Origin of the sequence: Gordonia sp. NPDC058843 (genome assembly GCF_042743165.1) — a bacterium.
Lineage (GTDB): Bacteria > Actinomycetota > Actinomycetes > Mycobacteriales > Mycobacteriaceae > Gordonia.
This window is the reverse complement of sequence record NZ_JBHYNC010000001.1, coordinates 1-57671: the sequence shown is the minus strand read 5'-3', so window position 1 is coordinate 57671 and position 57671 is coordinate 1. Positions and strand designations below refer to the sequence as shown.

Below are 57671 nucleotides of genomic sequence, written 5' to 3'. Positions count from 1 at the left end.
CCGGACCATCAAGTCGGTGTCGAATCCGAACGCGTTCAACGTGGGTCTGAACCTCGGCTATGCGGCGGGCGGCTCGCTGTCCGAACACCTCCACCAGCATGTCGTGCCGCGGTGGATGGGCGACGCGAACTTCATCACGATCGTGGGCGAGACAAAGGTCATGCCGCAGTTGCTGCGGGACACCCGCGGGCTGCTGGCCGACGCCTGGCAGCGGCTGGGCGACTGACGTCCGCGGCGTGCGATCAGGTGAGGCGATGTCAGACGATGAGTGACCGGGAAGCGTCGGCGCGCGACGTGCGGCGAGATGGGGGAGGAACTCGGCGATGCTGAGCATTCTGGGTCGGGCGTCGGTCTCCAAGGTGACCCTCCCGATCGGTCGGGCGCTCTTGCGGACTGGACTCACGCCGGACTCGGTGACGGTCATCGGCACGCTGGCCGGTGTCGCAGCCGCCCTCACGCTGTTCCCGATGGGACACCTGTTCGTCGGCACGCTGGTGATCTGGCTGTTCGTGATGTTCGACATGCTCGACGGTGCGATGGCCCGCGCCAGGGGCGGCGGCACGCGATTCGGCGCGGTGCTCGACGCGACCTGTGACCGCGTCGCCGACGGCGCCATCTTCGCCGGCCTGGCGTGGTGGTGCGCGGTCACCGAACCCCACGACCTCCTGCTCGTCGCGACGCTGATCTGCCTGGTGACCTCGCAGGTCATCTCCTACGCCAAGGCCCGCGCGGAGGCGAGTGGTCTCTACGGCGACGGCGGTCTGATCGAGCGGCCGGACCGACTCATCATCGTGCTCGTCGGCACCGGGCTCACGGGTCTGGGCCTGTGGTGGGCCGTGCACGTCGCGATGTGGCTCCTCGCGGTCGCCAGTGTGATCACCGTCGGGCAGCGGATGTGGTCGATCGCCCAGTCCCCGGGCGCGCGGGACCTCATCCCGATCACCCCGAAGCCCGCAGAGTCCGAATCCGAGAACACCGGAACAGGGCACGCCCCACGAGATCTCGGGGACTCGGGTCCGACTGCCGGTACGGACGGCCAGATCCCACCTGAGCGACAGCGATGACCGATCTCCGCGCGTTGGCCGCCGACCTCGGGTACCGGGCGGGGTGGGCCGCGGTACGGCGGGCGCCGGAACGGGCGGCCCGGGCCGTCTTCGACCGTGCCGGGAATTATGCCGGTCGCCGATCCGGTGGTCCGGACCAGTTGCGGCGCAACCTCGCTCGGGTCCTCGGCGTCGATCCCGCACAGGTGCCCGACGACCTCGTGGCCGACGCGGTGCGCTCCTACGCGCGCTACTGGTGCGAGGCCTTCCGACTGCCGTCGCAGGATCCCGCGACGGTCGCGAAGACCGCCGTGCTCCCCGATGCGGACCGAGCCCGACTCGACGCGGCAGTCGCCCGTGGCAAAGGGGTCGTCCTGGCTCTGCCGCACACCGGTAACTGGGACATGGCCGGTGTCTGGCTGGTCCATCATTACGGCAGTCTGTCGACCGTGGCCGAACGTCTGAAGCCGGAGTCGCTGTTCGACCAGTTCGTCGCATACCGCGAATCGCTCGGTTTCGAGATCTTTCCCCTGAGCGGCGGCGAGCAGCCACCCTTCGGGCTGCTCGCCGAACGGCTTCGTGCCGGCGGCATCGTCTGCCTGCTCGGCGAGCGTGACATCGCCCGGCACGGGGTTCCGGTGACCTTCTTCGGCGAACGAACCCGCATGCCGGCGGGGTCGGCGCGACTGGCGATCGAGACCGGCGCAGCACTGTTGCCGGCCCATCACTGGTTCGAGGAGGCGCCGTACTCCCGCATGAGCCTCGGCGAGCCGATCGACGTCTCCGGCGGGATCGAGTCCGCCACCCAGTCCCTGGCCGACGCCTTCGCGGTCAACATCGCGGCGCACCCCGCGGACTGGCACATGCTGCAGCCGCTGTGGGAGGCCGACTGGAGCGAGCGGCAACGCGGTCGCGTGGAGCAGCCGGACGGGCCGCCGCCATGACCGGACGCGACGATCAGGACTCGGGAACGACGACCAGGGGAGTGCTTTGCGTATCGGGATGATCTGCCCCTATTCGTTCGATGTGCCCGGCGGGGTCCAGGCCCATGTCACCGAACTCGCCGACGTGTTCCTCGCCCGCGGTCATGAGGTCAGCGTGCTCGCCCCGGCCGCACGTGACACCGCACTCCCGGACTATGTCGTCCGGGCGGGACCGGCGCTGGCGCTTCCGTACAACGGGTCGGTCTCCCGGGTGAACTTCAGTCCGAAGGGATACCTCCGGATGCGCCGCTGGGTCGCCGAGAACGGTTTCGACGTCCTGCACGTCCACGAACCGAACTCGCCGAGCATCTCGATGCTGTCGCTCATGGTGGCTTCCGGTCCGATTGTCACCACCTTCCACACCGCCACCTCGAAGTCGTTGTGGCTGAGCGCCTTCCAGGGAGTCTTGCGCCCGTATCACGAACGGATAGCGGGCAAGATCGCCGTCTCCGAGCTTGCGCGCCGGTGGCAGATGGAGTCGCTCGGCTCGGATGCCGTCGAGATCCCGAACGGCATCAACGTCGGGGCGTTCGCGGACGCGGAGCCCCTCGAGGGCTATCCGCATCCGGGCGGGACGATCCTGTTCCTCGGTCGCTTCGACGAGCCGCGCAAGGGCATCGACGTCCTGATGCGAGCGCTGCCCGCGGTCGTGGAGAAGTTCCCGTACGTGCGAGTCCTGGTGGTCGGCGGCGGCAACCAGGCCGCGTTGCGCCGGCGGGCGGGCGCACTTGCCGAGCACCTGGTGTTCCTCGGGCAGGTCGACGACGCGACCAAGGCACGTGCGCTGGCCTCCGCCGACGTCTACTGCGCACCGAACCTCGGCGGTGAGAGCTTCGGCATCGTCCTCGTCGAGGCGATGGCCGCCGGGGCGGCAGTGATCGCCAGCTCCCTGAACGCCTTCCGGCGAGTGCTCGACGACGGCCGGGCCGGGCGTCTGGTCGAGACCGGCTCCCCGGATCAGCTCGCCGCCGGACTCGTCGATCTCCTCACCGATCCCCAGGCGCGTGCGGATCTCGTGGCCGCCGGACGAGTCCGCGCCGACAGGTACGACTGGTCGCGGGTGGCCGACCAGATCCTCCGGGTCTACGACACCGTCACGGTGGGAGCCGGTCCGGTCGTGGTGTCGGACTGATGGCCACCTGGATCGTCCTCGGCGTGGTGGCCGTGCTGCTCGTGGTGGGCTGGGCCTACCACACGGCCAACCGGCTCGACCGCCTCAACGTGCGCGTCGATCTCGCCCGTCAGGCGCTCGAATCGAGCCTTGACCGGCGCGCGGTGGTCGTGCGTGCCGTGTCCGCCGAGATGATCGCGGGCGACGGTGCCGGGGGATATCGCAAGGCCGTCGGCGACGACGTCGCCGCGCAGGCGCGGGAGTTGGCGCTGCTGGCCGATCGCGCCGAGCGTGCCGCTCCATCGGCACGCGAGGATGCCGAGAACGCGGTGTCGGCGGCCCTGGCGCGGACCGACCCGAATCGCCGATCAGCGGCCCTCGTCGTCGAACTCGCCGACGCCGAGACGCGGGTGATGATGGCGCGCCGGTTCTACAACGACGCCGTGCGCGACACGCGTGCCCTCGCCCAGCGCCGGCCCGTCCGGTGGTTGCGCCTCGGCGGGCACGCGAAGCCCCCGGAGTACTTCGAGATCATCGAGCGCGTCACCCCAGGCCAGACGGACTGACCCTCGTCGGGGGCTCCACACCGCTCACCTAGACTGGTGGCCGTACCGTCGCGCGATCGCGGCTGGTCGAGACTGCGACACGAGGAGATCTGAGTGAGTCACAACGGCGCGACCGTTCCCGAGGTCGGCCAGGGCACGGCCCGGGTCAAGCGCGGCATGGCGGAGATGCTCAAGGGCGGCGTGATCATGGATGTCGTGACCCCCGAGCAGGCGAAGATCGCCGAGGACGCCGGTGCGGTCGCGGTCATGGCTCTCGAGCGGGTGCCTGCCGACATCCGCGCCCAGGGCGGTGTCTCGCGGATGAGCGATCCCGACATGATCGACGGCATCATCGCGGCGGTGTCGATCCCGGTGATGGCCAAGGCCCGCATCGGTCATTTCGTCGAGGCGCAGGTCCTGCAGAGCCTGGGCGTGGACTACGTCGACGAGTCCGAGGTCCTGACCCCGGCCGACTACAGCAACCACATCGACAAGTGGGCCTTCACGGTGCCGTTCGTGTGCGGTGCGACCAACCTCGGCGAGGCCCTGCGCCGGATCACCGAAGGTGCGGCGATGATTCGCTCGAAGGGCGAGGCCGGCACCGGTGATGTGTCCAACGCGACGACCCACATGCGTCAGATCCGTGATCAGATCCGGCGCCTGACGTCGCTGCCGAAGGACGAGTTGTACGTCGCGGCAAAGGAATTGCAGGCGCCCTACGAGCTCGTGGCCGAGGTGGCCGAGGCCGGCAAGCTGCCGGTCACACTGTTCACCGCCGGTGGCATCGCCACCCCCGCCGACGCCGCGATGATGATGCAGCTCGGCGCCGAGGGCGTCTTCGTGGGATCGGGCATCTTCAAGTCCGGCAACCCGGCACAGCGCGCTGCGGCGATCGTCCAGGCGACCACCTTCCACGACGATCCCGACGTGCTGGCGAAGGTCTCGCGCGGTCTGGGCGAGGCGATGGTCGGCATCAACGTCGACGACATCCCGCAGCCGCACCGTCTCGCCGAGCGCGGCTGGTGACCGGTCCGACCGAATCATAGGTGGTCAGACGGACCGCCGTCCGCCGCGGAACCCCTCCTCAACACGCCCGACACCGAACAGTCGACATGCGTAGCGGGTCAGGGGCTCCGCGGCGGTAGTATCTGCTGATCATGGATGCGGCGACCATCGTCCGAGACGCCTCGGTCTCGGGCACACACATCGTGGGTGAATTGCGGCTCGAGTGGTCCGCCGCGTGCAACGTGGGGCGGGTACGAGAGACCAATGAGGATGCGGCCCTGGCTCTGCCGGGTATGTACCTCATCGCCGACGGCATGGGCGGACACGACAGCGGGGAGCTCGCCAGCGAGGCGGCACTGCTGACGCTGTCGGAGGCCACCAGCGCCGGCGAGCTCAAGGCCACCCAACTGCAGCTCGACGACCTGCTGCTCGCGGCCCAGCGACGCATAGGGGAGATCGACACCGAGACCGACCGGCGGGCGGGTACCACCGCGACCGGCATCGTGCTCGTCACCGACGAGCAGGCCCCGCACTGGCTCGTGCTCAACATCGGGGACTCGCGCACCTATCGGTTCCAGAACGACTATCTCCAACAGCTCACCACCGACCACTCGCAGGTGCAGGAATTCATCGACGCCGGATTCCTGACCCCCGAGCAGGCGCGAACCGACCCGCGCCGCAACGTGATCACCCGCGCTCTCGGTGCGGGCATGGTCGACCCGGTGGCCGACTATTCGAGCACGCCCGCCTTCCCGGGCGACGTGCTGCTGCTGTGCACCGACGGACTGACCGGGGAACTGCCCGACGAGGAGATCGGTGACATCCTGCGCAACGCGTCGGACTCCCGGCAGGCGGCCGAGCGGCTCGTCGACGCCGCACTGGCTCTCGGGGCGCACGACAACGTCACCGTCATCGTCGTGGGCGTGCACGAGTCGGTCCCGACCCTGACGATGCCCGCGCTCGACGGTTCGGCGCAGGGAGATGCCGCCGGACAGGCTCCGGCCCCCGACCCGAGCTGATCGGAGAGCTGATGTCCACGGGTCAGGACCGGACCGCGACCCCCGCAGACGCCGACGACGCCGCGCTCGATGCCGGCGCGACCTACGTCGAGTACTGCGGCGAGCGCATCGCCCTCGATGCCGACCGCCGGTTCTTCATCGGTCGTGAGGCGGATCTGTCGATCGACGACAACCCCTACCTCCATCGGCGATTCCTGGTGATCCACAACGAGAACGGGCTCTGGTGGCTCACCAACCTGGGAACGCACCTGTCGGCCAGCGTCTCGGCGGGAGACGTCGGGTTCTCCGCGACGCTGGGGCCGGGTGCGCGGATGCCGCTGGTCTTCGGGGAGACGACCATCGTCTTCACCGCGGGTCCGACCACCTATGAGCTGAGCCTGTTCGCCCGCGCGCCGCAGGTGAAATCGGTGACGCGCCCGGAGTACAGCGGGGGGCACACCACCCAGGGCGTACCGACGCTCACGGAGAGCCAGAAGCTGCTGATCATCGTGCTGGCCGAGGAGATCCTGCGGCGCGAGGGGACCGGCTCGAGTGCCATCCCGTCGTCGGCGCAGGCGGCCCGCCGGCTGGGCTGGCCGCTGACCAAGTTCAACCGCAAGCTCGACAACGTCTGCGACAAGCTCGATCAACTCGGGGTGAGCGGAATGCGCGGCGGGGGTGGCAAACTCGCCAGCAACCGACGGACCAAGCTCGTGGAGTACGCGGTGTCGTCGCGCATCGTCACCCGCGAGGACCTCCCACTCATCGACGCCGAGGCGGCCAGGAACGCCGCCGGCTGAGTCCGGATTCTGTGACGACCCCTCTGACCTGCGGCTTCGTCGTGGGTAGTTCTCCCCACGGGTAGGGGAGTTCTCCCCATCGACCACCCGGGCGAAAGCTCATAATCTTCATCTCATCGCCGGGAGAACCCGGGTGACCACCGGAAGAGAATGAGTGAAGAGGAAGCAATCATGACTGCCATCGCCCATCAGGCCCCCCAGCACCTCCGTTCGGTCAGCGCTCGTCGCGATGCGGAGGCCATCGCCCGCCGCAAGGAAGCCCTGGCGCGTCTCGCGGCCCGCCGGATGCCGTTGCCCGGCCACCAGATCCAGACGCCCCGCGCGGGTCAGCCGCTCGGCCTGGGGCATCGTCCGGGGCATCCCCACCTGCACCGCACGGTCGGTGCCCCCGTCGCCGACATCCCCGAGGCCGTGGAGGTCTCGATCGACCGCGCCAAGCCCAACCTCACCTCGCGTGAGGTCGAGGTCCTGCGCACCTGGATGCTCGTCGACTCCAAACCTGCTGTGGCGCAGGAGCTCTACATCTCGCTCGGCACCGTCAACACGCATCTCACGCGCATCCGCGCCAAGTACGCGGAGATCGGCCGTCCGGCCCCGACCAAGGCGTCGCTGGTCGCCCGCGCCATCCAGGACGGGATCATGACGCTCGACGAGCTGTGATCGCCGGCTGCGCTTCGGCGGGCAGGGGAGTGCCCACCGGCGCGGTGCGCGATACTGGTCTGCGTGGCAGCCATCGAGGACATACTCCAGGTCGAACAGATCGAGACCGACATCTACCGCGGCGGTGCGTTCCCGAGCCACCTCCAGCGGACCTTCGGCGGACAGGTCGCCGGACAGTCGCTGATGTCGGCGACCCGCACGGTGTCCGATGAATTCGACGTCCACTCACTGCACGGCTACTTCCTCCGCCCCGGTGACCCGGACCGACCGGCGGTGTTCCTCGTCGACCGGATCCGGGACGGGCGGTCGTTCGTCACCCGGCGCGTGACCGGCGTCCAGAACGGTGAGGCGATCTTCACCATGTCCGCCTCGTTCCACGTCCGCACCGACGAGGGCTACGAGCACCAGGACCGGATGCCCCCGGCGCCGCAGCCCGACGAACTCACCGACCGCCTCGACGAGCTCGGCGAGGAGGAACGGGCGGTCTTCAAGGAGTGGCGCAACTTCGATCTGCGCATCGTCCCGCCGGAGCTGATGGTGACCTCGTCGTATTTCGCTGCGCAGCAACGGGTCTGGTTCCGTTATCGTCATCGTCTGCCCGATGACACCGTCTTCCACGTCGGCACCCTCGCCTACATGAGCGACATGACCCTGCTCGGCTCGTCCCGCGTACCCCACCCCGAGTCCAACCCGCAGGTCGCCTCTCTCGACCACGCGATGTGGTTCATGCGTCCCTTCCGCGCCGACGACTGGCTGCTCTACGACCAGACCTCACCCTCGGCGGGCGCCGGCCGGGCCCTGACCCAAGGGCGGATCTTCGACATCCGGGGTCGGCTGGTCGCGGCGGTCACCCAGGAGGGGCTCGCCCGCACCGGTCGCCGGATGCCGGCCGACCAGCACGCCCGGACCGATCGGTGAGTCCGACGAGCCGACCACGCATCGGGGTACTGGCACTACAGGGCGACGTCCGCGAACACGTCTTCGCGCTCGAGGCGGCCGGTGCCGACGCCGTGGCCGTCCGACGTCCGGCCGAACTCGACGAGATCGACGGCATCGTCATCCCCGGCGGTGAATCGACGACGATGAGCAAACTGCTGGGCATCTTCGATCTGTTCGACCCGCTGGCTGCGAAGCTGTCCGACGGCCTGCCGGCCTACGGTTCGTGTGCGGGCATGATCATGCTCGCGTCCACGATCCTCGATACCCGGCCCGACGCGCGTCATCTCGATGCCCTTGATGTGACGGTGCGGCGCAACGCATTCGGCCGTCAGGTGGAGAGTTTCGAGACCGACCTGGAGTTCACCGGGATCACCGACACCGACGGCGCCGCGCCGATGCGCGCGGTGTTCATCCGGGCGCCGTGGGTCGAGACGATCGCCCCCGAGGTCGAGGTGCTGGCGCGTGTTCCCGACGGCCCCGCGGCCGGTCGGATCGTCGCCGTCCGCCAGGGGAGCGTGCTCGCGACGTCGTTCCACCCGGAGGTGACCGGCGACCGGCGTGTACATGAATACTTCGTGGAGATGGTGCGTCGGTAAGATCGTGCCGAACCAGCGGTAGACCACGAGCCCGGCACGCGCCGGGTACAACCAACAGGGCGACCGAGTAGAGGCAGGAGTGCGCCGGATGCGGGCCTGTGCCCGCCGTACGTGCCGGCGCCGGGAAAGGAATCGACGGACATGAGCGGCCACTCCAAATGGGCCACCACCAAGCACAAGAAGGCGGCCATCGACGCCAAGCGCGGCAAGATGTTCGCCAAGCTGATCAAGAACATCGAGGTGGCGGCACGGACCGGCGGCGGCGACCCGGCGGGTAACCCCACGCTGTTCGACGCCATCCAGAAGGCGAAGAAGACCTCGGTCCCCAACGACAACATCGAGCGCGCGCGCAAGCGTGGCGGTGGCGAAGAGGCCGGCGGCGCGGACTGGCAGACCATCATGTACGAGGGCTACGGACCCAACGGTGTCGCCGTTCTCATCGAGTGCCTCACCGACAACCGCAACCGCGCCGCGGGCGAGGTGCGGACCGCGATGACGCGTAACGGCGGCAACATGGCCGACCCGGGCTCGGTGTCCTATCTGTTCACCCGCAAGGGCGTGGTGACGCTGGAGAAGAACGGGCAGACCGAGGACGACGTCCTGATGGCGGTCCTCGATGCCGGCGCCGAAGAGGTCACCGATCTCGGCGAGTCCTTCGAGATCGTCAGCGAGCCGAGCGATCTGATCGCCGTCCGCAGCGCCCTGCAGGAGGCCGGCATCGACTACGACTCCGCCGAGGCGAGCTTCCGGGCGTCGGTCGAGGTGGCGGTGGATGCCGACGGTGCCCGCAAGGTGTTCAAGCTGATCGACGCACTCGAGGACTCCGACGACGTCCAGAACGTGTACAGCAATGTCGACATCAGTGACGAGGTCCTCGCCGAACTCGAGAACGACTGAATCAGCCCACCATGGCCCCGGTGTGTTGCTCACCGGTGTTGTCCGCCCGTCCCGATAGGATCTCGAACAGTTGTTCGTAGCTGTTCACAGATGCCTGGGAGGGTACGAGTGCGCGTCATGGGCGTCGATCCGGGTCTGACCCGGTGCGGTATCGCGCTGGTCGAGTCGGGCCGGGGGCGATCGGTGACTGCACTCGACGTCGACGTGGTGCGCACCCCGAGCGACATGGAACTCGCCGAGCGACTACTCGCCATCTACACCTCGGCCTGCCACTGGCTCGATGTCCACCAGCCCGACGTGGTGGCCATCGAGCGGGTCTTCGCGCAGAACCAGGTGTCCACCGCGATGGGGACCGCGCAGGCCGGCGGCGTCATCGCGCTCGCCGCGTCCCAACGCGACGTGCCGGTGCGCTTCCACACCCCGTCGGAGGTGAAGGCAGCCGTGACCGGCAGCGGACGGGCCGACAAAGCGCAGGTCACCGCAATGGTCACCCGGATTCTCGGCATGCAGACCAAACCGCGTCCCGCCGACGCCGCGGACGCACTGGCGCTCGCGATCTGTCACTGCTGGCGCGGACCGATGATGGAGCGGATGGCCGCCGCGCAGAAACAGGCCGATGCCGCCGCGGCCCGTCATCGTGCGCGCGTGGCCAAGGCACGAGAGGGGAGTCGCGCATGATCGCGTCAGTCCGCGGACCGGTACTCGAGATCGCTCTCGACCATGCCGTGATCGATTGCGGGGGAGTGGGTTACCGCGTGCTGGCCACCCCCGCGACGTTGTCCCGCCTCCGTCGGGGCGACGAGGCGACGCTGTTGACCTCGATGATCGTCCGCGAGGACTCGATGACGCTCTACGGCTTCACCGAACCCGACGCGCGTTCGCTCTTCGCGCTCCTGCAGACGGTGACCGGCGTCGGCCCGCGACTGGCGATGGCCACCCTCGCGGTCCTCGAGCCGGATGCGCTGCGACGCGCGCTCGCCGAATCCGACACCAAGGCCCTGACCACGGTGCCCGGCATCGGCAAGCGGGTGGCCGAACGGCTCTGCGTCGAACTGCGGGACAAGGTGGATCGGCCCACCGGCGAACCGTCGAGCGGTGTCACCGTCGTCGGCGGCATCCGCGAGCAGGTCGCCGAGGCACTCGTCGGGCTCGGGTTCACCGCGGGTCCCGCCGAGAAGGCGGTCACCGCGGTACTGGCCGAGTATCCCGACGCGGATGCATCCGCCGCGCTGCGGCACTCGTTGTCGTTGCTGGGGAAGGCGTCCTAGATGACCGACGACCCGGAAGACACCGAGGATCGCGAGGTCAGTGCGATGCCGGTGCGCTCCGACGGCGACCTCGACGCCGGACTCCGGCCGCGCTCGCTCGCGGACTTCATCGGGCAGCCGCGCGTGTGCGAGCAGCTCGAATTGGTCCTGCACGGGGCGAAGGGGCGCGGCGGCACGCCCGACCACATCCTGCTGTCGGGTCCGCCCGGTCTCGGCAAGACGTCGCTGGCCATGATCATCGCGTCCGAGATGGGTGCCGCCATCCGCGTGACCTCGGGACCGGCACTCGAGCGCGCCGGCGACCTCGCCGCCATGCTGTCGAATCTCGTCGAGGGCGATGTGCTGTTCATCGACGAGATCCATCGCATCGCACGGCCGGCCGAGGAGATGCTGTACCTCGCGATGGAGGATTTTCGGGTCGACGTCGTGGTCGGAAAGGGTCCCGGCGCGACCTCCATCCCGTTGGACGTCGCCCCGTTCACACTGGTCGGTGCGACTACCCGGTCGGGTTCGCTGACCGGCCCCCTGCGCGACCGGTTCGGTTTCACCGCGCACATGGAGTTCTACGAACCGGAGGAACTGGTCCGGGTGCTGCACCGGTCGGCGGGCATCCTCGGCATGGAACTGCGCGGGGACGCGTCCGGGGAGATCGCCCGGCGCTCCCGGGGAACGCCCCGTATCGCCAATCGGCTGCTGCGCCGCGTGCGCGACTACGCCGAGGTCCGCGGGGACGGCTCGATCACCGTGAACGTCGCACGGGCCGCGCTCGCCGTCTACGACGTCGACGAACTCGGGTTCGACCGCCTGGACCGCGCCGTGCTCGACGCCCTGATCCGTGCCTTCGGGGGCGGACCGGTCGGGGTGTCGACGCTGGCCGTGGCCGTCGGCGAGGAGCCGGCCACCGTCGAGGAGGTCTGCGAACCGTTCCTGGTGCGTGCGGGCATGATCGCCCGGACCCCCCGCGGTCGGGTGGCAACCGCCGCCGCCTGGCATCACCTCGGACTCACACCGCCCGCGGGCGCGATGAACGCCACCTTCGGCGTCCGACCCCGCGACATCGCCGCGGAGACCCTGTTCGACGACCTCTGACCACACCGGACCACCTGCGGGGATGACCTCTGCGCAAGACGTGGCACACTGTGTGGAGCACAGCTGAGCTGATGTCTGCCCGGATCCGTCCGGACAGGCCGCTCGTTCACGCCGTACATCCCGATACCCAAAGGACTGACTCGCACTCATGGATGCTCTGCTCTTCCCGCTCCTGCTCGCCCTGCTGGCCGGCTTCATGTTCCTGTCGATGCGGAAGCAGAAGAAGCGCGTGGCCGAGATGCAGGAGATGCAGAACTCGGTGTCCACCGGTACCCGCGTCCAGCTGACGTCCGGTCTCTTCGGCACCGTGATCGACGCGACCTCGCCCGACGTCGTCGACGTCGAGATCGCGACCGGCGTCGTCACCCGCTGGAACCGACTGGCCGTCATGCGCGTCGTCCCGACGGACGAGGCCGCTGCCACCTACGCGGGTCATGTCGCGCCGGAGATCGTGTCCGACGACTACGACGACGTCGACTCGGTCAGCCTGGACAAGCCGGCCACCGACGACGCGCGCGACACCGACAAGTAATCCGTATCCCGCGCCGCGTCGGCTCACGACGCGGCGCGCCCACCTGTCCGCACGGCCGCCTCCGACGCGTCTCCGGCGTGTCCCGGCCGCGGAGCCGATGGTGGTACGTGCCCGGTCGAGATGCCTGTCGGCCGGTTGACGCTCTCAAGGAGACCTGAACAGCTGTGACAACTCCCTCTCGGACTTCGGGGAAGGGCCGGACTGCAGGGAAGCGGTCGCGACCGGCTCGAGAGATCCCGCCGTGGCGTCCGCTCGTGGCCTTCATCGGCCTGCTCGCGGTCGTCTACGGGCTGGTCTTCTTCACCGGGCCCCAGACCCTCGAACCCAAGCTCGGCATCGATCTGCAGGGTGGCACGCGCGTCACCCTGACCGCGCGGACCGAGGACGGCAAGGCGGCGACCCGGGAGCAGCTCGACCAGGCCAAGCAGATCATCGAGCAGCGTGTGAACGGGCTCGGTGTCTCCGGTTCCGAGGTCGTTGTCAGCGGCGACAACCTGATCATCACGGTCCCGGGTCAGGACGGAGCGCAAGCGCGCTCCCTGGGCCAGACCGCGCGCCTCTACGTACGGCCGGTGGTCGGGCAACCGGCGATGGCGACCCCGCAACCACCCAAGCCCGAGGACGCCGACGATCAGAACGACGCGCTGCCCACCGAGGCAGCGGCGGCGGCGATCGACGAGCAGCGCACACTGCGCCAGGCCCCGGCGGACGCGAGCCCACAGCAACTCGAGGCCCTGCAGCAGCAGATGGCGAAGATGGACTGCTCGCCGACGGCCAACGATCCGCTGCTGGGCAACGATCGCCCCGACCAGTACCTGGTGGCCTGCTCGACCGACGGCTCGGAGGTCTACCTCCTCGGTCCGGAGATCATCGACGGGCGTGACATCAAGAACGCGAACGCGGGCACCGATCCGCAGACGGGCGAGTGGGTGGTGACCCTCGAGTTCGAGGGCGAGGCCGCCAACTTCTGGCCTCGGTACACCGCCGAGCAGGCGCCCAACCGGACGCAGACCGCATTCACCCTCGACTCTCGTGTCGTCTCCGCCCCGGCCATCAACGAGCCCATCCCGGGTGGCCAGACACGGATCAGCGGCGGCAGTGCCAGCCCGTTCACCGAGTCGTCGTCGAACGAACTCGCGAACGTGCTGAAGTACGGTTCGCTGCCGCTGTCGTTCACCGCCTCGGACGCCGAGACGATCTCGGCGACACTGGGTCTCGCCTCGTTGAAGGCCGGCCTGATCGCCGGACTGGTCGGTCTGATCGCGGTGTTCATCTACGCCCTCGCCTACTACCGCATGCTCGGCATCCTGACGGTGCTGTCGCTGGTTCTCGCCGGGGCGATGGTCTACGGGATCATCGTCCTGCTGGGGCGCTGGATCGGGTTCACGCTCGACCTGGCCGGCATCGCAGGTCTGATCATCGGTATCGGCATGACCGCCGACTCGTTCGTCGTCTACTTCGAACGAATAAAGGACGAGATGCGCGAGGGCCGCAGCTTCCGCTCCGCGGTACCGCGGGGTTGGGCCAGTGCGCGCCGGACCATCTGGTCGGGCAACGCGGTGAGCTTCATCGCCGCCGCGGTCATCTACATCCTGGCCATCGGTGAGGTCCGCGGGTTCGCCTTCACGCTGGGTCTCACCACGATTCTCGACGTCATGGTCGTGTTCCTGGTGACCCATCCGCTGGTGGTCTACGCCAGCCGCTCGACGTTCCTGTCGAAACCGAGCGTCAACGGACTCGGGGCCATCAGCGAGGTCGCCCACGAGAGGCGCGTCGCCGCACGCAGGCAGGCGGAGGCGTCGAACACGGGCGCGCCCCTCGGGTCCACGGACGCCGACGACACCACTGACGCGACTCGGGAGAAGGGGACGGTGCGATGACCGGGCCGGACAACAAGGCAGTCGGCGACTCGGCGGTCCTCGACACAGACCAGACCCAGCCCGGTACCGACGCAGACTTCGTCTCCGACCGGAGCCGGTCGTTCCTCTCCCGGCTCTACACCGGTACCGGCGCCTTCGAGATCATCGGGAAACGCCGGATGTGGTACGGCGTGACCGCGGCGATCCTGCTGATCTGCCTGGCGTCCATCGGTATCCGTGGGTTCACGCTCGGCATCGACTTCGAGGGCGGCACCCAGATGTCGGTGCCGGTGGTCTCCTCGGAGATCACCGCGGAGTCGGTCGAAGAGGTCGTCACCGCCACCCTCGGTGAGGCTCCGGAATCGGTGCAGACGGCCGGTGCCGGCGGTAGTCAGACGATCCAGGTGCGCACAGAGACACTCGACCTCGCCGAGGCGGAGTCGGTGGCACGCGCGCTGTCGGAACAGTTCGGACCCGAACTCGCGCCCGCCGAGGTGAGCATCTCGGATGTGAGCTCGACGTGGGGCAGCGAGATCACCGAGAAGATGCTCATCGCGCTGGCGGTGTTCTTGGTCATCGTCTTCGTCTACATCGCGGTGCGATTCGACCGGGAGATGTCCATCGCAGCGATGGGTTCGCTGTTCTTCGATCTGATTTGCACGGCCGGGATCTACTCGTTGGTCGGCTGGGAGGTCACCCCGGCGACCGTCATCGGCCTGCTCACGATCCTCGGTTTCTCGATCTACGACACGGTGGTCGTGTTCGACAAGGTCGCCGAGAACACCCGCTCGGTCCTGCAGACCACGCGCCGCACCTATGCCGAACAGGCGAACCTGGGCGTCAACCAGACCCTGATGCGCTCGATCAACACCACTGTCATCTCCGTGCTGCCCATCATCGCGCTGATGATCATCGCGGTCTGGCTACTCGGCGTCGGCACGCTCAAGGATCTGGGTCTGATCCAGCTCGTCGGTGTCATCGTGGGCACGTTCTCATCGGTCTTCCTCGCCACACCCCTGCTGGTGACCCTGAAGGAACGTCGTCCCGACATCGCCCGGCACACCGACAAGGTGCTCAAGCGTCGCGCCGCCGTCGAGGCCGGGGTGCCGGTTGCCGATGCACGGCCGGTTCGCACACGCCGTCGGAGCGAGACGGTCGAGACCGACGACGCGGACCGCGCGGTCCCGACCGGCAAACGTCGCCGCAACCGCTAGTCTCTGGGACGTGATCGTTCGGCGCCGGGAGTCCGTCAAGATCCTGAGCCTCCTCGTCGGGCTCGTCACGGTCGCCGGGCTGCTGACGGCGTGCGGTGACGACGGTCCGCCGACCATCGACTACGTGGTCGACGCGCGGATCTCGACCTACAACGCGAACACGGTGGGCGGCAACGCCGATGGCGTGCTCATGGCGACCACCCGACTGCTGCCCGGGTTCAGTCTGCTGGGTCCGGCAGGCCAGGTCATCCCGGATCGCGACGTCGGTACGGTCACCCAGGTGCCCGGCCGGGTGCCGACCCTCCGGTACGAGTTCCACCCCGAGGCGACCTTCTCCGACGGGGTGGCCCTCGACTGTGACGATCTCCTCCTGGCGTGGGCGGCGATGAGTGGACGGCTGCCCGGTTTCACCCCGGCGACCACCGCGGGTTATCGCGACATCGACTCGGTGGACTGTGCGGCCGGCGACAAGAGCGCGACGGTGACCTTCGCGCCCGGGCGCGAGTACCGGAACTGGCTCTCGCTCTTCGGTGCCGGCGCGATGATGCCGGCCCATGTCGTGGCCCGCGTGGCGGGACTGTCGGACGTCATCGACCCGATCCGAGCAATGGACCGGGCCGCCGTCGGACGCATCGCGGACGCGTGGAACACCGGTTTCGATCTGGCGTTCGGCCCCGTCGATCACGCGCACTACCCGGCGTCGGGTCCCTATCGCATCGACCGGTATTCACGCTCGGGCGGACTCGTGCTGGTGCCCAACGACGAGTGGTGGGGCGACAAGCCCGAGACCTCGCGCATCGTCGTCTGGGGGCGGGGCACCGACGCGACCCGCCGACTCCCGGACGGCCGGTTCGACGTGGTCGACGTGACGGCGGGACTCGTCGACGGCGACGTCGCCGGTTCGGCGGGTGCGGCCGGTCCGGCCTCGCCGGCACGGGCACTCGGCGTCGAAGAACTCGTCCTGGCCGGTCGCGGCGTCTTCGGCGATGTGCGGATGCGCCGCGCGTTCGCGTCGTGTGTCCCGCGCGCCGACCTCGCGCGCGACTTCGGAGCCGGCGCGCAGGTCTGGAATCTCCGGGTTCTCTCACCCGCGGACAATCTCGCCGGACAGATGAACACGGAATTCGGCCAGGCCTACCAGCGGCCCGACATCGAACGCGCGCGGGAACTCGTCCGGGCGGCCACGGGGCAGGGCGCCGGCGACGCTGCGACCGGCGGTGAGACGACCGGGTCGGGGGTCGCGCTGCGGCCGCGGACGGTGCGCATCGGTTACCTGGCGCCGACACCGCGATGGCAGCAGATGACCGCGGCGATCGCGGCATCGTGTCGCGCCGCCGGGCTCGTCGTCGAGGACGTGTCCTCCCCGGACCTACGACCCGACTCGCTCGGGCGCGACGCCGACGTGCTGATCGTCGCCGGCGGCGCCTCGTTCGCAGCGGCCGGCGCCGCCGACCCCAGCCGGGACGCCTACGCATTGCGCGGTGGCGACCCGCTGAATCTCTCCGGCATCCGCGAGCCGATGGTGAGCCGGGGAGTGGACCAGCTCGCGACGACCGTCTCGGCGCCCGATCGCCTGCGTCTGGCCCGCTCCATCGAGAACGCGACCTGGTCGACGATGCCGTCGGTACCCCTCTTCGCGGCACCGCGGGTGCGGCAGTGGAAGGATCGGGTGGGCAACGTGGTGGCCGGCATGGGCCGCGACGGCACCGGATGGAACATGGATCGGTGGACGATCCGTGGCTGAGCAGGGGAGTGAACCGATGGGTGGTGTCGTGCCCGACCGTACGGCGGAGGCGGTGATGCGAGCGCGGGCGGCGATCACCGAACACGCTCGTCTCGTCGACGATTTCCCCGCTCCCGGAATCGCTTTCAAGGATCTGACGCCGGTACTGGCCGACCCGGAGGGGTTGTCGACGATCGTCACCGCGCTCACCCATGGCTGCTCGGCGATCGATCTCGTGGCGGGTATCGACGCGCGCGGATTCCTGCTCGGTGGTGCGGTCGCGCGCGAGCTCGAGGTCGGGGTGCTCGCGGTACGCAAGGGCGGCAAGCTGCCCCCGCCGGTCCTCGCGATCGATTACAGCCTCGAATACGGGCAGGCGACACTCGAGATCCCGGCGGACGGCCTCAACCTGTCCGGCCGCCGCGTGCTGCTCGTCGACGACGTCCTCGCGACCGGCGGGACGGCGGTCGCCGCGGCCGAGCTGCTGCATCGGGCGGGTGCGCATGTCGTCGGGGTGGCGGTGATCATGGAGCTCGCAGGCCTCGGCGGCCGCGACACGATCGCACGCGGCCTCGGGCCCGACGTTCCCGTCCATGCGGTTGCGCTGGACTGACGGCGTCGACACGATGACGGCCGGGCCGCGACTAGAATCGGCTGAGCCCGCCCGGGCGAACCGGACGGGCTCACCCCTGCCGAGTCGACAAACCGTGAGGAGGACCGCTGATGCCCGATGAATCCGACACGGCGCAGCGCGGTGTGACCCCCGCGGGTACCCCGGAGACCGGCGGGGCTTCGGCCGAGACCGCCGACCGGCCGAGCGGGTCAACCGCAGCGGGTTCGATCCAGCCGGGTGCGTCGGCGTCGGCGTCGCGCCGGGTCCGTGCCCGGCTCGCGCGACGGATGACGGCGACACGCAGTCAGGTCCGGCCCGTCCTGGAACCCCTGGTCACCCTGCACCGCGAGATCTACCCGAAGGCCGACGTCGCCCTGCTGCAGCGGGCGTACGACGTCGCCGACGAACGCCACAGCGGCCAGAAGCGCAAGTCCGGCGATCCCTACATCACGCATCCGCTGGCGGTCGCCACGATCCTCGCCGATCTGGGTATGGACACCACGACCCTCATCGCGGCACTGCTGCACGACACGGTCGAGGACACCGGCTACTCCCTGCAGGCGCTGGAGAACGACTTCGGTCCGGAGGTTGCCCACCTCGTCGACGGTGTGACCAAACTCGACAAGGTCGCGCTCGGCAGCGCCGCCGAGGCCGAGACCATCCGCAAGATGATCATCGCGATGGCGCGCGACCCACGCGTGCTGGTCATCAAGGTCGCCGACCGGCTGCACAACATGCGCACGATGCGTTTCCTGCCGCCGGAGAAGCAGGCCCGAAAGGCGCGCGAGACCCTGGAAGTCATTGCGCCACTGGCTCATCGGCTGGGTATGGCGACGGTCAAATGGGAGCTCGAGGACCTGTCGTTCGCGATCCTGCACCCCAAGCGTTACGAGGAGATCGTCCGGCTGGTCGCCGACCGCGCGCCGTCCCGCGACACCTATCTCGCCCGGGTGCGTGCCGACATCAACAACGCGCTGGCCGGTGCGCGCATCAATGCCACCGTCGAAGGCCGTCCCAAGCACTACTGGTCGATCTACCAGAAGATGATCGTCAAGGGTCGCGACTTCGACGACATCCACGACCTGGTCGGGATGCGCATCCTCTGCGAGGAGGACCGCGACTGCTACGCCGCCGTCGGCGTCGTGCACTCGCTGTGGCAGCCGATGGCGGGGCGTTTCAAGGACTACATCGCCCAGCCGCGCTTCGGTGTCTACATGTCGCTGCACACCACCGTGATCGGACCCGAGGGCAAGCCGCTCGAGGTGCAGATCCGCACGCACGAGATGCACCGGACGGCCGAGTTCGGGATCGCCGCCCACTGGCGCTACAAGGAGAACGGCTACCGCAAGTCGGGCAGGAAGTCCGACACCGCCGAGATCGACGACATGGCGTGGATGCGGCAGCTGCTCGACTGGCAGCGGGAGGCCGCCGACCCCGGCGAGTTCCTCGAGTCGCTGCGCTACGACCTCGCCGTGCGCGAGATCTTCGTGTTCACCCCGAAGGGCGACGTCATCACGCTGCCCGCCGGGTCGACGCCGGTCGACTTCGCCTATGCCGTCCACACCGAGGTCGGGCACCGCTGTATCGGCGCGCGCGTCAACGGCCGGCTTGTTGCTCTCGAGCGCACGCTCGAGAACGGCGAGGTGGTGGAGGTGTTCACCTCCAAGGCGCCCACCGCGGGCCCGTCGAAGGACTGGCAGACCTTCGTGGTCTCCCCCCGGGCCAAGGCCAAGATCCGGCAGTGGTTCGCCAAGGAGCGCCGCGAGGAGGCCCTCGAGGCCGGTAAGGACGCGATCGCCAAGGAGGTCCGCCGCGGCGGGCTCCCGCTGCAGCGACTTCTCAGTGCCGAATCGATGTCGGCGATAGCGCGCGAACTGCGCTACCTCGATGTGACCGCCCTGTACACCGCGGTCGGCGAGAACCACGTCTCCGCACGGCATGTCGTGAACCGGTTGGTCGCCTCGCTGGGCGGGATCGAGGACGCCGAGGAGGCGATCGCCGAGCGATCGACGCCGTCGACGATGCCGACCCGGTCGCGTCAGGGCGGCGACGCCGGCGTGATGGTCGACGGCATCGACAACGTGGTGATCAAGCTCGCCAAGTGCTGTACCCCGGTGCCCGGCGACGACATCCTGGGGTTCGTGACCCGCGGCGGCGGCATCAGCGTGCACCGCACCGACTGCACCAACGCCGAATCGTTGCGGCAGCAGGAGGAACGCATCCTCGACGTGTCCTGGGCCCCGTCACCGGAATCGGTGTTCCTGGTGGCCATCCAGGTGGAGGCCCTCGACCGTCACCGCCTGTTGTCGGACGTGACCAAGGTGCTCGCCGACGAACGCGTCAACATCCTGTCCGCGTCGGTCACGACGAGCCGCGACCGGGTGGCCATCAGCAAGTTCACCTTCGAGATGGGCGACCCGAAGCACCTCGGCCATGTGCTCAATGTCGTGCGCAACGTCGAGGGCGTGTACGACGTCTACCGGGTGACCTCCGCAGCCTGACCGGGCGCCTGCCGGACCAGGCAGGCACCCGACCGGGTGTGTCTAGTCGATGGTCGCCGTCTCGATGGTCACGGGGAGCTTGGGCTCGCCGTCACCGGGCTGGCTGCCGACCGGGCCCGGGTTGATGCCACCGGCGTAGACCTTGTCGAGCACGGCGAGACCGGGTTCGTCGACTTTGCCGACGATCGAGTAGTCCGGGCCGAGCTGGCTGTCGTTGATCACGATGAAGAGCTGGCTCGAGCCGGTGTTCGGGTTCTGGCCGCCCTGGCTGCTGTTGGCGATCGCGATCGTCCCCCGCGGGTAGGTGACGGGCTGCGAGCCGGTCTGTGGATCGGGCTGTCCGGCCGGCTGCAGGTCGGTCGGCGGCTCGTCGGGGCTCGTCCACCCGGGACCGCTCATGCCGGTGCCGGTCGGGTCGCCGCACTGCAGGATCTTCAGCGTCTCGCTTGTGGTCATGCGGTGACACGTCGAGTCGTCGTAGAACTTGTTCTCGATCAGCGAGGTCACCGCCGCGGTGTTGCAGGGTGCGCCGTCGCGTTCGAGGGTGATCGGCAGGGTGCCCTGGGTGGTGACGAAGGTGGCCTGTTCGGTGCCCGACTTGAGGACCCGTTGGTCGGGCTTGGGGGAGGTCCGCTCGTTCTTCGCGGCGGCCTTCAGCTCGTCGAGCTCGGCCTGGTACTGGGGCCGCTGGTCGGCCGGGACGGTGTCGGGGACCTGATCGGGCAGCTGGTCGAAGCGACTCGGGGAGTCCTCGTAGGCGCAGGTCGTCCAGCGGGCGGCCTCGCGGTCGTCCATGATCTTCTTCACCACGACGGCGGTCACGCCCGCGACCACGGCCACCACGACTGCGGTCGACACGGAGGCGATGATGATCTTCCGCTTGCGCCGGGCGAGGCGCTCGGTCTCGAGGCGTTCTTCGAGCTTCCGCTTGGCCGCCTCGCGGCGCTCCTCATTGCTGGACACGCGGGTGAATCCTCCTGAATCCCGGCACGAAGTGCCGATCTGCTACCACGGCACGAAGTGCCGATCTGCTACCACCGCACGAAGTGCCGATCTGCTGCACCGCACGAAGTGCCGACGGTCTGTCGGCATGACTGTGCCGACATCGTCGTGGATGTCACTTACTCGGGGGCAAGTGTGCCAGTTGTACCTGAGAACGGGGTGCGGCGGGTGGCGAGCCAGGCCGCCTACGCAACAATGGACGTCGACGTGTGCGCGTCGTCCTGTCCGTGCCGACCCGAGGAGCATCATGCTCATCACCGGATTCCCCGCCGGGATGTTCCAGACGAACTGCTACATCGTCGCCGCCGAGGCGGGGTCGGACGCGGTGATCATCGATCCCGGGCAGGACGCTGCCCCGCGGGTCCGCGAATTGCTCGCCGAACACGACCTCACCCCGGTGGCGGTTCTCCTCACGCATGGTCACCTCGACCACACCTGGAACGCGACCCAGCTCTGCGATGAGTACTCGATTCCGGCCTACATCCATGCCGCGGACCGCCCGATGCTCGCCGATCCCGGTCTGGGCATCGGCCGTGCGCTGGGCGCGATGATCGGCGACGAGGTGTTCACCGAGCCGGAGAAGGTGATCGAATTCGCCGACGGTGAGCCGGTGGAGCTCGCGGGGGTCTCGTTCTCGGTCGACCTCGCGCCCGGACACACGCAGGGCTCGGTGCTGCTCGGCGTCGAGGTCGACGTGCCGGACGGGACCCGGGAACAGGCCGGACCCGACACGCCCGCGGTGGTCGGAGTCTGCTTCTCCGGTGACGTACTCTTTGCCGGGTCGATCGGACGGACGGATCTGCCGGGTGGCAACCATCAGCAGCTGCTCGACTCGATAGCGGCGAAGCTGTTGCCGCTGCCCGCGGAGACACTGGTGCTGCCCGGGCACGGACCCCAGACCACGATCGGTCAGGAGAGCGCGAGCAATCCCTTCCTGGCCGGCCTCGAGCACCAGAGCGCGCGACCGAAGGGACGACACGGACTGTGAGCGGAGCATTTCAGGCCCCTCGGGGCATCCCGGACTACTTCCCGCCGAACTCGGCGGATTTCCGAAGGGTTCGGGACACGCTCACCGACGCCGCGCGCCGCGCCGGCTACGGCCACATCGAGCTACCGGTGTTCGAGGACACGGCGCTGTTCGCCCGAGGTGTCGGCGAGTCGACCGATGTGGTGAGCAAGGAGATGTACACCTTCGCCGACCGCGGCGACCGTTCGGTGACGCTGCGTCCCGAGGGCACCGCGGGAGTGGTGCGCGCGGTCATCCAGCACGGTCTCGACCGCGGTCAGCTGCCGGTCAAGGTCTGCTATGCCGGGCCGTTCTTCCGCTACGAGAAGCCGCAGACCGGTCGGTACCGACAGCTGCAGCAGGTCGGGGTCGAGGCGATCGGCGTCGACGACCCGGCACTCGACGCCGAGGTCATCGCGATCGCCGACGAGGGATACCGGCGTCTCGGACTGACCGGATTCCGCCTCGAGGTCACCTCGCTGGGTGACGATGAGAGCCGGCCGCGCTATCGAGAGGCGTTGCAGGAGTTCCTGTTCAAGCTCGACCTCGACGAGGCGACGCGGATGCGCGCCGAGATCAACCCGCTGCGGGTCCTCGATGACAAGCGTCCGGAGATCAAGGCGGCGACGGCGGATGCACCGTTGCTCATCGACTACCTGTCCGACGATGCCAAGGCGCACTTCGATCTCGTCCTCGCTCACCTCGACCGGCTCGGGGTCGTCTACGAGATCAATCCGCGTCTGGTCCGCGGCCTGGATTACTACACGAAGACCACCTTCGAGTTCGTCCACGACGGTCTCGGTGCGCAGTCGGGCATCGGCGGGGGCGGCCGGTACGACGGCCTCATGCGGCAGCTCGGGGCGAAGCAGGACCTGTCCGGCATCGGGTTCGGAATCGGCGTCGATCGCACCATGCTCGCGCTGGAGGCCGAGGGTGTCGCCGGCACCGAAGCGGCCCGCTGCCAGGTCTTCGGGGTGCCGCTCGGCCTGGCGGCCAAGGCCGAACTCGTCGGTGTCGCAGGCGCTCTGCGCGCCGAAGGCATCAGCGTCGACCTCGCATACGGCGATCGCGGGCTCAAGGGTGCGATGAAGGCGGCCGACCGATCGGGTGCGCGTCTGGCCCTGGTCCTGGGGGAGAACGAACTCGCCGAGCGGCAGTTGGAGATCAAGGACCTGAGCAACGGTGAGCAGCACCGGGTGGCTCTCGACGACGTCGTCGCCGAAGTCCGTCGCCTCCTGGGCTGAGACTCACTCCACCCCGTGGGTGCCGGACTCCAGGCGTGAGCGGGCGAGCTCGCTGGCCGCGGTGCCGAGCGCGAGCCACAGGGCGCTGATGTCGTCGACCAGATCGGCCCGGGAGACCGGCAGTGTCCCCTCCGCCCATGCGAGGATCGCCTGAGCACTGCCACCGATCACGAAGGCCGGGGCGGTCCGGGCCAGTGAGTCGGCCTCGAGTTCGACGTCGTGGATGGTGCGGGCGTGCTCGATCAGAACGGCGGTGAGTCCGGTCATCGCCTCGGTGCGTCGCTCATCCGCGGCGGGTGTCCCGGCCGCCCCGCCCAGCAGGATCCGTGCCTTACGCCGGTCGGTGCCGAGAACCCCGACGACGGCGTCGACGGCACCGCGGGCCTGTTCGGAGAGCGACCGGTCCAGTAGACCGAGGTAGGCGCCGATGGCCGCCTCCACCACCTCGCCGGAGATGTCGTCGATGACCGCGTCGGCCAAGGCGTCGAGGTCGGGAAAACTCTCGTAGAAATAGCGCTTGTTGAGCTGTGCGTCGGTGCAGAGGCCCGCGACGGTGGCGGCCCGCCATCGGCCGTCGGACATCACCGTCGCCGCGGCATCGACGAGGGCGGCGCGCCGCCGCGCGGTCCGCCCGGACGCGGATTCACCGCCGTAGCTGCGGTCAGTGCTGGTCGAACTCACCGGCCCCATCCTTCCATCCCGCCGGACACCGGCGGCCGTCGACAGACGGTGTTGACAGGCCGGGGTCAATCTGGCACATTTTCGTACCACATTAAGTGGCACAGAATGGTGCCAGATTGGAGACGTGATGACCGCGGAGTTGAACACCGCCGATCAGATCCGCCCCGCGTCGGGCGCCGAGCAGGACGGCCCGACCGAACTGTCGATGCTCGCGGAGCTGCGAACCCTCGCCGACCACAGCCCCAATCGGGCGCGGAGCGAGGCATGGGACTACCTCCGCGAGGTCGGTGGACGGGACGACCGGGAAGCGCTGTCGACGCTCTTCGGTGCCGGAACCGATCCGCAGGGCCTCGACGGCAAGCTCGAGGGCCTGATCGTCGGCAAGCTGTTCGGGATCCCCGAGGCGGCGCTCGCCAACCCGCTGATGAAGATCGATCCGACCTGGCGGGGCAAGTCCTTCGACCAGCGTTCCGGCACGGGCCTCAACCGGTTGTCGCCGATCGCAGGCCTGGTGATGCCGATCATCACGGCCGGCTACCTCGGCCTCCGCCGGGTCGACCGTGAGATGGAGGGATTCCATTTCGACCACGAGCCGAGCCTCGGACTCATCGAACCGAAGGTGCGGGTGCGCGCACTCGACTACGGGGTGCCGAAGTACAAGAACCCGGGAGTGCGCACGTTCCCGATCCGCAAGACGCGCGACGAGATCGTCGAACTCGTCCCGGGTGTGTACCTCGGGCGGGCGCTGCTCTTCCGCAGCAGCGGCGAGATCCGGCTGATCGCGTACTTCGCGCTGCGCCACCCGATCGGCAGCCCGCTGTGATCGCACTCCAGGGAGCCCGGGTGTGCGTCACCGGGGGAGCCCGGGGCATCGGCGCCGCCACGGCAACGGCCCTCGTCCAACGGGGGGCGACCGTCTGGATCGGCGACCGCGACATCGACGCGGCCACCGCCACCGCGGATCGACTCGGGCGTCGGGCGCACGCGGTCCACCTCGACGTCACCGATGTCGACTCCTTCGCCGCCTTCGTCGACGCCGCGGCATCCTCGGGACCGATCGACATGCTCGTCAACAACGCGGGGATTCAACACATGGGGCGGCTGATCGACCAGGACCTCGCCGGGTTGCAGCGCGAGCTGGCGATCAACCTCGGGGCCGTCGTCACGGGCACCCACCTCGTCCTGCCCGGGATGATCGAGCGTCGGCGCGGGCACATCGTCAACGTGTCCTCGATGGCGGGCAAGGTCACCACCCCGGGGATCGCGACCTACTGCGCCTCGAAATTCGGCGTGGTCGCGTTCTCCAAGGCCGTGCGGGCCGAGCTGGCGGGAACGGGCGTCACGATGACGACGATCCTGCCCGCGGCCACGCACACCGACCTGACCGCAGGCGTCCGGTTGAGATTGCAGCCCACCCTCGAACCCGAAGACGTGGCCGCCGCGATCCTCGCCAGTGTCGACCACGCCCGGGGCGAGGTGACCGTGCCGCGCTATCTGGCCCCGATCGGTGTCTTCGAGGAACTCATCCCGTCCACGATCATGTGGCGACTCAAGCGCTTTGTCGGAGGAGCGGACTACGGCGCCTTCGATCCGGCCGGGCGCCAGGCCTATCTGGATCGCAGCCGGGCGTCCTGACCGGTGCCGGCCACCTCACCCGACAGGGCGGCCGGCCACTCAGCCGACGGGGTGGCCGGCCACTCAGCCGACGGGGTGGCCGGCCACCTCGGCCGCCAGGACGTCGAGCGAGACGCCGCCGAGAGCCAGTGCGCGCGAATGGAAGTCCTTGAGGGTCCAGTCGGGGTGCAGGCGCAGCGCGGCGGTTCGCGTCTGCTCCCAGACGCGCTGGCCGAGGGCGTACGAGGGGGCCTGCCCGGGCCAGCCGAGGTAGCGGTCGAGTTCGAACCGCAACACCGAGTGGTCCATCGCCACCGATGAGGTGAGGAACGTCCAGGCCTTGTCGGCGTCCCAGATCCCACCGCCGAGGGACTCGGGCGCGGGCAGCCGGCAGTGGACGCCGATGTCGACCACGACCCGGGCCGCGCGCAGACGCTGGGAGTCGAGCATGCCCATGCGATCGCCCGGGTCCTCGAGCCAGCCGAGCTCGTCCATCAGACGCTCGGCGTAGAGGGCCCAGCCCTCGCCGTGCCCGGAGGTGAACGAGGCGAGTTTGCGCCACGAATTGAGGTCGGGATCGACGATCGCCGATCCGAGCTGGAGATGATGCCCGGGAACGCCTTCGTGGTAGACGGTCGTCTTCTCCTGCCACGTGTGGAAGACGGTCTGGTCGTCGGGCACCGCCCACCACATGCGACCGGGCCGGGACAGGTCGGCACTGGGCTGGGTGTAGTAGATGATCCCGGTCGACGACGGGGCGAGCCGGCATTCCAGGCGGGACAACCGCGCCGGGATATCGAAGTGGGTGCCCCCGAGACCGGCGACCGCAGCGTCGGAGGTCGCCTGCATCCAGCCGACGAACTCGGCGCGGTCGTGGATCTGATACTGCGGCTGGCGGTCCAGCCATCCGAGCGTGGCCGCGACGCCCTGACCGGGGAGGAGTCCTTCGGCGATCTCCTGCTGTTCGGCGACGATCTGCTGCAGCCGGGTCATCGCCCACGCATACGCGTCGTCGGGGTCGGCGTCGGCACCGAGGTGGGCCGGGAGGTGCAGCAGATACCGGTCGCGGCCGACGGCGTCGTCGTCGAGGGCCTGACCGATGACCTCGGTGCGCAGATAGTGGGCGAAGGTCCCGAAGGCGGTGCGGGCGGCATCGAGCGCGGTGGCGAGGGTGCCCGCCAGCGCGGAGTCGGCCGCGATCGACGCGGTGTTGCCGCCGATGGCGTCGGCCGCGGACTCCGATTGCCTGGCGACCGCCTCCACCTGCCGTCGGGCGAGCGCGGGACCATGGCGCAACCGATGCGCGAGACCGTCGACGACCCCGGTGAGGGCGGCGGGGACGGCGGTGAGCCGGGACAGGAAGACCTCACGCTGCTCACGCGTGTCGGTGGGCATGAGGTCGAAGACGTCGCGCAGCGCTTGCAGCGGGGAGGCGATGACGTTGCAGTCGCCGATGTGCTCGCCGGCCTCGGCGAGCGCGAGTGCACGGCGAAGCGAGGCACTCATGGTGGCGACGGTGACGCGGTCGATGGCGTCGGCGACCTCGGCCGCGGCCAGCGCGGACACGGTGCCGGCCGCGACCTCGGCGCGCTCGGCACAGGCCTGGGCGGAGAAGTCGGTCAGCTTGTCGTCGTGCTCGCCGTGGCCTATCTCGGTGGCGACGAGGGGATCGAGCGCACACAGCCGATCCAGGTGGGCGTCGGCGATCGCGTCGACGGCGGTGGGCCGGCGGAGGCCGGAGGTGCCGGCGGGGTCGGTGGCGTTCACAGGTCGTCGGTGGCGAACGTGTCGCAGCGATCCGGGTCGCCGGCCTGGTAGCCGATGGTGAACCAGCGCGTCCGCTGTGCGGCCGAACCGTGGGTCCAGCCCTCCGGATTGGAACCCGCGCCCTGGATGGTGTCGTCGCCGATGGCCTTCGCGGTCTGGATCACGGTCGCGATCTGTTCCTCGGTGATGGGTGCGAGTAGGGCGTCGGGACCGTCGTCGGCGTGATGGGCCCACACCCCGGCGAGACAGTCAGCCTGCAATTCGACCCGGACCGAACCCGATCGAGGTCCCTGCGAGCCCATCCGTTGGCCCTTGGCGAGCGCACCGGTGAGGTTCTGGATGTGATGCCCGTACTCGTGGGCCACGACGTACTCCTGCGCGAGGGCTCCGTCGCTGCCGCCCATGCGGCGGAGCTGGGTGAAGAACGTCGGATCGAAATACGCCGTCGAGTCGGCGGGGCAGTAGAACGGGCCGGTCGCCGAACTGGCCGACCCGCAGCCGGTGTTCACCGCGTCGGCGAAGATGACCGTCTGCGGCGGCTGGTACTCGGACCACAGATCCGACCACACCGAGTCGACGCTCACGGTGGTGGCCTTGATCCGGCAGATCGTGTTCTCGTTGGCCATCTCGTAGGTGCACTCGTCCAGTTGCTGCTGGATCTGGGCGGCGTCGGACGAGGTTCCGGCTGCCGTACCGCCGGAGCCGAGCAGGTCGCCGGGGTTCACACCGAAGAACAGCGCGACGATCGTGATGAGGAGTCCGGCGCCACCGCCCAGCGCGATGCGTCCCCCGCCGCCTCCGCCACCGCCGGATACGTTGCCGGTGTCGATCGATCCGCTGCCTTGGAAGGTCACGCGGCCATTCTGGCACGATCGGCACCCGCCTCGGCGCGGTCGCGGAGGTATGCGATTGACGCCCTGGGGCGCGGATACGGCACCATGGACACCTGGTCTGCGTTTCTGCCGGCCGCTTTCGACTCCTGGAAGGATTCTCAGTGCTCCGCACGCATTCCGCAGGTTCGCTGCGCCGCGCCGACGCGTCGCAGACCGTCACCGTCGCCGGGTGGGTCGCACGCCGGCGTGATCACGGTGGCGTGGTCTTCATCGACCTGCGTGACTCGACCGGGCTGGTCCAGGTGGTGTTCCGGGACGAAGCGGTCGCCGCGGCCGCGCACCGGTTGCGCGCCGAGTACTGCGTCGCCGTGACCGGTGTCGTCGAGGTGCGTCCGCAGGGCAGCGAGAACCCGAACCTGAGCTCCGGTGAGATCGAGATCAACGCCGTCGAGCTCGAGGTCCTCAACGAATCGGCGCCCCTGCCGTTCCAGCTCGACGAGTCGCCGGGCGAGGAGGCGCGCCTGCGCCACCGCTACCTCGACCTCCGGCGGGAGGGTCCCAGTGCGGCGCTCCGTCTGCGCTCGAAGGCCAACGCGGCTGCGCGCGGAGTGCTCGCCGCACACGACTTCACCGAGATCGAGACGCCCACGCTGACCCGGTCCACGCCCGAGGGCGCACGCGACTTCCTGGTACCCGCGCGCCTGCAGCCCGGCACGTTCTACGCGCTTCCGCAGAGCCCGCAGCTGTTCAAGCAGCTGCTGATGGTCGCAGGTATGGAGCGCTACTACCAGATCGCGCGCTGCTACCGGGACGAGGATTTCCGCGCCGACCGGCAGCCCGAGTTCACCCAGCTCGACATCGAGATGAGCTTCGTCGACCAGGATGACGTCATCGCGGTCGCCGAAGAGGTCCTGACCGCCTTGTGGAAGCTCATCGGCGTCGACATCGCGACCCCGATCCCGCGGATGACCTACGCCGACGCGATGCGCCGATTCGGTTCGGACAAACCGGATCTGCGCTTCGGTATCGAGCTGGTCGAGTGCGCGGAGTACTTCGCGAACACCCCGTTCCGGGTCTTCCAGGCCCCGTACGTGGGTGCCGTGGTCATGCCCGGGGGAGCGTCGCAGCCGCGTCGCCAGCTCGACGCATGGCAGGAATGGGCGAAGCAGCGCGGTGCGCGCGGCCTGGCGTACGTGCTGATCGCCGAGGACGGCACCCTCAGCGGACCGGTCGCCAAGAACCTGTCCGAGGAGGAACGATCCGGTCTGGCCGCCCACGTCGGGGCGCAACCGGGCGACTGCGTGTTCTTCGGTGCGGGAGATGTGAAGTCGACCCGCGCGCTACTCGGCGCAGCCCGTGGCGAGATCGCCTCGAAGCTCGGTTTGATCAAGCCGGATGACTGGGCGTTCACCTGGATCGTGGATGCGCCGATGTTCGAACCGGCCGCCGACGCGACCGCGTCCGGCGATGTCGCACTGGGGCATTCGGCCTGGACCGCGGTTCACCACGCCTTCACCTCACCCAAGCCGGAGTCGATCGACGCTCTCGAATCCGATCCCGGCTCCGCCCTGGCCTACGCGTACGACATCGTGTGCAACGGCAACGAGATCGGCGGCGGATCCATCCGTATCCATCGCCGAGACGTGCAGGAGCGCGTCTTCGAGATCATGGGTATCGGCCACGACGAGGCGCAGGAGAAGTTCGGCTTCCTGCTCGACGCCTTCGCCTTCGGTGCGCCGCCGCACGGCGGCATCGCCTTCGGCTGGGACCGCATCACCGCGCTGCTCGCCGGGGAGTCGTCCATCCGTGAGGTGATCGCCTTCCCGAAGTCGGGTGGCGGCGTCGACCCGCTGACCGACGCACCGGCGGCGATCACCCCGCAGCAGCGCAAGGAATCGGGGATCGATGCCAAGGCCGCACCCCGGGGCGGCGCCGACCAGAAGGATTCAGACCAGAAGTATCCAGACCAGAAGGACTAAGAGCCGAAGGGTTCTGAAGAGAAGGACGCCGGTAGCGCGTCGGACTGAGCCGAAAAGCGGTGGCCGAACGTGAGTTGGGCCACCGCGAATCGGACGGGGCGCTCGCCACCCGGCGGCTGCCGGCCTTCTGTGATGAGATCTCCTCCATGACGATCAAGGTCGCCCTCGAACACCGGACGGTGTACTCGTTCGACCGGCCGACCAAGATCTACCCGCACGTCGTCCGCCTGCGTCCGGCGCCGCATTCGCGCACCCCCATCGAGGCCTATTCGCTCGACGTCGAGCCCGGTGCACACTTCCTGAACTGGCAGCAGGACGCGTTCAGCAATTACCTGGCGCGCCTGGTGTTCCCGGAGCCCTCGGCCACCCTCGGGATCACCGTGAGCCTGGTCGCAGACCTCACCGCGATCAATCCGTTCGACTTCTTCATCGAGGAGTGGGCCGAGTTCTACGGGTTCTCCTATCCCGCCGAGCTCCGGCGCGATCTCGAGATCTTCCTTCGGCCCGCCGGTGTCACCGAAGGTGAATTCGCCGGTGCACCAGTCCATCCGGAGATCGCGAAGTTCGCGTCGAAGCATCGGCCCGCCGGTCGCATGCGGGTCATCGACTTCCTTGTGCGCCTCAACGCCGCGGTGCGTGACGCCGTCGGTTACACGGTGCGTCTCGAGGCGGGCGTGCAGTCGCCGGAGTACACGCTCTCCAGCGCCATCGGCTCCTGCCGGGACTCGGCCTGGTTGCTGGTCGCCCTGCTCCGCGAGCTCGGGTTTGCGGCGCGTTTCGTCTCCGGCTACCTCGTCCAGCTGACCTCCGACGTGAAGTCTCTCGACGGTCCGTCGGGTCCCGACGCCGACTTCACCGACCTGCATGCCTGGACCGAGGTGTACCTCCCCGGGGCCGGCTGGGTGGGCCTGGACCCGACGTCGGGCCTCTTCGCCGGTGAGGGGCACATCCCACTGGCGGCCACCCCGCATCCGGTCGGCGCCGCGCCGATCACCGGTTCGACCGGTCCGTGCCACGCCACACTGGATTTCACCAACACGGTCACCCGGTTCCACGAGGACCCGCGCGTCACCCTGCCCTACACCCCGGAACAGTGGGGCCGGGTCACCGACCTCGGCGCCCTGGTCGACGAGCGGATGGAACGCAACGACGTGCGCCTGACGATGGGTGGCGAACCGACGTTCGTGTCCATCGACAACCAGACGGACCCGGAGTGGCGCACGGCCGCGGACGGTCCGCACAAGCGGTTGCTGGCCGGGCGGCTGGCAGATCGTCTGAAGACGGCGTACGCGCCGGGCGGTCTCATCCGGCGCAGCCAGGGCAAGTGGTATCCCGGCGAACCGCTCCCGCGTTGGCAGCTCGAACTGATGTGGCGCAGCGACGGTCTGCCGATCTGGCGCGACTCGCAGTGGCTCGCCGACCCGTGGGTGACGCTGGAGCAGTGCGCGGCCGCCATCGAGACCGAGACGAACGGGCCGGACCCGCAGAACCCCGGCGACGCCGGCCGGGCGCGGCAACTGCTCACCGCGTTCGCCGAGGCGCTCGGGCTCCCCGCCGGCCAGGTCGTGCCGGCCTACGAGGACCCGCTGGTGCGGATGCGTGAACTCGCCGCGATGCCGCCCGGGGACCCCGGGACCGACCCCACCCTGCCCACCGCGCGTGCCTTCGCGCAGGCCGAGATCGCCGTCGATGCCGATTCCGAGGACGGTGCGGACGACGAGAGTCTGGCGCCGGCAACGGATTCCGTCCGGCGCAGGCGAGCACTGATCGCCCGGCTCGACGCCGCCGTCACCGAGCCGAGCGCGCACCTGTTGCCGTTGAGTCGCTCGGAGGACCGGACCGCCTGGCAGAGTGCGGTGTGGACGACCCGGCGCGGGCGCATCGTGCTCACCCCCGGCACCTCGCCGGCCGGGCTGCGTCTGCCGCTCAACTCGCTGTCGTGGGGTCCCGCGCCGACGCTCTTCGAGGCCGATCCGACCGCACGCCGAGAGGATCTGCCGGCCGACCCGGCGGCGGCCTTGGGTCACGCCGTGCGCGAGGTGGACCCCGCGCAGTTCCTGCCCCGGACGGCCCTCGTCGCCGAGGTGCGCGGTGGCGTGGTCCACATGTTCATGCCGCCGACGTCGACCCTCGAGGAATACCTCGCGATCATCGAACTCGTCGAGGACGCCGCGGCCGCCACGTCGACGCCGGTCGTCGTCGAGGGGTACGGACCGCCTGCCGATGCGCGGCTCGTCTCGCTGTCGGTGACCCCGGATCCGGGTGTCGTCGAGGTCAACATCCAGCCGACGGCCGGTTTCGCCGAGCAGTCCGAGCTGCTCGAGTCGCTGTACGACCATGCGCGACACGTGCGGCTGGGCACCGAGAGCTTCGATCTCGACGGCAGCCACGGCGGTACCGGCGGCGGAAACCACATCACCCTCGGCGGCGTCACACCCGCCGATTCGCCGATGTTGCGCCGCCCGGACCTGCTGGTGTCGATGCTGACCTACTGGCAGCGTCACCCGGCGCTGTCGTACCTGTTCTCCGGGCGGTTCATCGGCACCACGTCGCAGGCACCGCGCGCGGACGAGGGTCGTGAGTCGGCGCTCTACGAACTGGAGATCGCCTTTGCCGAGATCGATCGGCTCGCGGCCACGGACGCGGGCGGCGGGCGACTCGACGGGGCGCCGCCCAATCCCTGGGTCACCGACCGGGCGCTGCGGCACCTGCTGACCGACATCACGGGCAACACCCACCGGGCCGAGTTCTGCATCGACAAGCTCTACAGTCCCGACTCGGTGCGCGGCCGGCTGGGTCTGCTGGAACTGCGCGCGTTCGAGATGCCGCCGCACCACCGGATGGCGATGGTGCAGTCGCTCCTCGTGCGCAGCCTGGTGTCGTGGTTCTGGGAGAAGCCCTACCGGGCCCGGCTGATCCGCCACGGCAGTGACCTGCACGGCAAACATCTGTTACCGCACTACGTGATCGCCGACATCGCGCTGGTCGCCGAGGAGCTTCGCGAGGCCGGCTATCCGTTCGAGACCGCGTGGCTGGACCCGTTCACCGAGTTCCGGTTCCCACGTCTGGGGACCGTGCAGATCCGGGACCAGGAGATCGAGCTGCGCAGTGCCATCGAGCCGTGGAACACGCTGGGGGAGGAGTCGACCGGAACCGGCACCGCCCGGTACGTGGACTCCTCGGTCGAGCGCGTTCAGGTGCGCGTCCTGGGCGGCGAGGATGATCGTTACCTATTGACCTGCAACGGTTTCCCGATCCCGCTCCGTGCCACGGGGCGCACCGGGGAGCGCGTCGCCGGCATCCGTTTCCGGGCCTGGCAGCCGCCGAGCTCGCTGCATCCGACGATCACCATCGACACCCCACTGACCTTCGACCTGATCGACACCGTCAACAGTCGGTCGGTGGGTGGCGCCACCTATCACGTCGTGCATCCCGGCGGGCGCGCCTACGATCGTCCGCCGGTCAACGCGGTCGAGGCCGAGTCGAGGCGCAACGGGCGGTTCGAGGCCGCCGGACACACCACCGGCACGGTCGACGTCGGACTGTTGCGTGAGCGACAGTCCCGGCAGGCCATCGACTTCGGGGTCCCCGGGATTCTCGACCTCCGGCGGGCACGTACAGTTCTCCGGTGACCTCTTCGCCGGGTAACGGTTCCGCGGTGTTCGACCGCTACCGTGCCGAGGGCCACGGTCTCCTCGATCCGAACCGCCCGCTCGTCGTCTACGACGAACTCCTGGAACCCGACGGCGCGATTCGCCCGGCCTGGACGGATCTGGCCCGGATCTACAATCTGCGCGGCCAGGACCGGTTGCGGGGTTCCGCGGCCCGACTGGCCGCCGCGGTCAGCGACGACGGTGTGGTCTACAACGAGTTCGACGGACACGAGACCGTCACCCGTGACTGGGAGGTCGACGCGGTACCGCTGGTCGTCGACGGCGTCGAGTGGGCCGACCTGGAGAAGGCCATCACACAGCGGTCGATGCTGCTCGACCTGCTGCTGCGCGATCTCTACCGCGATCAGAAGACGATCGCCGCCGGGCTCGTGGCACCCGAGATGGTCTTCGGTCATCCGGGGTACATCCGCAAGGCCGCGCGCCTGGAGGTCGCCGGACCCCATGCGCTGTTCCTGCATGGGGTCGACATCTCCCGCACCGCCGACGGCGACTTCGTCGCCTACCGCGATCGCACGCAGGCACCGTCGGGGATCGGTTACGCGATCGTCGGGCGACGCCTGATGTCGAAGACGTTTCCGCAGCAGTTCCAGGCGTGCGCGCCCCGGCCGATGGCCAACTTCGCCGGGACGATGCGGCTGGCGCTCACCGAGTACGCGCCGCCGGGGGTCGACGACCCGACGGTGGCGGTCCTCAGTCCCGGCAGCATGTCCGAGACCGCTTTCGATCAGGCGTATCTCGCCTCTGTTCTGGGCTTCCCCCTCGTCGAGGGCGCCGACCTCACGGTCCGCGACGGCGCGGTCTACATGCGATCGCTGGGTCGGTACAAGCGGGTGGACGTGTTGTTGCGACGTGTCGACGCCGCCTACGCCGACCCGCTGGACCTGCGCACGGACTCCCAACTCGGCGTCGCCGGGCTGGTCGAGGCGATCTCGCGCGGCACGGTGACGGTCGTCAACACCCTCGGTTCGGGAGTGTTGGAGAACCCGGCCCTGCACACCGTGTTGGAGCGCCTCGCACCCGTCCTGCTCGACGAAGACCTGCGGCTGGGTTCGGTCACCACCTACTGGGCGGGAGATCCGCTGCAGCGCAGCCTGATCCGTGACCGACTGACCTCACTGGTGTTGACCAACACGTGCACGGGGGAGGAGTTCATCGGTCCGCTCCTCGCCGCGGACGACCGAGCCGATGTCGCCGCCCGGATCGAGACGCAGACGTGGCAGTGGGTGGCGCGCGAACTCGAGGCGTTCTCGGTGGCCCCGACGATCACTCCCGGCAGTGGTTCCGGTGGCGCGTTGCGGGCGGCGCCGGTGTCGGTCCGCGCGTTCAGCGTGGCGCAGGGTCCCGGGTACGCGGTCATGCCGGGCGGGCTGGGTGCCGTCCTGGCCGACGGGGTCGAGGGCGCCGCGCACCACGTGGTCGCAGCGAAGGACGTGTGGGTCACCAGCACCGAGGTCGGCGGGCACGTGTCGCGCCGCTCGGAGACGCGCGGGGAGCCGGCCGGCGAGGTCGTCGCGGGCGTCGCGGCGGGCCGACCGGTGACTCGGGAGTACTCCGACGTCGCGGCCGCGGCCAGTCCCCGCGTCCTGGCCGATCTGTTCTGGCTGGGCCGCTACGGCGAGCGGACCGAACTGGTGACCCGCCTGGCCAAGGTGTCCCGCGAGCGCTATCAGGACTTCCAGTACCGGCCGTGGATGTCGGGCACGCCGGCGGTGCCGCTGCTGCTGCACGCCGTCGCCACGGTGACGGGCACCGCGCGTTACCTCGACACCGCCGACCTGTTGATGTCGGGCTCGGACCGACCGCCGTCGCCCGATCAGGTGAACGAAGCGATCGAGAAGATCGCCGACCTCACCGTGTCGAGGTCGGTGCCCGGGACCATCGCGTACTCGGTCGACCGGCTGATCAGTGCGGCCCGGGCCGTCCGGGACCAGATGTCGACCAGTACCTGGATGGTGCTCGCCCCGGTCGAACGCATCATGGCGAGCACGACTCGGCTGGTCGTCCGATCGCGCGCCGACGCGGGCGACGCCGCGCTCGATCTCGGACCCGAACTGGCCCGCGCGCACGACGAGATCCTGCACGGCGTGCTGGCCCTGAACGGACTACAGGCCGAGTCGATGGTGCACGATCCGGGCTGGATGTTCATGGATGTCGGCCGGCGCATCGAACGCGCGGTCACCCTCGCCGATCTCACCCTCGCGATGTTCGCCGACGCGCAGGACGCCGATGTCGAGCAGACGCTGCTGGAGTCCTACCTGGTGGCCAACGAGTCGTCGGTCATCTACCGGCGCCGCAACCGCGGTCTCTACCAACCGGCCAGCGTCGCGGAGTTGCTGTTGTTCGACCCGACCAATCCGAGATCGATGATCTTCAGCCTGGAGAGGATGAACGCAGACCTGTCCTCGGTACCGGAGACGCTGCGGTCGGCCGGCGCCGAACGCGTCGTCCAGGACATGATCGCGGATCTGCGCCGCGGCGATCCCGCCGACCTCGTGCACGTCGACGCCGACCGGAGACGCCCCGAACTCGTCGAACTGATGACGACGCTGCGAGCGGGTGCGCGCGAGCTCTCCGAGCTCCTGACCCGGACCCGGTTCGCCACCCCGCGCCAGGCGCGACCGATCTGGGCCGGTGGGGAATCGTGAGCACGCGCATCTACCGCGTCATGCACCGGACCACCTACACCTACGACGACGACGTGTCGTCCTCGTACGGGCGCTGCCACCTGACGCCGCGCGACCTACCCGGCCAGCGGGTGCACTCGTCGTCGCTGGAGATCGAACCCGAACCCGACGATCGGTCGACGGGGCTCGACGTCTACGGCAACCACGACAGCTACTTCCACGTCCGGACCTCGCACCGCGAGCTCACCGTCACCGCGAGGTCCGTCGTCGAGGTGGATCCCGTGGACCCGGGCGTCCTCCTGAGCCCGGCCGCCCGGGTCCCGTGGGAGCAGGCGCGCCCGCGCGCGGTCGAGGGTCGCGACAGTGCCCTGGCCGCCGAGTTCGTCCTCGATCTCGACCCGCCGGAGATCACCGCCGCGGTCCGGGACTACGCCGCCGGGGTCTTCACCCCCGGCCGCCCGCTGGTCGAGGCCGTCACCGATCTCACCTCGCGGATCTTCGCCGACTTCACCTATCGATCGGGGTCGACGGCCATCACGACCCGGGTCGACACCGTTCTGCAGCGCCGCGAGGGGGTCTGCCAGGACTTCGCGCGGGTCGCGATCGCCTGCCTGCGGTCGCAGGGCCTCGCCGCCAGGTACGAGTCGGGGTATCTCGCGACCGAGCCGCCCCCCGGCAAGGAGAAGGTCTTCGGTGCCGATGCCAGTCACGCGTGGGCGGCGGTCTGGCTGCCCGACGGCCGATGGCTGCCCTTCGACCCGACCAACGACAAGCTGGTCGACGAACGCCACGTCACGCTGGCGTGGGGACGCGACTACGACGATGTGCCGCCCCTGCGCGGGGTCATCTACACCGACTCCACGAAGAGCCGTATCGACGTCTCGGTGGACGTCAGCCCGGCGGATGGCCCCACCCCGGGCTGAACCGGGCACGGTTCGCCGGCTGGTTGCCGAAATCGTTGTTCCGCAGTGGTTTCGATGATCTGTGCGACGATTCGCCTGTCGCAACGTGGTACAGATGAACGAACTGTGCTGTTGCGACATCGTTGCAACGGGTAGGTTGGTGGGCGACATGACGGTCATTACGGAAAGCCGCATCACCAGCGTGGTGCGGGCGGCAGAGGCGCTGCTGTCACACCGCGCCGGATCAGCAGTGGTCCTCGACGATCCCGAGGACCTCGGCGGCAGCGGACGTACCACGGTGGTGCGGGTCCGGGTCGCGCAGAATCCCCTCAGCCTCGACCGATCACTGGTGATCAAGGCACTTCCCGAACACGAGGACCCGCAGGCGTTCCACCGGGAGATCGCGTCGTACAAGTACGCGACGGCGCTGCCCAACGAGTCGCGCCCGGGACCGCAGCTGATCGCGTCGGACTCGGATCTGCGCATCATGGTGCTCTCCGACCTCGGCCACGGCCGTTCCATGCTCGAGTATCTCGCCGGTGTCGACCCGGTCGAGACGTCGCGCGCGGTCAGCGCTTGGGGTCAGGCACTCGGGCGGATGCATGCGGCCACGGTCGGCGGCGAGGGCGACTTCCTCGCCCTGCTGCGCCGTGGACCGTCGGGCACCCAGGGCCGGGACATCCTGCGCGACGAGGCACTGCGGTCGATCGACTCGGTGGCCGGGCACGCCGCAGCGCTCGACGTCGTTGTTCCCGAGCAGGTCGTGAAGTCCCTTCGTACCGCGGCGACGCTGTTCGACGAGGGCGACCACCGCGCGTTCAGTCCCTCCGACGTGGGACCCGAGAACATTCTCCTCAACGACGACGGCGTCCAGTTCATGGACTACGAGTGGGGCGGCTTCCGCGACGCGACCCTCGACATCGCCTACGCGCTCGTCACGATCACCGCCCAGTTGCCGCCCAGGACGTCCGCTCGTGCGACGGACCTCGAGGTGTCGATGGTCGACGCCTGGCGCTCGGAGGTTCATTCGATCTGGCCGGCTCTCGCCCATGAGCGGGAGATGCAGCGCAAGGTGCTGCTCGCTCGTCAGCTCTGGGTGTGGCTGTCGACGGTGTGGATGCTGCCGGGCGACCCGGAGGCCTCCGGCGGCGTCGATGCCGAGACCACCGACCCCGAGTTCGATGTTGCCGATTTCGGTACCGCGGGCTTCACCCATGACTGGGCCCTGCACACGAACGATCCCCGCGTGATCGTCAGCCGCTGGACCGATCTCGCCGCTGCGGCGGGGCGCGCGGGTGACGACGAGATCGCCGTGTTCGCGACCGCGATGGGCGTCGCGCTGCAGCGCATCTGGCTGGCCTGACACGCTCGTGGACGGACTGTTCGACCCACCCGACGATCCTCGGGCCGGTTCCGCTGGAAGCGGACCGGGCGGGCTGACCGCGCCGCCGCCGCCGAGTGCTCCGCTCGCGGTCCGGATGCGACCGCAGAACCTCGATGAGATCGTCGGGCAGCAGCATCTGCTGGGAACCGGCTCGCCCCTGCGTCGGTTGATCAGCGGTTCCGGTGCGGCGTCGGTGCTCCTGTACGGGCCGCCCGGCACCGGGAAGACCACGATGGCCTCGCTGATCGCCCGCGCCACCGGCGGCCGGTTCGAGGCGTTGTCGGCTCTTTCGGCCGGAGTCAAGGAGGTGCGTGCGGTCATCGACCTCGCCCGCCGCCGCCTCATCGGCGACTCGTCGACGGGCGGTCAGCAGACCGTCCTGTTCATCGACGAGGTCCACCGGTTCTCCAAGACCCAGCAGGACGCGCTGCTCGACGCCGTGGAGAACCGGATCGTTCTGCTCGTCGCCGCCACGACCGAGAACCCGTCGTTCTCGGTCGTCGCGCCGTTGCTGTCCCGGTCGCTGGTCCTGCAGCTCCGGTCGTTGACCGACTCGGACATCCGGGAGGTGCTGACGCGGGCGGTCGCCGACCCGCGCGGGCTCGGCGGCGAGGTCGAGGTGACCGAGGCGGCCTACGACCACCTCGTCGCGGTGTCGGGCGGGGACGCGCGCCGGGCGCTGACGGCCCTCGAGGCCAGCGCCGACTCGACCGACCGGATCGATCTCGCCGACGTGGAGACCGCCATCGACCGCGCGGCGGTGCGCTACGACCGGGACGGCGACCAGCACTACGACGTGACGAGTGCGTTCATCAAGTCCATTCGCGGTTCCGACGTCGATGCCGCCGTGCACTACCTCGCACGGATGATCGCCGCGGGGGAGGATCCTCGATTCATCGCGCGGCGCCTGATGATCCACGCCAGCGAGGACATCGGGATGGCCGATCCGACGGCCCTGCAGGCGGCGGTCGCGGCCGCCCAGGTCGTGAATCTCGTCGGGATGCCGGAGGCCAAACTGGCGCTCACGCAGGCGACCATCCACCTCGCGACGGCCCCGAAGTCGGCGGGCGTGGTGTCGGCGATCGGCGCGGCCCTCGCCGACGTCGAGTCGGGCAAGGCCGGAGCGGTGCCTGCGCACCTTCGCGACAGTCATTACCCGGGGGCCAAGAAGCTCGGCAACGGCGTCGCCTACCGGTATCCGCACGACGACCCCGACGGCGTTGTGCCGCAGCAGTATCCGCCCGACGAGCTGGTCGGCACCGATTACTATGTGCCCACCGACCACGGGCTGGAGCGCGAGATCGGGCCGCGGGTCGCGAAGTTGCGGTCGATCGTGCGGGGCGCGGTGTCGCGGCGACGCTCGCGCTGAGTTCACGCAGATGAGAGTCCATGCACCGGTGTGGGGTCCGCCGACGGTAGGCTGTGATGTCGCGACAACCAACGGCGAGGACGAGACCCACAGTGCAGACGCATGACATCCGGCAGCGGTTCCTGGACCATTTCATCAAGGCCGGGCACACCGAGGTGCCCAGCGCCTCGTTGCTGCTCGACGATCCCAACCTGCTGTTCGTCAACGCCGGCATGGTCCCGTTCAAGCCCTTCTTCCTGGGTGAGCAGACACCGCCGTACTCCCGCGCGACCAGCGTTCAGAAGTGTGTGCGAACACTGGACATCGACGAGGTCGGCATCACCACCCGGCACAACACCTTCTTCCAGATGGCGGGCAACTTCTCCTTCGGCGACTACTTCAAGCGGGAGGCCATCACCTTCGCCTGGACCCTGCTGACCAACAGCGTCGCCGACGGCGGATTCGGCATCGACCCGCAGAAACTGTGGCCGACGGTCTACCTCGACGACGACGAGGCCGAGGCGATCTGGCGCGAGGAGATCGGCGTTCCCGCCGAGCGCATCCAGCGGCGCGGGATGAAGGACAACTACTGGTCGATGGGCGTCCCCGGTCCGTGCGGGCCGTGTTCGGAGATCTTCTACGACCGCGGACCCGAGTACGGCGTCGAAGGCGGGCCGGAGGCCGACGAGGACCGCTACATCGAGATCTGGAACCTCGTCTTCATGCAGAACGTCCGCGGCCCCGGCGGCGGCAAGGACAACTACGAGATCCTGGGACCGCTGCCCAAGCAGAACATCGACACCGGCATGGGCGTCGAGCGCGTGGCGTGTCTGCTGCAGGGTGTGGACAACGTCTACGAGACCGACCTGTGCAAGCCGATCATCGACCTCGCCGCGGAGCTGTCGGGCCGCGCGTACGGCGCCGGCTCGCACGCCGACGACGTCCGGTTCCGCGTCGTCGCCGACCACGCGCGGACCTCGGCCATGCTGATCGGCGACGGAGTGCTCCCGGGTAACGACGGCCGCGGGTACGTCCTGCGTCGTCTGCTGCGCCGGGTGGTGCGGTCGATGCGTTTGCTCGGTACCGGCGACAATCAGCCGACCATGGGCACGATCATCGGCAAGGTCATCGATCTCATGGCGCCGTCGTATCCCGAACTCGAGACACAGCGTCGCCACATCGTCGATGTGGCCGTGGGAGAAGAGACCTCCTTCTCGAAGACACTTGCCGCGGGGTCGAAGCTGTTCGCCGATGCGGCGACGGCCACCAAGAGCGCGTCTCGGACGACCATCACCGGTTCGGATGCCTTCACCCTGCACGACACCTACGGCTTTCCGATCGACCTGACCCTGGAGATGGCCGCCGAAGCCGGTCTCTCGGTGGATCAGGACGGCTTCACCTCGCTGATGGCCGAGCAGAAGCAGCGCGCCAAGGCCGACGCCACCGCCCGCAAGACCGGGCACGCCGATCTCAGCGTCTACCGCGACTTCCTCGACCGCGGGCCGACCGAGTTCACGGGTTTCGACGAGTTGGTGTCGGAGGCACGGGTGCTCGGACTCGTCTCCGACGGTGCCCGCCTGCCTGTTGCGTCGGCCGGGCAGGAACTGACGGTTGTCCTCGACCGCACCCCGCTGTATGCCGAATCGGGCGGTCAGATGGCCGACGTCGGCACCATCACCACCGGCTCGGGTGTGCGGATGTCGGTCACCGACGTGCAGAAGGTCGGCAAATCGGTGTGGCTGCACAAGGTCCGCATCGACGAGGGTGAGATCGAGGAGGGCGACGAGGTCCTGGCCGCGGTCGACACCGCCTGGCGGCACGGCGCCACCCAGGGTCACTCGGGTACACACATGGTCCATGCGGCCCTGCGCGAGGTCCTCGGGCCCGGCGCGACGCAGGCCGGCTCACTGAACCGCCCCGGGTACCTGCGCTTCGACTTCAACGCGAGCGGTCCGGTGACCGAGGCCCAGCGCCGCGAGATCGAGGAGATCAGCAACGCCGCCGTCGAGGCGAACTATCAGGTCAACACATTCGAGACCGGCCTGTCCGAGGCCAAGGCCATGGGTGCGATGGCGCTCTTCGGCGAGAACTACGGCGACGTCGTCCGGGTCGTGGAGATCGGCGGGCCGTTCTCCATGGAGCTCTGCGGTGGCACGCACGTCGCGTCGTCGTCGCAGATCGGGCCCATCACACTGATCGGGGAGTCCTCGGTCGGTTCGGGTGTCCGGCGCGTCGAGGCCTATGTCGGTCTCGACTCGTTCCGGTTCCTGTCGAAGGAACGCGCACTGCTGGCCGGTTTGGCGTCGTCGTTGAAGGTGCCGTCCGAGGAGGTGCCCGGCCGCGTCGAGCAGCTCGTCACCAAGTTGCGCGACGCCGAGAAGGAACTCGAGCGGGTGCGTGCCGAGGCGGCCCGGTCCGCGGTCTCCGGTCTCCTCGACACCGCGACGACCGTCGGAGCGACCCTCGTGGTCGAGGGCCGGGTTCCGGGCCTCGACGCCAACGGGCTGCGGTCGGTGGTGACCGACCTGCGTGGCCGTGTCGCCGACCGTCAGGCGGTGATCGCGCTGTTCTCGCCCAGTGGTGACGGATCGGAGGCCAAGGTGCCATTCGTGATCGCCACCACGGCGGCCGCCCGCGACGCGGGGATCAAGGCCGGCGACCTCGTCAAGGAGGTCGCGCCACTGGTGGGTGGTCGTGGCGGCGGCAAGCCCGACCTGGCCCAGGGCGCCGGCACCGTTCCGTCGGGGATCGACGCTGCGCTGACACGCATCCGAGAGTTCGTCGCCTGATGCCGGACCCGCAACCACGAACCGACGGCCCCGCGCGGGCCCGAGGGCGACTCCTCGGCATCGATGTCGGGAGCGTGCGGATCGGCGTCGCCGTGTGCGACCCCGACGGCATTCTCGCGACCCCGGTCGAGACTGTTCGTCGAACCCCTTCGCGCACAGACGATCTCGACCGGATCGCCGCGCTCGTCGCCGAATACGAGGCCGTCGGGGTGGTCGTGGGCCTGCCGAAGACGCTCAAGAACACCGCGGGCACGGCGGCCGAGACCGCGCGTGCGTTCGGGGACCGGCTGTCGTCCCGGATCGACCCGGTGGCGGTGCATTGGCACGACGAACGATTCACGACGGTGACCGCACAGCAGGCACTGCACGCCAGCGGCCGGACGGTGAAGTCCTCGCGCGCGGTGATCGACCAAGCCGCGGCGGTCGCTATTCTTCAGGGGTGGTTGGATGCGCGACGATGAGTCAGGGGAGCCTCCGGTGACCGACGATCGGCGTCGCACACGACACCGGGAGAGCCCGCAGCGCCGTACCGAGGGCATGGACCCGGAGCGTCTGCGGTACTTCACCCAGTCGGCCGACGGGTCGCCGCACACGCGGCACCGTCGCCGTCGCGCCGGCGGGGAACCCGCGGATGCGGCCGGGCGTCGTCCGGTCCCACCGCCCGTCCCGCCCGCCGAACAGGCGCGCCCGGTGGGGGGTACGCCCCGACCGCGCGCGACGCCGGTCCGCATCCCGCCGGGGCAGTCTCCCACCCCGCCCCCGCCCGTCACGCCCCCGCCCGTCACGCCCCCGCCCGTGACACCCCCGCCTGCGACACCCCCGCCTGCCGCAGCGCGGCCCGCCCCGCCTGTGCGCAGCGCCGGTGACGACGAATTCCGCCCTGCGACAACCGGATTCGCCCCCGCCGAGTATGCCCCGGCCGAACCCGAACCCGCCGGCCTCGAACCGGACGGGTACGCCGGTGCCCGGTACGCCGACGAGCGCCACCACGACGAGCGCCACCACGAGGTGCGCCCCGACGAGGCGCGTTACGCCGATCCTGCCGAGACGGCGCGTCCGGTTCGCGACGCCGAGCACGACGACGACTGGTGGCCCGGTGTCGACGACGCCGAGCCCGCTCAGCAGGCGCGTCGCACCCCCCGCCGTACGGGGAACCGTGGCAAGCGCCGTGCGGTGCTGGCCCTCGCGATCGTCTTCATGCTCGCGTTGATCACCGGCGTCGGTTACTACGGAGTGCGCGCCACCGGGCTGCTCGAGTCACGCAAGGACTACACCAATGTGGCCGGCGCCGGCGACGTCGTCGTCGACATCCCGGACAACTCCACACTCGCCGACTTCGGCCGCATCCTCGTCGACGCCGACGTGGTCGGCAGCGTGCGTGCGTTCGTCGATGCCGCCGGCGGACAACCGATGTCCGGTGGGCTCTACAAGATGCGCACCCAGATCCCGGCGACCACGGCCGTCGAGATGCTGACCGATGACGGCGCGGAGCATCGGGTCGGTCGAGTCGTGATCCCACCGGGGCTGCAGCTCGATTCGAAGACCGGTATCGACGGCAAGATCACCCCGGGCATCTTCCAGCTCATCGAGAACGCGACCTCGTTCGCGGTCAACGGGGAGCAGGAGGGCGTCAGGGTCGCCGACCTGGAGCGGGCTGCGGCCGAGGCCACCCCGGAGGAGCTGGGCGTACCCGAGTGGGCCCGCCAGAACGTCGCGGCGATGACCGGCGATCATCGCCGTGTCGAAGGACTCATCGCGCCGACCACCTGGGAGCGTGTCGAACCCGATCACACCGCCACGCAGATCCTGCAGGAGATGATCTCCAAGAGCGGGACGATGTTCGAGCAATGGGGATTGCTGGACCGCAACAACTCCGGGCTCGAGCCGTACGAAACCCTGATCGCGGCGTCGATCGTGGAGCGGGAGGTCCGCCACGTGGAGGATGCGCCGAAGGTGGCGCGAGTCATCCGCAATCGCCTCGACCGCGATCAGTTGCTGCAGATGGACTCGACGCAGAACTACACCGCCGACATCACGAACATCGACGTCCACGGCGAGGCGTACAAGAACGACAACGAATGGAACACCTACCGCTACAAGGGGTTGCCACCCACGCCGATCGCGGCGATCGGCGTGCCGGCGCTCGAGGCGATGCTCGACCCGGCGCCGGGCGGGTGGCTGTACTTCGTCACCGTCGACACCGCCGGGACCACCTTGTTCGCCAACACCTTCGAAGATCACAAACGCAACCGCGAGGTCGCCTGCCGCAACAAGCTGGTGGCCACGGGATGTAGTCAGTGACCGGCGGGCCCGCCGTGAACACCGTGCCCACCGACACCCGCTCCCCGCACGGTGACCACCGCCGGGCCGCGGTCCTGGGGTCGCCGATCACGCATTCACGTTCGCCGCGGGTCCACCTCGCCGCCTACCGGGCCCTGGGGCTCGCCGACTGGCGGTACGAGCGGATCGAGTGCACCGCCGACCGACTGCCCGAGATCGTCGACGGTGCCGATGCGGACTTCATCGGGTTCTCGGTCACCATGCCCAACAAACGCGCGGCACTCGAGTTCGCCTCTGAATGCACGGAGCGCGCCGAGCTCGTCGGGTCGGCCAACACCCTGGTGCGTGTGGCGACCGGCTGGCGCGCGGACTGCACGGACATCGACGGCATGTCGGGTGCGCTCACCGACCTCGGGGTCGACGCCGACATCGCCGCGGGCGCACCGCCGATCGCGGTGGTGGTCGGGGCGGGTGGCACGGCGCTGCCGACGATCATGGCACTCGCGGACGCGGGCGTCACCGATGTGGTGGTCGTCGCGCGCGACGCCGGTCGCGCCACGCCCGTCCTCGAACTGTGTGAGCGGCTCGGGATGAGTGGCGAGACGGTGCCCTTCGAACCCGCGGAGGCGCTGGACCATCGGTGTCGCGACGCGTCCGTCGTCGTGTCGACGGTGCCCGCCGAGGCGGCCGCCGGCCTGGCGTCGGCGGTGGCCGGGGCGGGCAAGGTCGTGGACGTGATCTATGACCCCTGGCCGACGCCGCTTGCGACTGCGGTCGCCGCGGCCGGCGGGACCGTGGTCGGCGGTCTGGTCATGCTGGTCAACCAGGCGTTCCGGCAGGTCGAGCTCTTCACCGGTCTGCCCGCACCCCGCGAGGCGATGATCGAGGCTCTGACCGTCGACTGACGCCGCGACGATCCGGGTCCGTCCACAGGGCCGGTCGGCTGTGGACGGGCGAGGGGCGACGGTCCGATCTCCCGACATGATCGGCCGATGGGCGAGTGCGCGATCCTGCTGTGGCTGTCGGTCGTCGCCGTGACCGATGCCGACACCCGCCGGATCCCGAACGTGCTCGTCTGGCCCGGACTCTGTGGCGCGGTGGGTGCGAGTGTCGCCCATCCTGGGGCCGCGCTGGCGGCGGTGGTGGCCGCGACCCCCTACGCGCTGGCCTTCGGGGTGGGCTGGTGCGGCGGCGGAGACGTCAAGCTCGCCGCGGCGTGCGGTGCGCTCGCCCTGCGTTGGGACGCGGCCCTGGTCGTGGTGGCACTGGCCTCGTTCGTGGCGGTGGGCACGGTGCTGGCAGACCGCGCGGCTCCCCGGGAGCGAAGCGTCACCGGCTCGCATCCGCACGGACCCGCCCTCGTCGCGGCCACGTTCGTCGTCGCGGGTCTGCTGTGACGCGCACGACCCGCGGGTTTCGGCGGCGCCGCCGTCGGGCTGGACGCGGCAGCATGGAACAATCGATCACTGTGTTGCGCTGGATAACTGCCGGAGAATCCCACGGTCCCGCCCTGGTCGCCATCGTCGAGGGCATGGTGGCCGGCGTCGAGGTCACCTCGTCCGACATCGCCGAGCAACTTGCTCGGCGCCGCCTCGGCTATGGCCGGGGGGCGCGGATGAAGTTCGAGGCCGACAAGGTGACCGTGCTCGGCGGGGTCCGCCATGGCCAGACCATGGGCGGTCCCGTGGCGATCGAGATCGGCAACACGGAGTGGCCCAAATGGGAGACGGTGATGGCATCCGACCCCGTGGATGCGGCCGAACTCGAGGGCAGCGCCCGCAACGCGCCGCTGACCCGGCCCCGCCCCGGGCACGCCGACTACTCCGGCATGCTCAAGTACGGCTTCGACGACGCCCGTCCGGTGCTCGAACGCGCCAGCGCGCGTGAGACCGCGGCCCGCGTCGCGGCCGGCACCGTCGCCCGCAACTTCCTCCGTCAGGTGCTCGGCATCGACGTCGTCTCCCACGTCATCTCGATAGGCGCGAGCGATCCGTATGACGGCCCGCCGCCGCGCATCGCCGACCTCGAAGCCATCGACGCCAGTCCGGTCCGCGCCTTCGACGACGACGCCGAGAAGTCGATGATCGCCGAGATCGAGGCGGCGAAGAAGGACGGCGACACCCTCGGCGGCGTGGTCGAGATCGTGGCGACGGGTGTGCCCGTCGGCCTCGGTTCGCACGTGAGCGGGGAGACCCGCCTCGACGCCCGGTTGGCGGCGGCGCTGATGGGCATCCAGGCCATCAAGGGGGTCGAGGTCGGCGACGGCTTCACGACCGCCCGCCGCCGCGGCAGCGAGGCCCACGACGAGATGGTTCCCGGTGCCGACGGCGTGCTGCGTTCGACCAACCGCGCGGGCGGGCTCGAGGGCGGCATGACCAACGGCGAGGACCTGCGCGTGCGCATCGCCATGAAGCCGATCTCGACGGTGCCGCGAGCGCTGTCCACGATCGACATGTCGACGGGGGAGACGGCCAGCGCGATCCACCAGCGTTCGGACGTCTGCGCCGTGCCTGCGGCGGGTGTCGTCGCCGAGGCGATGGTCGCGCTCGTCGTTGCCCAGGCCGCGCTGGAGAAGTTCGGGGGAGACTCGGTCGCCGAGACCGCAGCCAACCTCGGTGCCTACCGGGCCGCCATCGACGCGCGTCCGCCCCGGGCATGACCCAGCCCCCAACCCCTATGCCACCGACCCCGACGCGTGCGACGACGGGTCGTCGTCCGGCGGCCGTGCTCATCGGCTTCATGGGGGCGGGCAAGTCCACCGTCGGTCGCCTGCTCGCCGATCGGCTCGGCGTCGACTTCATCGACACCGACGTCGAACTGGTGCGACGCACCGGACGCAGCATCCCGGAGATCTTCGAATCCGACGGTGTCGAGGCTTTCCGGACGATCGAGGAGAACGTCGTCACCGATGTCCTGGACAACCACGGGGGCGTGGTGTCGCTCGGCGGTGGCGCCGTGACCACCGCCGGCGTCCGTGAGGCACTGGCCGACCAGCGTGTCGTGTACCTCCGGGTGTCGCCCGAGCGGGGATACGAGCGCGTGTCCGGAACCGACCGACCGCTCCTGGCCACCGCGGACCCCGCCGCCCGATACGCCGAACTGCTCGCCGGACGGACGGAAACCTACGCGGCGGTGTGCACCTTCGACGTCGATGCCGACTCCGATCCCGACACGGTTGCCGACGCCGTCGTCGTCCAACTCGCCCGCGAACTCATGTGAGGAAGCCGAGAATGACCGAAAACGATCAGGCGGGGACCGAACCCGTCGCCATCCGGGTCAACGCCGGCGCACCCTACGACGTGACCATCGGCCGGGGACTCCTCGGCGAGGTGGCCGCCGCGGCGAAGGGTGCCGACCGCATCGCGATCCTGTACCAGCCGCCACTGGCGAAAACCGCCGAGCAGGTTCGAGAGTTCCTCGCGGACAAGGGATTCGATGCCCATCGCGTCGAGATCCCGGACGCCGAGGACGGCAAGGATCTGTCGGTTGCGTCCTTCTGCTGGGAAGTGTTCGGTCGGATCGGTCTCAAGCGCAACGACAAGGTCATCAGCCTCGGTGGGGGAGCTGCCACCGACCTGGCCGGATTCGTCGCGGCCACCTGGATGCGCGGCATCGGGGTGATCCACATCCCGACGACGCTGCTGGCGATGGTCGACGCCGCCGTGGGCGGCAAGACCGGCATCAACACCGAGGCGGGCAAGAACCTCGTCGGGTCGTTCCATGAACCCGACGCGGTCCTCATCGACATCGGCACCCTGGAGACCGTCCCGCGCAACGAGATCGTCGCCGGACTCGCCGAGGTCATCAAGACCGGCTTCATCGCCGATCCCACGATCCTCGACATCATCGAGGCCGACCCCGAGGCCGCCCTCGACCCGACCTCAGGTGTGCTGCCCGACCTCATCCGACGGTCGGTGCAGGTCAAGGCGGACGTGGTGTCGGCGGACCTCAAGGAGTCGTCGCTGCGCGAGATCCTCAACTACGGACACACCCTCGGCCACGCGATCGAACGCCGGGAGCGGTACCGCTGGCGTCACGGCGCGGCGGTGTCGGTGGGCCTGGTGTTCGCCGCCGAGCTCTCGCGCCTGGCCGGGCGCCTCGACGACGCCACGGCGGATCGGCACAAGGCCATCCTGGATCTCGTGGGACTGCCGACAACGTACGACCCGGATGCATTCGGCGATCTTCTGCAGGGCATGGCCGGGGACAAGAAGAACCGGTCAGGTGTCTTGCGCTTCGTCGTCCTGGACGGGCTGGCCAAGCCCGGCCGGCTCGAAGGCCCTGATCCGGGCCTGATCGCGGCCGCCTACTCCGCGGTGGCGGGTGGCCCGGCGGCGAAGAGCACGTCGGTCCTGCTCTAGCCCGGTTCTGCTGGTCGAGCAGCGTCGCCGTGCCCTGTTGATCGAGCAGCGTCGCCGTGATCTGTTGGTCGAGCAGCGTCGACCGGGCGAAGCGAGGACGCCGCGCCCGTCGAGGCCACCGAGGCGACCCATAGCTCCTGTCGGTGCGGCGTGATCCGATTGCCAGACAACTGGCGGTCCCGAAATCAGCCGTTGACTCGAACGTATGTTCGGGTATCGTAGACGCATGCCATCGGGGGCGGGGACCGAATCCACATCGGTGGACCCATCACAGCATTCGGTCGAACCACGTCTCCGTCCCGACCATGAACTCTCCGCGTCCGAACTCGTCGAGGTCCTGAGTCATTGCGCCGGCCTCGCCGCAGCGTCGGCGCATCGGATGATGGTTGTTGCCAGTCTCATTCACGATGAGCGTGAGATGGACTACGCCCAACGGCGGGCCGAGATGCACAGCGGTGAACTCGACTCCATCGAAGCGTTCGAGAACCTGTCAGCGCGGGTGGCCGCGGGTGAGAACCCGTACGAGCGGTTCGGTCCGAACGGTCTCGAGCAGGCCATCGCCGAAGTCGGTGCCACTCTCACCGTCACACCGGCCGAGGCGAAAGATCTCATCGAAGCCGGTGACGCGCTGCGTTACCGGCTCGCGTTCACCGGGCACGCGCTGGCGTGCGGCCGAATCGACAAGCGCCGCTTCCTCATTACACTCAAACGCACCGACCTCATCACCGACGATGAGGAGATGCAGACCGTGGACGTCCATCTGGCCGAGGCGATCTTCGCGCGCGCACCGATGTCAACGGCACGGTTCACCGCCATGGTCGACGCCATCGTCGCCAAGTGGGCGCCCGACGCGGTCCGTCGACGCAAGGAGCGGGTGAAGTCCGACCGCAAGGTGACGGTCACCCCGGATCGGTTCACGCCCGGTCAGTCCCGGATCTCCGGCACGCTGCCCGTCGCCGATGCGGCCGAGTTCGATGCCCGGCTGTCGTCGATGGCCACCGAGGTGCACACAGGCGACCCGCGCACCTTCTCCCAGCGCCGCGCAGACGCGCTCAAGGCACTCGCCCGCGGTGAAGCCGCGCTGACATGTCGGTGCGACGACTGCAGCATGCCGACAGCCGCAGCCGGTCCGGAGCAAGACCTCGACGCACTGCCTTCGGATGCCTCAACGCCTCCATCGCGCGCGCCGCGTGCGACCTTTCACATCGTGGTGAACCTGTCGACACTGATCGGGCTCGACGACGATCCCGCCTTTCTCGACCGCCACGGCATCGTCGACGCCGACACCGCTCGATCCCTTCTGGCCGAAGCCCGACGCACCTACATCGCGCCCACAGACGCCGGCCCGCCAGTGGCAAATACTGATCCCGCGATGCGCTACGCCCCGTCGAAGAAGCTCCAGGCGCTGGTACGTGCGGGTGAATTGTGCTGCACCTTCCCGGGTTGCAATGCGCCGGTGTGGCAGATCGATCTCGACCACACCGATCCGTTCGACCACGCCGATTCGCGTCGCGGCGGACCGACCGACGCGCGCAATCTGAAACCGCTGTGCCGATTCCATCACCGCATCAAGACCTTCACCAGCTGGCAGGACCACCAGGACGAATTCCGCACCGCCTGGTTCACCACACCCACCGGGCACATGTTCGTCGGCAATGCGTTCAGCGGACGGGACCTGTTCAATAAGCTCACCCCGTGCCGGCCGCCCGACCACCCCGCGCGGAAACACTTGGACACGATGCGCGACAACGACTTCCGACGCCAGCAACACGCCGAGAAACGCTGGGACGACGCGAACCCGCCGCCCTTCTAGACACCGCCGGTCACGACAACGTCGGCGGGCAACAAGCGATAACTGTCAGCGCCCGCTCAGCGGATTCGCTGAGTCGGCGCGTCCGCATCAGCGGGGGTGCCGTCCTCGTGGTGGGGCGAGCGATCCTCGTGCACCGACCAGTCGTCGTCGGCTGCGCCCTTGTTCTGGTCGCGCCGGACGAGGAAGCGGCCGATCGCCGCACCGACGAAGGCGGGGACGAAGACGAGCAGCGCGGTGAACGACGCTCCGGCGATGAGTTCGACGAACAAGCTGGCCTGTCCGATCCCGGCGAGCACGACCGTGCCGAGGATCCACGAGATCAGGCCGGCGAGAACGCCCGCCAGGACGCCTGCCTGCAGCCAGCGCACGGTGAGGTCCTCGTAGTCATCGGGATCCGGATTCGCGCGGGCATCGCGGATACCGTCGTAGCCACCCCACACCAGGGCGATGAGGACGACGACGGCGATCGCGATGGTGCGCCAGACGGTGGAGTTCAGCGGTGCCTGCACCACTGCGAACCCGAGCAAGACGCGGGCGAGGACGTGAACTGCGGTCATCGTCAGACCGCGCACCAACCACGAAGACATGCGCGTCATCTTACGCACGGAGGTGGTGACAGCGGACACACCTGGTCGAAGTGGCCGGGTTCGCGCGGTTCCGACGCCCGCCGTAGCGTGGCGGAGGTGCCGATCAACCACGACACGGCCGGCCGCCGCGCCCGGCTGCGAACCGAACTGCGGGCCGCGGACGACCCGGTCTCGTTCCTCGTCGTCTCCGACCTCGTCAACGTCCGCTATCTGACCGGGTTCACCGGCTCGAACGCCGCCGTGCTGATCGACGTCGACGACCCGGCGGGTGACCGGATCGCGACCGACGGCCGGTACCTCACCCAGGTCGCCGAGCAGGTGCCCGACGTCGAAGCGATCATCGAACGCGCCGTGGTGCGTGCCCTCGTCGACCACGCCCGGACCACCGGTGCGGGGCGCGTCGGCTTCGAGTCCGACACCGAAACCGTGGCCGCGCACCGCGCGCTGTCCACGGCGCTCGCGGACTCGGGAGTGGACCTGGTCGGGATCTCCGGCATCGTGCAGAACCTGAGAGCTGTCAAGGACCCCGGCGAGATCGAACTGCTGCGGGCGGCGTGCGCGATCGGCGATGCCGCCCTGGCACGAATCGTTGCCGATGGCGTCCTGCGTGCCGGGACCACCGAACGTCAGGTCGCACGCGCACTCGAATGGGAGATGTATCGACTCGGGGCCGATGGCGTCGCCTTCGAGACGATCGTGGCGGCGGGCGCGCACTCCGCCATCCCGCATCACCGTCCCACCGACACCGCCCTGGCCGACGGTGATCTGGTCAAGATCGACTTCGGGTCGGTCGTCGGCGGGTACCACTCGGACATGACGAGGACCTTCGTCCTGCGGCGCGCCGCTTCATGGCAGCGGGATCTCTACGAACTCGTCGCAACGGCACAGGCTGCGGGCCGGGCGGCGCTGACCCCCGGCGCCGACCTCCGGGAGGTCGACGCCGCGGCCCGGGACGTGATCACCGACGCCGGCCACGGGGAGCACTACGTGCACGGTCTCGGCCACGGAGTGGGGTTGCAGATCCACGAAGCGCCGGGAATCGGCAAACTCGCGGCGGGTACACTGCCATGCGGTGCTGCGGTCACCGTGGAGCCCGGTGTCTACCTGCCCGGATGGGGCGGGGTCCGGATCGAGGACACATTGGTGGTCACCGACGGCGACCCCGACCTGCTGACCGCCACCGACAAGACATTCACCGTCATCTGACTGCAAGGGAACGAAAACCACATGGCATCCACCGCCGACTTCAAGAACGGCCTCGTGCTGCGCATGGACGACCAGCTCTGGCAGATCCAGGAGTTCCAGCACGTCAAGCCGGGCAAGGGCCCTGCATTCGTGCGCACCAAGATCAAGAACGTGCTGAGCGGCAAGACCGTCGACAAGACCTTCAATGCCGGCGTCAAGGTCGAGACCGCGACCGTCGACCGTCGTGACATGACCTTCCTCTACAACGACGGCACCGACTTCGTGTTCATGGACACGCAGGACTACGAGCAGTTCTCCCTCCCGCCGGCCACTGTCGGCGACGGCGCGCGCTTCCTGCTGGAGAACATGACCGTGCAGGTGTCGCTGAACGAGGGCAACCCGCTGTTCGTCGAGCTGCCGGTCACAGTCGAGCTGATCGTCGCGCAGACCGATCCCGGACTCCAGGGCGATCGGTCCACCGGTGGCACCAAGCCCGCCACGCTGGAGACCGGCGCCGAGATCCAGGTGCCGCTGTTCATCAACACCGGCGACAAGCTCAAGGTCGATTCGCGCGACGGCAGCTACCTCGGCCGGGTCAACTCCTGACCTGTGAAACAACCCGGAACCCGACACAAGGCGCGGCGGCGCGCGGTGGACCTGCTCTTCGAGGCCGAGGCCAAGGGGGTCAGTCCCGCGCAGCTCGTCGCCGAACGCCGTGAGTACGTCCGTTCGGACGAGAGCGTCGGCTCGATCCACGACTACACGGCGACCGTGATCCAGGGACTCGCCGAGGATCAGGCTCAGATCGACGCGGTGATCACGTCGTACCTGCGGGACTGGACCCTCGAACGTCTCCCGGCCGTCGATCGCGCGATCATGCGTCTGGCGACGTGGGAGCTGTTCAACTCGCTCGACGTCGACCCGATCGTGGTCGTCGACGAAGCGGTGGAACTGGCCAAGGAGCTGTCGACAGACGACTCGCCCGGCTTCGTCAACGGGGTGCTGGCCAAGATCGCCGAGCTCGCGCCTCAGGTCCGCGCCGCAGCCTCCGCCGAGCCCGGTGGGGCCGCACCCGGACGGCCGGAGCCGAACTGATCCACCGCGGGTGTGGCGTGCGTCGCGCGAATTCGTCCGTGCCGCCGCCCGGTGTAGAGTGTCGCGAGACAGACATCCTTTAACGATCCGTCCTGCGAGGCGGAGAAGGAGGTCGGCTTTGGCCAGCCCCGCTCCCAGGGTGCTGCTCGATGCCGCTGACGTGTCGCGCACGATCGCTCGTGTCGCACACCAGGTGATCGAGAAGACAGCTCTGGACTCGCCCGACGCACCGCGCGTCGTCCTCATCGGAATTCCCACTCGCGGAACATCTCTCGCCACCCGACTGGGTGCCAAGATCAGTGAGTTCGCGGGTGTCGACGTACCGGTGGGTTACCTCGACATCACGTTGTACCGCGACGATCTGCGCGGTAAGCCGCACCGTCCGCTGGAGCGGACGATGGTGCCCGCCGGTGGTGTCGACAACGCCATCGTGATCCTGGTCGACGATGTCCTCTACTCCGGACGCACGGTGCGTGCGGCGCTCGATGCGCTGCGTGATCTCGGCCGGCCCGCGGCCGTGCAGCTCGCGGTCCTCGTCGACCGCGGCCATCGCGAACTCCCGTTGCGCGCAGACTATGTCGGCAAGAACATCCCGACGGCCCGCGACGAGCAGGTCTCGGTCCATCTCGTCGAACACGACGGCATCGACGAGGTTGTCCTCGGGTCGGCGTCGAGTTCGACTGCAGCGGAGAGTGATTCGTGATGCGGCACCTGCTGTCGACTCAGGACCTCAGCCGCGACGACGCCACCGCACTTCTCGACGACGCCGAGCGTTTCGAACAGGCCCTGACCGGGCGCGAGGTACGCAAACTGCCGACGCTGCGCGGACGCACGGTGATGACCGTGTTCTACGAGAACTCCACCCGCACCCGGGTCTCCTTCGAGGTCGCGGGCAAGTGGATGAGCGCCGATGTCATCAATGTCAGCGCCTCGAGTTCCTCTGCGGGCAAGGGGGAGTCGCTGCGCGACACGGCCAAGACCCTGCGCGCGGCGGGTGCCGATGCGCTCATCGTCCGGCACCCGGCCTCGGGTGCGCCCGCTCAGATCGCCGACTGGACGACGACGCCCGACGGCGACGGCCCCGCTGTGATCAACGCCGGTGACGGGACGCACGAGCATCCCACCCAGGCGCTGCTCGACGCACTGACCCTGCGTCAGCGGCTCGGGTCGCTCGAGGGCAGGCGCATCGCAATCGTCGGCGACGTCATCCATTCCCGTGTCGCGCGGTCAAACGCACATCTGCTGTCGACACTCGGCGCCGAGGTCGTACTGGTCGCACCCCCGACGCTGCTGCCGGTCGGCGTCGATCAGTGGCCGGTGAGCGTCTCGGGGAGCCTCGACGCCGAGCTCCCCGCCGTCGACGCCGTCATGATGCTCCGCGTCCAGGCCGAGCGCATGAACGGCGGGTTCTTTCCGAGCGCCCGCGAGTACGCGGTCCGATTCGGGCTCAACGACCGACGACTGGCACTGCTCCACGACGACGCGGTGGTCCTGCATCCCGGACCGATGCTGCGCGGTATGGAGATCGGCTACTCGGTGGCCGATTCGCCCAAGGCGACCGTCCTCGAGCAGGTCCGCAACGGCGTGCACGTCCGGATGGCGGTCCTGTTCCGACTGCTCGTCGGTTCCGACTCCGCGGGAGCCCACCTATGACCCACAACCACCGATGACCCCCCACGACACCGCCTCAGGAGTTGGACAGTGAGCGCCTCCACCGGATCCGTACCGCCGACCGGATCCGTCGTCATCACAGCCGTCCGTCCGTACGGCGAAGGAGACCCGATCGACGTTCTCGTCGTCGACGGCGTCATCAGCGAGATGGGTTCCGCGGTCACCGTTCCCGAGGGCACCGAGACGGTCGACGGCAACGGTGGCGTGCTGCTGCCCGGTTTCGTCGACCTCCACACGCACCTGCGTGAGCCGGGCCGCGAGGACACCGAGACGATCCGCTCGGGATCGGCGGCCGCGGCCCTCGGCGGTTACACCGCCGTCTTCGCGATGGCCAACACCAGTCCGGTGGCCGACAACTCGACCGTCACCGACAACGTGTGGCGGTCCGGGCGTGAAGTCGGACTCGTCGACGTGTACCCCGTCGGCGCCGTCACCGTCGGTCTGGCCGGCAAGCAACTCGCCGAGATGGGCATGATGGCCGCCGGTGTCGCCGGGGTGCGGATGTTCAGCGACGACGGCAAGTGCGTCGACGACCCACTTCTGATGCGCCGCGCGCTGGAGTACGCGACCGGGCTCGGCGTTCTCATCGCGCAGCACGCGGAGGAGCCGCGCCTGACCGTCGGTGCCGTCGCCAACGAGGGACCGACGGCCTCGCGCCTCGGCCTGGCCGGCTGGCCACGCGCCGCCGAGGAGTCCATCGTGATCCGCGATGCGCTGCTGGCCCGCGACGCCGGCGCGCGCCTCCACATCTGCCACGCGTCCACCGAGGGCACCGTCGAATTGCTGCGCTGGGCCAAGGACCAGGGCATCGCGGTCACCGCCGAGGTGACACCGCACCACCTGCTGCTCGACGACTCCGTGTTGGCGGACTACGACCCGGTCAACAAGGTGAATCCGCCGTTGCGTGAGGTCCGTGACAAGGAGGCATTGCGGCAGGCGCTGGCCGAGGGGATCGTCGACTGTGTGGCCACCGATCACGCGCCGCATGCCGCGCAGGAGAAGTGCTGCGAGTTCGCCCAGGCCAAGCCCGGGATGCTGGGCCTGCAGACCGCGCTGCCGATCATCGTGGAAACCCTCGTGAAACCCGGCCTGCTCGACTGGCGTGGCGTCGCGCGCGTCATGAGCGAGCGCCCCGCACAGATCGTCGAACTCACCGATCAGGGCCGTCCGATCGAAGTGGGCGAGCCGGCGAACCTGGCCGTCGTCGACCCGGACACATCCTGGGTGGTCCATGGTCCCGACCTGGCGAGCCTGTCGGCCAACACCCCGTTCGAGGCCATGACCATGCCCGCCACGGTCACCGCGACCGTGCTGCGCGGCGTGGTCACCGCCCGCGACGGGCAGGTGACCCGATGACCGCCGGTTCCAGGCGTGGACTGATATCGGCGGTCCTTGCGGTGTTGGTGGTCGCCTCGGTGGTCGCCTCGCTGCTCGGATACGGCAAAATCGTATTCAA

Annotated in this window: 51 protein-coding genes (1 of these 51 running past the window's edge); 46 read left to right on the top strand and 5 right to left on the bottom strand. The window is 69.2% G+C overall.

What is annotated here, in order from left to right:
- The 21 genes from ACFW3F_RS00255 to ACFW3F_RS00155 form a co-directional block, all read left to right on the top strand.
- Positions 1-226, top strand: partial view of an HIT family protein gene (locus ACFW3F_RS00255; protein WP_388053152.1) — the 3' portion only. 338 nt of this gene lie to the left of the window's left edge; only the last 226 of its 564 coding nucleotides appear in the window; its start codon lies beyond the left edge, outside the window; its stop codon occupies positions 224-226.
- 97 nt (positions 227-323) lie between these two features.
- On the top strand, positions 324-1064 hold the full coding sequence (pgsA, locus tag ACFW3F_RS00250) for a phosphatidylinositol phosphate synthase (protein ID WP_388053150.1): 741 nt from the start codon (positions 324-326) through the stop codon (positions 1062-1064).
- Entirely contained in the window at positions 1061-1987 is a 927-nt protein-coding gene (locus ACFW3F_RS00245; RefSeq protein WP_388053148.1) for a phosphatidylinositol mannoside acyltransferase, read from the top strand. Before pgsA ends, ACFW3F_RS00245 begins: the two co-directional genes overlap by 4 nt.
- 46 nt (positions 1988-2033) lie before the next feature.
- On the top strand, positions 2034-3158 hold the full coding sequence (locus ACFW3F_RS00240) for a glycosyltransferase family 4 protein (protein WP_388053146.1): 1125 nt from the start codon (positions 2034-2036) through the stop codon (positions 3156-3158).
- Positions 3158-3703: an NUDIX hydrolase gene (locus ACFW3F_RS00235; RefSeq protein ID WP_388053144.1), complete on the top strand. Its 546-nt coding sequence runs from the start codon at positions 3158-3160 to the stop codon at positions 3701-3703. The genes ACFW3F_RS00240 and ACFW3F_RS00235 overlap by 1 nt, the downstream gene beginning before the upstream one ends.
- Positions 3704-3796: 93 nt before the next feature.
- Entirely contained in the window at positions 3797-4708 is a 912-nt protein-coding gene (pdxS, locus tag ACFW3F_RS00230; protein WP_388053142.1) for a pyridoxal 5'-phosphate synthase lyase subunit PdxS, read from the top strand.
- A 131-nt stretch (positions 4709-4839) separates the two neighbouring features.
- The gene (locus ACFW3F_RS00225) at positions 4840-5706 is read left to right on the top strand and encodes a PP2C family protein-serine/threonine phosphatase (protein WP_388053140.1); all 867 of its coding nucleotides are present in this window, start codon (positions 4840-4842) and stop codon (positions 5704-5706) included.
- Positions 5707-5717: 11 nt separating this feature from the next.
- On the top strand, positions 5718-6485 hold the full coding sequence (locus ACFW3F_RS00220) for a hypothetical protein (RefSeq protein WP_388053138.1): 768 nt from the start codon (positions 5718-5720) through the stop codon (positions 6483-6485).
- 171 nt (positions 6486-6656) lie between these two features.
- Positions 6657-7145: a LuxR C-terminal-related transcriptional regulator gene (locus ACFW3F_RS00215; protein WP_388053136.1), complete on the top strand. Its 489-nt coding sequence runs from the start codon at positions 6657-6659 to the stop codon at positions 7143-7145.
- A 63-nt stretch (positions 7146-7208) separates the two neighbouring features.
- Positions 7209-8063: an acyl-CoA thioesterase gene (locus tag ACFW3F_RS00210; RefSeq protein ID WP_388053135.1), complete on the top strand. Its 855-nt coding sequence runs from the start codon at positions 7209-7211 to the stop codon at positions 8061-8063.
- Positions 8060-8680: a pyridoxal 5'-phosphate synthase glutaminase subunit PdxT gene (pdxT, locus tag ACFW3F_RS00205; RefSeq protein WP_388053133.1), complete on the top strand. Its 621-nt coding sequence runs from the start codon at positions 8060-8062 to the stop codon at positions 8678-8680. Before ACFW3F_RS00210 ends, pdxT begins: the two co-directional genes overlap by 4 nt.
- A 141-nt stretch (positions 8681-8821) precedes the next feature.
- On the top strand, positions 8822-9577 hold the full coding sequence (locus ACFW3F_RS00200; protein WP_388053131.1) for a YebC/PmpR family DNA-binding transcriptional regulator: 756 nt from the start codon (positions 8822-8824) through the stop codon (positions 9575-9577).
- A gap of 108 nt (positions 9578-9685) precedes the next feature.
- Entirely contained in the window at positions 9686-10255 is a 570-nt protein-coding gene (gene ruvC, locus ACFW3F_RS00195; protein WP_388053130.1) for a crossover junction endodeoxyribonuclease RuvC, read from the top strand.
- Positions 10252-10845: a Holliday junction branch migration protein RuvA gene (ruvA, locus tag ACFW3F_RS00190; protein WP_388053128.1), complete on the top strand. Its 594-nt coding sequence runs from the start codon at positions 10252-10254 to the stop codon at positions 10843-10845. Before ruvC ends, ruvA begins: the two co-directional genes overlap by 4 nt.
- The gene (ruvB, locus tag ACFW3F_RS00185) at positions 10846-11934 is read left to right on the top strand and encodes a Holliday junction branch migration DNA helicase RuvB (protein WP_388053126.1); all 1089 of its coding nucleotides are present in this window, start codon (positions 10846-10848) and stop codon (positions 11932-11934) included.
- A gap of 148 nt (positions 11935-12082) precedes the next feature.
- Positions 12083-12466, top strand: coding sequence for a preprotein translocase subunit YajC (gene yajC / locus ACFW3F_RS00180; RefSeq protein ID WP_388053124.1), 384 nt, complete (start codon positions 12083-12085; stop codon positions 12464-12466).
- Between the two features lie 254 nt (positions 12467-12720).
- The gene (gene secD / locus ACFW3F_RS00175) at positions 12721-14346 is read left to right on the top strand and encodes a protein translocase subunit SecD (RefSeq protein WP_388053122.1); all 1626 of its coding nucleotides are present in this window, start codon (positions 12721-12723) and stop codon (positions 14344-14346) included.
- On the top strand, positions 14343-15539 hold the full coding sequence (gene secF, locus ACFW3F_RS00170; protein ID WP_388053121.1) for a protein translocase subunit SecF: 1197 nt from the start codon (positions 14343-14345) through the stop codon (positions 15537-15539). The genes secD and secF overlap by 4 nt, the downstream gene beginning before the upstream one ends.
- Positions 15540-15549: 10 nt before the next feature.
- The gene (locus tag ACFW3F_RS00165; RefSeq protein ID WP_388053119.1) at positions 15550-17283 is read left to right on the top strand and encodes an ABC transporter substrate-binding protein; all 1734 of its coding nucleotides are present in this window, start codon (positions 15550-15552) and stop codon (positions 17281-17283) included.
- 16 nt (positions 17284-17299) lie between these two features.
- Positions 17300-17875 carry an adenine phosphoribosyltransferase gene (locus ACFW3F_RS00160; RefSeq protein ID WP_388053117.1) on the top strand — a complete coding sequence of 192 codons (576 nt, stop codon included), beginning with the start codon at positions 17300-17302 and terminating at the stop codon, positions 17873-17875.
- A 110-nt stretch (positions 17876-17985) separates the two neighbouring features.
- The gene (locus ACFW3F_RS00155) at positions 17986-20376 is read left to right on the top strand and encodes a RelA/SpoT family protein (RefSeq protein WP_388053115.1); all 2391 of its coding nucleotides are present in this window, start codon (positions 17986-17988) and stop codon (positions 20374-20376) included.
- A 42-nt stretch (positions 20377-20418) separates the two neighbouring features.
- Here the strand turns inward: ACFW3F_RS00155 and ACFW3F_RS00150 are convergent, their stop codons facing one another.
- Positions 20419-21339, bottom strand: a complete 921-nt coding sequence (locus tag ACFW3F_RS00150; RefSeq protein WP_388053113.1) for a peptidylprolyl isomerase — start codon at positions 21337-21339, stop codon at positions 20419-20421.
- A 286-nt stretch (positions 21340-21625) separates the two neighbouring features.
- On the opposite strand from ACFW3F_RS00150, the gene ACFW3F_RS00145 reads away from it, so the two are divergent.
- Both ACFW3F_RS00145 and hisS read left to right on the top strand, forming a co-directional pair.
- Positions 21626-22366, top strand: coding sequence for an MBL fold metallo-hydrolase (locus ACFW3F_RS00145; protein WP_388053112.1), 741 nt, complete (start codon positions 21626-21628; stop codon positions 22364-22366).
- Positions 22363-23628, top strand: a complete 1266-nt coding sequence (gene hisS, locus ACFW3F_RS00140; RefSeq protein WP_388053110.1) for a histidine--tRNA ligase — start codon at positions 22363-22365, stop codon at positions 23626-23628. The genes ACFW3F_RS00145 and hisS overlap by 4 nt, the downstream gene beginning before the upstream one ends.
- A gap of 3 nt (positions 23629-23631) precedes the next feature.
- On the opposite strand, the gene ACFW3F_RS00135 is transcribed toward hisS, so the two are convergent.
- Positions 23632-24309, bottom strand: a complete 678-nt coding sequence (locus ACFW3F_RS00135; protein WP_388053108.1) for a TetR/AcrR family transcriptional regulator — start codon at positions 24307-24309, stop codon at positions 23632-23634.
- A 127-nt stretch (positions 24310-24436) separates the two neighbouring features.
- Between ACFW3F_RS00135 and ACFW3F_RS00130 the strand changes: the two genes are divergently transcribed.
- Both ACFW3F_RS00130 and ACFW3F_RS00125 read left to right on the top strand, forming a co-directional pair.
- Complete coding sequence (locus ACFW3F_RS00130; RefSeq protein WP_388053106.1) at positions 24437-25132, top strand: hypothetical protein; 696 nt, start codon at positions 24437-24439, stop codon at positions 25130-25132.
- Positions 25129-25944 (top strand): SDR family oxidoreductase, encoded by an 816-nt coding sequence (locus tag ACFW3F_RS00125; RefSeq protein WP_388053104.1) that lies wholly within the window; start codon positions 25129-25131, stop codon positions 25942-25944. The genes ACFW3F_RS00130 and ACFW3F_RS00125 overlap by 4 nt, the downstream gene beginning before the upstream one ends.
- Positions 25945-26007: 63 nt before the next feature.
- Here the strand turns inward: ACFW3F_RS00125 and ACFW3F_RS00120 are convergent, their stop codons facing one another.
- Together ACFW3F_RS00120 and ACFW3F_RS00115 are read right to left on the bottom strand one after the other, a co-directional pair.
- Positions 26008-27690 carry a DUF885 domain-containing protein gene (locus ACFW3F_RS00120; protein WP_388053102.1) on the bottom strand — a complete coding sequence of 561 codons (1683 nt, stop codon included), beginning with the start codon at positions 27688-27690 and terminating at the stop codon, positions 26008-26010.
- On the bottom strand, positions 27687-28544 hold the full coding sequence (locus ACFW3F_RS00115; protein WP_388053101.1) for a neutral zinc metallopeptidase: 858 nt from the start codon (positions 28542-28544) through the stop codon (positions 27687-27689). Before ACFW3F_RS00115 ends, ACFW3F_RS00120 begins: the two co-directional genes overlap by 4 nt.
- Before the next feature lie 140 nt (positions 28545-28684).
- Here ACFW3F_RS00115 and aspS point away from each other — a divergent pair, with 140 nt between their 5' ends.
- The 15 genes from aspS (at position 28685) to ACFW3F_RS00040 (ending at position 51677) form a co-directional block, all read left to right on the top strand.
- Entirely contained in the window at positions 28685-30502 is a 1818-nt protein-coding gene (aspS, locus tag ACFW3F_RS00110) for an aspartate--tRNA ligase (RefSeq protein ID WP_388053099.1), read from the top strand.
- 146 nt (positions 30503-30648) lie between these two features.
- Positions 30649-34134, top strand: coding sequence for a DUF2126 domain-containing protein (locus ACFW3F_RS00105; RefSeq protein ID WP_388053098.1), 3486 nt, complete (start codon positions 30649-30651; stop codon positions 34132-34134).
- A complete protein-coding gene (locus ACFW3F_RS00100; RefSeq protein ID WP_388053096.1) occupies positions 34131-36821 on the top strand; it encodes a circularly permuted type 2 ATP-grasp protein in 2691 nt (896 codons plus the stop codon). Before ACFW3F_RS00105 ends, ACFW3F_RS00100 begins: the two co-directional genes overlap by 4 nt.
- Positions 36818-37723 (top strand): transglutaminase N-terminal domain-containing protein, encoded by a 906-nt coding sequence (locus ACFW3F_RS00095; protein ID WP_388053094.1) that lies wholly within the window; start codon positions 36818-36820, stop codon positions 37721-37723. Before ACFW3F_RS00100 ends, ACFW3F_RS00095 begins: the two co-directional genes overlap by 4 nt.
- Positions 37724-37871: 148 nt before the next feature.
- Positions 37872-39065, top strand: coding sequence for a hypothetical protein (locus tag ACFW3F_RS00090; protein ID WP_388053092.1), 1194 nt, complete (start codon positions 37872-37874; stop codon positions 39063-39065).
- 7 nt (positions 39066-39072) lie between these two features.
- On the top strand, positions 39073-40455 hold the full coding sequence (locus ACFW3F_RS00085) for a replication-associated recombination protein A (protein WP_388053091.1): 1383 nt from the start codon (positions 39073-39075) through the stop codon (positions 40453-40455).
- Between the two features lie 92 nt (positions 40456-40547).
- Entirely contained in the window at positions 40548-43223 is a 2676-nt protein-coding gene (alaS, locus tag ACFW3F_RS00080; RefSeq protein WP_388053090.1) for an alanine--tRNA ligase, read from the top strand.
- Complete coding sequence (gene ruvX / locus ACFW3F_RS00075) at positions 43223-43684, top strand: Holliday junction resolvase RuvX (protein ID WP_388053089.1); 462 nt, start codon at positions 43223-43225, stop codon at positions 43682-43684. Before alaS ends, ruvX begins: the two co-directional genes overlap by 1 nt.
- A complete protein-coding gene (gene mltG, locus ACFW3F_RS00070; RefSeq protein ID WP_388053088.1) occupies positions 43671-45524 on the top strand; it encodes an endolytic transglycosylase MltG in 1854 nt (617 codons plus the stop codon). The genes ruvX and mltG overlap by 14 nt, the downstream gene beginning before the upstream one ends.
- Positions 45521-46408, top strand: coding sequence for a shikimate dehydrogenase (locus ACFW3F_RS00065; protein WP_388053087.1), 888 nt, complete (start codon positions 45521-45523; stop codon positions 46406-46408). Before mltG ends, ACFW3F_RS00065 begins: the two co-directional genes overlap by 4 nt.
- An 87-nt stretch (positions 46409-46495) precedes the next feature.
- On the top strand, positions 46496-46900 hold the full coding sequence (locus ACFW3F_RS00060; RefSeq protein WP_388053086.1) for an A24 family peptidase: 405 nt from the start codon (positions 46496-46498) through the stop codon (positions 46898-46900).
- Between the two features lie 53 nt (positions 46901-46953).
- Positions 46954-48162: a chorismate synthase gene (gene aroC, locus ACFW3F_RS00055; protein ID WP_388053085.1), complete on the top strand. Its 1209-nt coding sequence runs from the start codon at positions 46954-46956 to the stop codon at positions 48160-48162.
- A complete protein-coding gene (locus tag ACFW3F_RS00050) occupies positions 48159-48722 on the top strand; it encodes a shikimate kinase (protein ID WP_388053084.1) in 564 nt (187 codons plus the stop codon). Before aroC ends, ACFW3F_RS00050 begins: the two co-directional genes overlap by 4 nt.
- A gap of 11 nt (positions 48723-48733) precedes the next feature.
- A complete protein-coding gene (aroB, locus tag ACFW3F_RS00045) occupies positions 48734-49864 on the top strand; it encodes a 3-dehydroquinate synthase (protein WP_388053083.1) in 1131 nt (376 codons plus the stop codon).
- A 226-nt stretch (positions 49865-50090) separates the two neighbouring features.
- Positions 50091-51677 carry a DUF222 domain-containing protein gene (locus tag ACFW3F_RS00040; protein WP_388053082.1) on the top strand — a complete coding sequence of 529 codons (1587 nt, stop codon included), beginning with the start codon at positions 50091-50093 and terminating at the stop codon, positions 51675-51677.
- A gap of 56 nt (positions 51678-51733) precedes the next feature.
- Here the strand turns inward: ACFW3F_RS00040 and ACFW3F_RS00035 are convergent, their stop codons facing one another.
- On the bottom strand, positions 51734-52264 hold the full coding sequence (locus ACFW3F_RS00035; protein WP_388053081.1) for a B-4DMT family transporter: 531 nt from the start codon (positions 52262-52264) through the stop codon (positions 51734-51736).
- A gap of 96 nt (positions 52265-52360) precedes the next feature.
- On the opposite strand from ACFW3F_RS00035, the gene ACFW3F_RS00030 reads away from it, so the two are divergent.
- The 6 genes from ACFW3F_RS00030 (at position 52361) to ACFW3F_RS00005 (ending at position 57571) form a co-directional block, all read left to right on the top strand.
- Positions 52361-53470: a M24 family metallopeptidase gene (locus ACFW3F_RS00030; protein ID WP_388053080.1), complete on the top strand. Its 1110-nt coding sequence runs from the start codon at positions 52361-52363 to the stop codon at positions 53468-53470.
- Between the two features lie 21 nt (positions 53471-53491).
- Entirely contained in the window at positions 53492-54055 is a 564-nt protein-coding gene (gene efp, locus ACFW3F_RS00025; protein ID WP_388053079.1) for an elongation factor P, read from the top strand.
- A 3-nt stretch (positions 54056-54058) separates the two neighbouring features.
- Positions 54059-54544, top strand: a complete 486-nt coding sequence (gene nusB, locus ACFW3F_RS00020; RefSeq protein ID WP_388053078.1) for a transcription antitermination factor NusB — start codon at positions 54059-54061, stop codon at positions 54542-54544.
- Positions 54545-54662: 118 nt separating this feature from the next.
- Entirely contained in the window at positions 54663-55247 is a 585-nt protein-coding gene (pyrR, locus tag ACFW3F_RS00015) for a bifunctional pyr operon transcriptional regulator/uracil phosphoribosyltransferase PyrR (protein WP_388053077.1), read from the top strand.
- On the top strand, positions 55247-56197 hold the full coding sequence (locus tag ACFW3F_RS00010) for an aspartate carbamoyltransferase catalytic subunit (protein ID WP_388053662.1): 951 nt from the start codon (positions 55247-55249) through the stop codon (positions 56195-56197). The genes pyrR and ACFW3F_RS00010 overlap by 1 nt, the downstream gene beginning before the upstream one ends.
- Positions 56198-56245: 48 nt before the next feature.
- Entirely contained in the window at positions 56246-57571 is a 1326-nt protein-coding gene (locus ACFW3F_RS00005; protein WP_388053076.1) for a dihydroorotase, read from the top strand.
- The last annotated feature ends 100 nt before the right edge of the window (positions 57572-57671 follow it).

Excerpts from the sequence above, each read along its gene's own strand:
- pgsA (WP_388053150.1), top strand. The coding sequence starts at position 324 with ATGCTGAGCATTCTGGGTCGGGCGTCGGTCTCCAAGGTGACCCTCCCG.
- ACFW3F_RS00245 (WP_388053148.1), top strand. The coding sequence starts at position 1,061 with ATGACCGATCTCCGCGCGTTGGCCGCCGACCTCGGGTACCGGGCGGGG.
- ACFW3F_RS00235 (WP_388053144.1), top strand. The coding sequence starts at position 3,158 with ATGGCCACCTGGATCGTCCTCGGCGTGGTGGCCGTGCTGCTCGTGGTG.
- ACFW3F_RS00225 (WP_388053140.1), top strand. The coding sequence starts at position 4,840 with ATGGATGCGGCGACCATCGTCCGAGACGCCTCGGTCTCGGGCACACAC.
- ACFW3F_RS00220 (WP_388053138.1), top strand. The coding sequence starts at position 5,718 with ATGTCCACGGGTCAGGACCGGACCGCGACCCCCGCAGACGCCGACGAC.
- ACFW3F_RS00215 (WP_388053136.1), top strand. The coding sequence starts at position 6,657 with ATGACTGCCATCGCCCATCAGGCCCCCCAGCACCTCCGTTCGGTCAGC.
- ACFW3F_RS00200 (WP_388053131.1), top strand. The coding sequence starts at position 8,822 with ATGAGCGGCCACTCCAAATGGGCCACCACCAAGCACAAGAAGGCGGCC.
- ruvA (WP_388053128.1), top strand. The coding sequence starts at position 10,252 with ATGATCGCGTCAGTCCGCGGACCGGTACTCGAGATCGCTCTCGACCAT.
- ruvB (WP_388053126.1), top strand. The coding sequence starts at position 10,846 with ATGACCGACGACCCGGAAGACACCGAGGATCGCGAGGTCAGTGCGATG.
- yajC (WP_388053124.1), top strand. The coding sequence starts at position 12,083 with ATGGATGCTCTGCTCTTCCCGCTCCTGCTCGCCCTGCTGGCCGGCTTC.
- secF (WP_388053121.1), top strand. The coding sequence starts at position 14,343 with ATGACCGGGCCGGACAACAAGGCAGTCGGCGACTCGGCGGTCCTCGAC.
- ACFW3F_RS00160 (WP_388053117.1), top strand. The coding sequence starts at position 17,300 with ATGGGTGGTGTCGTGCCCGACCGTACGGCGGAGGCGGTGATGCGAGCG.
- ACFW3F_RS00155 (WP_388053115.1), top strand. The coding sequence starts at position 17,986 with ATGCCCGATGAATCCGACACGGCGCAGCGCGGTGTGACCCCCGCGGGT.
- ACFW3F_RS00145 (WP_388053112.1), top strand. The coding sequence starts at position 21,626 with ATGCTCATCACCGGATTCCCCGCCGGGATGTTCCAGACGAACTGCTAC.
- ACFW3F_RS00130 (WP_388053106.1), top strand. The coding sequence starts at position 24,437 with ATGACCGCGGAGTTGAACACCGCCGATCAGATCCGCCCCGCGTCGGGC.
- ACFW3F_RS00105 (WP_388053098.1), top strand. The coding sequence starts at position 30,649 with ATGACGATCAAGGTCGCCCTCGAACACCGGACGGTGTACTCGTTCGAC.
- ACFW3F_RS00090 (WP_388053092.1), top strand. The coding sequence starts at position 37,872 with ATGACGGTCATTACGGAAAGCCGCATCACCAGCGTGGTGCGGGCGGCA.
- ruvX (WP_388053089.1), top strand. The coding sequence starts at position 43,223 with ATGCCGGACCCGCAACCACGAACCGACGGCCCCGCGCGGGCCCGAGGG.
- mltG (WP_388053088.1), top strand. The coding sequence starts at position 43,671 with ATGCGCGACGATGAGTCAGGGGAGCCTCCGGTGACCGACGATCGGCGT.
- ACFW3F_RS00060 (WP_388053086.1), top strand. The coding sequence starts at position 46,496 with ATGGGCGAGTGCGCGATCCTGCTGTGGCTGTCGGTCGTCGCCGTGACC.
- aroC (WP_388053085.1), top strand. The coding sequence starts at position 46,954 with ATGGAACAATCGATCACTGTGTTGCGCTGGATAACTGCCGGAGAATCC.
- ACFW3F_RS00050 (WP_388053084.1), top strand. The coding sequence starts at position 48,159 with ATGACCCAGCCCCCAACCCCTATGCCACCGACCCCGACGCGTGCGACG.
- aroB (WP_388053083.1), top strand. The coding sequence starts at position 48,734 with ATGACCGAAAACGATCAGGCGGGGACCGAACCCGTCGCCATCCGGGTC.
- ACFW3F_RS00040 (WP_388053082.1), top strand. The coding sequence starts at position 50,091 with ATGCCATCGGGGGCGGGGACCGAATCCACATCGGTGGACCCATCACAG.
- ACFW3F_RS00035 (WP_388053081.1), bottom strand. The coding sequence starts at position 52,264 with ATGTCTTCGTGGTTGGTGCGCGGTCTGACGATGACCGCAGTTCACGTC.
- efp (WP_388053079.1), top strand. The coding sequence starts at position 53,492 with ATGGCATCCACCGCCGACTTCAAGAACGGCCTCGTGCTGCGCATGGAC.
- ACFW3F_RS00010 (WP_388053662.1), top strand. The coding sequence starts at position 55,247 with ATGCGGCACCTGCTGTCGACTCAGGACCTCAGCCGCGACGACGCCACC.